The organism is Azorhizobium sp. AG788 (assembly GCF_004364705.1).
Lineage (GTDB): Bacteria > Pseudomonadota > Alphaproteobacteria > Rhizobiales > Xanthobacteraceae > Azorhizobium > Azorhizobium caulinodans.
Genome location: NZ_SOBM01000008.1, coordinates 172,494 through 230,164 on the forward strand (window position 1 = coordinate 172,494; position 57,671 = coordinate 230,164).

At 68.3% G+C, this 57,671-nt stretch carries 47 protein-coding genes (2 of these 47 cut by a window edge); 25 read left to right on the forward strand and 22 right to left on the reverse strand.

Annotation, left to right across the window (positions count from 1 at the left end; translation table 11 throughout):
• Positions 1-340, reverse strand: the 5' portion of a protein-coding gene (gene ruvX / locus DFO45_RS20840) for a Holliday junction resolvase RuvX (protein ID WP_133866368.1). It extends 158 nt beyond the left edge of the window; the window shows 340 of its 498 coding nt (coding positions 1-340); its start codon is at positions 338-340; its stop codon lies beyond the left edge, outside the window.
• 155 nt (positions 341-495) lie between these two features.
• On the opposite strand from ruvX, the gene DFO45_RS20845 reads away from it, so the two are divergent.
• From DFO45_RS20845 to DFO45_RS20865, 5 genes are all read left to right on the forward strand, one after another.
• Positions 496-1,206, forward strand: a complete 711-nt coding sequence (locus DFO45_RS20845; RefSeq protein ID WP_012171365.1) for a metal-dependent hydrolase — start codon at positions 496-498, stop codon at positions 1,204-1,206.
• A gap of 65 nt (positions 1,207-1,271) precedes the next feature.
• On the forward strand, positions 1,272-3,098 hold the full coding sequence (gene recQ, locus DFO45_RS20850) for a DNA helicase RecQ (RefSeq protein WP_133866369.1): 1,827 nt from the start codon (positions 1,272-1,274) through the stop codon (positions 3,096-3,098).
• A 102-nt stretch (positions 3,099-3,200) separates the two neighbouring features.
• Positions 3,201-3,488, forward strand: a complete 288-nt coding sequence (gene gatC, locus DFO45_RS20855) for an Asp-tRNA(Asn)/Glu-tRNA(Gln) amidotransferase subunit GatC (RefSeq protein WP_012171367.1) — start codon at positions 3,201-3,203, stop codon at positions 3,486-3,488.
• A complete protein-coding gene (gatA, locus tag DFO45_RS20860) occupies positions 3,485-4,966 on the forward strand; it encodes an Asp-tRNA(Asn)/Glu-tRNA(Gln) amidotransferase subunit GatA (RefSeq protein ID WP_012171368.1) in 1,482 nt (493 codons plus the stop codon). Before gatC ends, gatA begins: the two co-directional genes overlap by 4 nt.
• Positions 4,963-5,271 (forward strand): chorismate mutase, encoded by a 309-nt coding sequence (locus DFO45_RS20865; protein ID WP_245518212.1) that lies wholly within the window; start codon positions 4,963-4,965, stop codon positions 5,269-5,271. Before gatA ends, DFO45_RS20865 begins: the two co-directional genes overlap by 4 nt.
• Here the strand turns inward: DFO45_RS20865 and DFO45_RS20870 are convergent.
• Complete coding sequence (locus DFO45_RS20870; RefSeq protein WP_052285946.1) at positions 5,268-6,374, reverse strand: glycosyltransferase family 2 protein; 1,107 nt, start codon at positions 6,372-6,374, stop codon at positions 5,268-5,270. The genes DFO45_RS20865 and DFO45_RS20870 overlap by 4 nt on opposite strands.
• A 140-nt stretch (positions 6,375-6,514) precedes the next feature.
• Here DFO45_RS20870 and gatB point away from each other — a divergent pair, with 140 nt between their 5' ends.
• A complete protein-coding gene (gatB, locus tag DFO45_RS20875) occupies positions 6,515-7,993 on the forward strand; it encodes an Asp-tRNA(Asn)/Glu-tRNA(Gln) amidotransferase subunit GatB (protein WP_133866370.1) in 1,479 nt (492 codons plus the stop codon).
• Between the two features lie 87 nt (positions 7,994-8,080).
• Here the strand turns inward: gatB and dprA are convergent, their stop codons facing one another.
• From dprA to DFO45_RS20895, 4 genes are read right to left on the reverse strand one after another with little or no spacing between them, the layout of a single operon-like run.
• Positions 8,081-9,205, reverse strand: a complete 1,125-nt coding sequence (gene dprA, locus DFO45_RS20880; protein WP_133866371.1) for a DNA-processing protein DprA — start codon at positions 9,203-9,205, stop codon at positions 8,081-8,083.
• Positions 9,202-9,825, reverse strand: coding sequence for a glycerol-3-phosphate 1-O-acyltransferase PlsY (gene plsY, locus DFO45_RS20885; protein WP_133866372.1), 624 nt, complete (start codon positions 9,823-9,825; stop codon positions 9,202-9,204). Before plsY ends, dprA begins: the two co-directional genes overlap by 4 nt.
• Before the next feature lie 58 nt (positions 9,826-9,883).
• On the reverse strand, positions 9,884-11,179 hold the full coding sequence (locus tag DFO45_RS20890; RefSeq protein WP_133866373.1) for a dihydroorotase: 1,296 nt from the start codon (positions 11,177-11,179) through the stop codon (positions 9,884-9,886).
• The gene (locus DFO45_RS20895) at positions 11,172-12,137 is read right to left on the reverse strand and encodes an aspartate carbamoyltransferase catalytic subunit (protein ID WP_133866374.1); all 966 of its coding nucleotides are present in this window, start codon (positions 12,135-12,137) and stop codon (positions 11,172-11,174) included. Before DFO45_RS20895 ends, DFO45_RS20890 begins: the two co-directional genes overlap by 8 nt.
• 299 nt (positions 12,138-12,436) lie before the next feature.
• Between DFO45_RS20895 and DFO45_RS20900 the strand changes: the two genes are divergently transcribed.
• The gene (locus tag DFO45_RS20900) at positions 12,437-12,868 is read left to right on the forward strand and encodes a hypothetical protein (RefSeq protein WP_052285947.1); all 432 of its coding nucleotides are present in this window, start codon (positions 12,437-12,439) and stop codon (positions 12,866-12,868) included.
• 55 nt (positions 12,869-12,923) lie between these two features.
• On the opposite strand, the gene DFO45_RS20905 is transcribed toward DFO45_RS20900, so the two are convergent.
• The 4 genes from DFO45_RS20905 to DFO45_RS20920 all read right to left on the reverse strand — a co-directional run bounded on the left by DFO45_RS20905 (position 12,924) and on the right by DFO45_RS20920 (position 19,377).
• On the reverse strand, positions 12,924-13,862 hold the full coding sequence (locus DFO45_RS20905) for an AEC family transporter (RefSeq protein WP_133866375.1): 939 nt from the start codon (positions 13,860-13,862) through the stop codon (positions 12,924-12,926).
• A gap of 234 nt (positions 13,863-14,096) precedes the next feature.
• Entirely contained in the window at positions 14,097-16,742 is a 2,646-nt protein-coding gene (gene alaS / locus DFO45_RS20910; RefSeq protein WP_133866376.1) for an alanine--tRNA ligase, read from the reverse strand.
• A gap of 263 nt (positions 16,743-17,005) precedes the next feature.
• A complete protein-coding gene (gene recA / locus DFO45_RS20915) occupies positions 17,006-18,097 on the reverse strand; it encodes a recombinase RecA (RefSeq protein ID WP_166657202.1) in 1,092 nt (363 codons plus the stop codon).
• Between the two features lie 236 nt (positions 18,098-18,333).
• Complete coding sequence (locus DFO45_RS20920; protein ID WP_133866378.1) at positions 18,334-19,377, reverse strand: LacI family DNA-binding transcriptional regulator; 1,044 nt, start codon at positions 19,375-19,377, stop codon at positions 18,334-18,336.
• 161 nt (positions 19,378-19,538) lie between these two features.
• Between DFO45_RS20920 and DFO45_RS20925 the strand changes: the two genes are divergently transcribed.
• From DFO45_RS20925 to DFO45_RS20955, 6 genes are all read left to right on the forward strand, one after another.
• Positions 19,539-20,471: a dihydrodipicolinate synthase family protein gene (locus DFO45_RS20925; RefSeq protein WP_133866379.1), complete on the forward strand. Its 933-nt coding sequence runs from the start codon at positions 19,539-19,541 to the stop codon at positions 20,469-20,471.
• Between the two features lie 158 nt (positions 20,472-20,629).
• On the forward strand, positions 20,630-22,015 hold the full coding sequence (locus DFO45_RS20930) for an MFS transporter (RefSeq protein ID WP_043880353.1): 1,386 nt from the start codon (positions 20,630-20,632) through the stop codon (positions 22,013-22,015).
• 196 nt (positions 22,016-22,211) lie between these two features.
• Positions 22,212-23,240 (forward strand): AraC family transcriptional regulator, encoded by a 1,029-nt coding sequence (locus DFO45_RS25140; protein WP_208299846.1) that lies wholly within the window; start codon positions 22,212-22,214, stop codon positions 23,238-23,240.
• A 389-nt stretch (positions 23,241-23,629) separates the two neighbouring features.
• Positions 23,630-24,559 carry a formylglycine-generating enzyme family protein gene (locus tag DFO45_RS20945; protein ID WP_133866451.1) on the forward strand — a complete coding sequence of 310 codons (930 nt, stop codon included), beginning with the start codon at positions 23,630-23,632 and terminating at the stop codon, positions 24,557-24,559.
• Complete coding sequence (locus DFO45_RS20950; protein ID WP_133866380.1) at positions 24,556-26,028, forward strand: arylsulfatase; 1,473 nt, start codon at positions 24,556-24,558, stop codon at positions 26,026-26,028. Before DFO45_RS20945 ends, DFO45_RS20950 begins: the two co-directional genes overlap by 4 nt.
• Positions 26,028-26,840, forward strand: a complete 813-nt coding sequence (locus DFO45_RS20955; RefSeq protein ID WP_208299847.1) for a hypothetical protein — start codon at positions 26,028-26,030, stop codon at positions 26,838-26,840. Before DFO45_RS20950 ends, DFO45_RS20955 begins: the two co-directional genes overlap by 1 nt.
• A 22-nt stretch (positions 26,841-26,862) precedes the next feature.
• On the opposite strand, the gene DFO45_RS20960 is transcribed toward DFO45_RS20955, so the two are convergent.
• The 11 genes from DFO45_RS20960 to DFO45_RS21005 form a co-directional block, all read right to left on the reverse strand.
• Positions 26,863-28,053, reverse strand: a complete 1,191-nt coding sequence (locus tag DFO45_RS20960) for an aminotransferase class V-fold PLP-dependent enzyme (protein WP_166657203.1) — start codon at positions 28,051-28,053, stop codon at positions 26,863-26,865.
• Positions 28,053-28,178: a hypothetical protein gene (locus tag DFO45_RS25450; RefSeq protein ID WP_280960291.1), complete on the reverse strand. Its 126-nt coding sequence runs from the start codon at positions 28,176-28,178 to the stop codon at positions 28,053-28,055. Before DFO45_RS25450 ends, DFO45_RS20960 begins: the two co-directional genes overlap by 1 nt.
• 130 nt (positions 28,179-28,308) lie before the next feature.
• A complete protein-coding gene (locus DFO45_RS20965; protein WP_133866382.1) occupies positions 28,309-29,451 on the reverse strand; it encodes a CoA transferase in 1,143 nt (380 codons plus the stop codon).
• A 16-nt stretch (positions 29,452-29,467) separates the two neighbouring features.
• The gene (locus DFO45_RS20970) at positions 29,468-30,277 is read right to left on the reverse strand and encodes an IclR family transcriptional regulator (RefSeq protein WP_043879418.1); all 810 of its coding nucleotides are present in this window, start codon (positions 30,275-30,277) and stop codon (positions 29,468-29,470) included.
• 35 nt (positions 30,278-30,312) lie between these two features.
• Positions 30,313-31,071 (reverse strand): enoyl-CoA hydratase-related protein, encoded by a 759-nt coding sequence (locus DFO45_RS20975; RefSeq protein ID WP_133866383.1) that lies wholly within the window; start codon positions 31,069-31,071, stop codon positions 30,313-30,315.
• Complete coding sequence (locus DFO45_RS20980) at positions 31,071-32,066, reverse strand: nitronate monooxygenase family protein (protein WP_133866384.1); 996 nt, start codon at positions 32,064-32,066, stop codon at positions 31,071-31,073. The genes DFO45_RS20975 and DFO45_RS20980 overlap by 1 nt, the downstream gene beginning before the upstream one ends.
• Entirely contained in the window at positions 32,063-32,773 is a 711-nt protein-coding gene (locus DFO45_RS20985; protein ID WP_133866385.1) for an ABC transporter ATP-binding protein, read from the reverse strand. The genes DFO45_RS20980 and DFO45_RS20985 overlap by 4 nt, the downstream gene beginning before the upstream one ends.
• Entirely contained in the window at positions 32,766-33,476 is a 711-nt protein-coding gene (locus tag DFO45_RS20990; RefSeq protein WP_133866386.1) for an ABC transporter ATP-binding protein, read from the reverse strand. Before DFO45_RS20990 ends, DFO45_RS20985 begins: the two co-directional genes overlap by 8 nt.
• Positions 33,463-34,452 carry a branched-chain amino acid ABC transporter permease gene (locus DFO45_RS20995; RefSeq protein ID WP_133866387.1) on the reverse strand — a complete coding sequence of 330 codons (990 nt, stop codon included), beginning with the start codon at positions 34,450-34,452 and terminating at the stop codon, positions 33,463-33,465. The genes DFO45_RS20990 and DFO45_RS20995 overlap by 14 nt, the downstream gene beginning before the upstream one ends.
• Before the next feature lie 10 nt (positions 34,453-34,462).
• Positions 34,463-35,335, reverse strand: a complete 873-nt coding sequence (locus DFO45_RS21000) for a branched-chain amino acid ABC transporter permease (RefSeq protein WP_012171395.1) — start codon at positions 35,333-35,335, stop codon at positions 34,463-34,465.
• 79 nt (positions 35,336-35,414) lie between these two features.
• On the reverse strand, positions 35,415-36,587 hold the full coding sequence (locus DFO45_RS21005) for an ABC transporter substrate-binding protein (protein WP_133866388.1): 1,173 nt from the start codon (positions 36,585-36,587) through the stop codon (positions 35,415-35,417).
• Positions 36,588-36,950: 363 nt separating this feature from the next.
• On the opposite strand from DFO45_RS21005, the gene DFO45_RS21010 reads away from it, so the two are divergent.
• The 8 genes from DFO45_RS21010 to DFO45_RS21045 all read left to right on the forward strand — a co-directional run bounded on the left by DFO45_RS21010 (position 36,951) and on the right by DFO45_RS21045 (position 48,729).
• Positions 36,951-39,026: a 3-hydroxyacyl-CoA dehydrogenase NAD-binding domain-containing protein gene (locus DFO45_RS21010; protein WP_133866389.1), complete on the forward strand. Its 2,076-nt coding sequence runs from the start codon at positions 36,951-36,953 to the stop codon at positions 39,024-39,026.
• Entirely contained in the window at positions 39,026-40,705 is a 1,680-nt protein-coding gene (locus DFO45_RS21015; protein ID WP_133866390.1) for an AMP-binding protein, read from the forward strand. The genes DFO45_RS21010 and DFO45_RS21015 overlap by 1 nt, the downstream gene beginning before the upstream one ends.
• A gap of 22 nt (positions 40,706-40,727) precedes the next feature.
• On the forward strand, positions 40,728-41,915 hold the full coding sequence (locus DFO45_RS21020) for an acetyl-CoA C-acyltransferase (RefSeq protein ID WP_133866391.1): 1,188 nt from the start codon (positions 40,728-40,730) through the stop codon (positions 41,913-41,915).
• Between the two features lie 3 nt (positions 41,916-41,918).
• Positions 41,919-43,115 (forward strand): acyl-CoA dehydrogenase family protein, encoded by a 1,197-nt coding sequence (locus DFO45_RS21025; RefSeq protein WP_133866392.1) that lies wholly within the window; start codon positions 41,919-41,921, stop codon positions 43,113-43,115.
• 22 nt (positions 43,116-43,137) lie between these two features.
• On the forward strand, positions 43,138-44,292 hold the full coding sequence (locus DFO45_RS21030) for an acyl-CoA dehydrogenase (protein ID WP_133866393.1): 1,155 nt from the start codon (positions 43,138-43,140) through the stop codon (positions 44,290-44,292).
• A gap of 303 nt (positions 44,293-44,595) precedes the next feature.
• Positions 44,596-45,924: an MFS transporter gene (locus DFO45_RS21035; protein ID WP_133866394.1), complete on the forward strand. Its 1,329-nt coding sequence runs from the start codon at positions 44,596-44,598 to the stop codon at positions 45,922-45,924.
• A 351-nt stretch (positions 45,925-46,275) separates the two neighbouring features.
• Positions 46,276-47,619 (forward strand): MFS transporter, encoded by a 1,344-nt coding sequence (locus DFO45_RS21040; RefSeq protein ID WP_133866395.1) that lies wholly within the window; start codon positions 46,276-46,278, stop codon positions 47,617-47,619.
• A 141-nt stretch (positions 47,620-47,760) separates the two neighbouring features.
• Complete coding sequence (locus DFO45_RS21045) at positions 47,761-48,729, forward strand: VOC family protein (RefSeq protein WP_133866396.1); 969 nt, start codon at positions 47,761-47,763, stop codon at positions 48,727-48,729.
• A gap of 27 nt (positions 48,730-48,756) precedes the next feature.
• On the opposite strand, the gene DFO45_RS21050 is transcribed toward DFO45_RS21045, so the two are convergent.
• Positions 48,757-49,569, reverse strand: a complete 813-nt coding sequence (locus tag DFO45_RS21050) for a 3-keto-5-aminohexanoate cleavage protein (RefSeq protein WP_133866397.1) — start codon at positions 49,567-49,569, stop codon at positions 48,757-48,759.
• A gap of 197 nt (positions 49,570-49,766) precedes the next feature.
• Here DFO45_RS21050 and DFO45_RS21055 point away from each other — a divergent pair, with 197 nt between their 5' ends.
• The 4 genes from DFO45_RS21055 to DFO45_RS21070 form a co-directional block, all read left to right on the forward strand.
• Positions 49,767-51,293 carry a bifunctional 3-(3-hydroxy-phenyl)propionate/3-hydroxycinnamic acid hydroxylase gene (locus DFO45_RS21055; protein ID WP_133866398.1) on the forward strand — a complete coding sequence of 509 codons (1,527 nt, stop codon included), beginning with the start codon at positions 49,767-49,769 and terminating at the stop codon, positions 51,291-51,293.
• Positions 51,294-51,364: 71 nt separating this feature from the next.
• On the forward strand, positions 51,365-52,207 hold the full coding sequence (locus DFO45_RS21060; protein WP_133866399.1) for a fumarylacetoacetate hydrolase family protein: 843 nt from the start codon (positions 51,365-51,367) through the stop codon (positions 52,205-52,207).
• A gap of 115 nt (positions 52,208-52,322) precedes the next feature.
• The gene (locus tag DFO45_RS21065; protein ID WP_133866400.1) at positions 52,323-53,123 is read left to right on the forward strand and encodes a DNA-binding transcriptional regulator; all 801 of its coding nucleotides are present in this window, start codon (positions 52,323-52,325) and stop codon (positions 53,121-53,123) included.
• A 540-nt stretch (positions 53,124-53,663) separates the two neighbouring features.
• Positions 53,664-57,671 carry the 5' portion of an autotransporter domain-containing protein gene (locus DFO45_RS21070; protein WP_245518216.1) on the forward strand. Its footprint extends 3,474 nt past the window's final position, so only the first 4,008 of its 7,482 coding nucleotides appear in the window; its start codon is at positions 53,664-53,666; the stop codon falls past the right edge of the window.

Here is a 57,671-nt window from a genome sequence, read left to right on the forward strand (position 1 = left end):
TGGGCAGGCCGGAGAGGCGGGCGAAGTTGCGGGCGAAGGCACGGCTCGCCTGCACGCGCGGCCCCTCGCTGCCGTCCATGTTCAAGGGCAGGCCGAGCACGAAGGCCACCGCCTTCCGCTCGTTTGCCAGCACCATCAGCCGCTCGGCATCCTGCGTGAACTTGGTGCGCTTCACCGTTTCCACGACGGTGGCGAGACGCCGGTCGGGATCGCAGGTGGCCACCCCGATGGTCTTGGTGCCGAGGTCGAGCCCGAGCAGCGAACCGCGTTCGGGCAGCGCCGCCGCGATCTCGGCAAGGGGGCCAACGGTGGCGGCGGGCTTCGGCGTCTCGTCTGTCATGCGCCCTTTAAGCAGCCTTTGCAGGCTCTGGCCACTCGTCCGCACGGCGGTGTGAACCACAGGAGCGGCGGGTGCGTTGCGGGCGCGGGGCCCTTCACCGATACTCCGCCGCCATTCGATCCCTCCCTTGCGTCTTCATCCGAAAGGGCTTTCCCATGAAGATCACCTGGCTCGGCCATGCCGCCTTCCGCCTCGATTTCGCCGGCACGGCGGTGCTCATCGACCCCTTCCTCACCCACAATCCGGTCTTCAAGGGCGATGTGGCGGAGGTCTCGAAGGGCGTCAGCCACATCCTTCTCACCCATGGCCATTCCGACCATATCGGCGACACGGCTGGCATCGTGAAGGCGGCCGAGGCGGAGGGGCGCAAGGTCATCGTGGTGGCCAATCCCGAAGTGTGCGGCTTCCTGAGCGGACAGGGTCTGTCTGCCTTCGAGCCCATGAACACCGGCGGCACGGTGAAGCTCGACGGCTTCTCCGTCACCATGGTGCGGGCGGACCATTCCTCGGGCGGCGATGGCTCGAACCCCACCTATCTCGGCAATCCCAACGGCCTCATCGTGAAGGCGGCGGGCGAACCGACGCTCTGGCATCTGGGCGACACCGACCTGTTCTCCGACATGGCCCTCATCAGCGAAATCCATCAGCCGAAGGTGGCCATCGTGCCCATCGGCGACCGCTTCACCATGGGGCCGGAGACGGCGGCGCTGGCGGTGCGGCGCTTCATTTCGGCCGAGACGGTGGTGCCCTGCCACTACGGCACCTTCCCGCTGCTGGTGCCGGATGCCTCGGGCTTCGTCGCCGCCCTTCAGGGGCACAGCGCCAAGGTGGTGGTGCCGAACAGCGGGGAAAGCTTCGAGGTGTGAGCCTCTTCACCCCCGCCCGGTGTCGCGATGCGTTGCCCGCGCGCCGGGCGGGAGTATAAGGGGCCATGCTCCCCGTTCTGCCGCTTGAGTCGCACTCCGATCCCCGGGACGTGCTGCGTCACGTCTTCGGCTACGACAGCTTCCGGGGGCGTCAGGCGGAGATCGTCGACCATGTGGTCGCCGGCGGCGACGCGCTGGTGCTCATGCCCACAGGCGGCGGCAAGTCGCTCTGCTATCAGGTGCCGGCGCTGGTGCGGCCGGGCACCGGCATCGTCATCTCCCCCCTCATCGCCCTCATGCACGATCAGGTGCAGGCACTGCGCCAGTTGGGTGTGCGGGCGGCAGCGCTCAATTCCACACTCCAGCCCGCAGAGGCGCGGCAGGTGGAGCGCCAGCTCGCCATGGGCGAGCTCGACCTGCTCTATGTGGCCCCCGAGCGCCTGCTGACGGACAGCTTCCTGACCCTGCTGCAAGGGGCGCGCATCGCCCTCTTCGCCATCGACGAAGCGCACTGCGTCTCCCAGTGGGGCCACGATTTCCGCCCGGAATACCGCCAGCTCACGCTGCTGCACGAGCGCTTCCCCTCGGTGCCGCGCATCGCGCTCACCGCCACCGCCGACGGGCCGACCCGGCGCGAGATCGTGGAACGGCTGGGGCTGGAGAACGGCCGCGTCTTCCTCTCCAGCTTCGACCGGCCGAACATCCGCTACCGCATCGCGCCGAAGGCCAATCCCAAGGCGCAACTGCGGGCCTTCCTCGACGACCATGAGGGAGAGGCGGGCGTCATCTACTGCATGAGCCGCGCCAAGGTGGAGCAGACGGCGCAGGCGCTGGTGGACGAGGGCCGCTTCGCGCTGCCCTACCACGCCGGCCTTGATGCGGAGACCCGCGCCCGCCATCAGGACCGCTTCCTGAAGGAGGAAGGGGTCATCATGGTGGCCACCATCGCCTTCGGCATGGGCATCGACAAGCCGGACGTGCGCTTCGTTGTCCATCTCGATCTGCCCAAGAGCATCGAGGCCTATTATCAGGAGACCGGCCGCGCCGGCCGCGACGGCCTGCCGTCCGAGGCGCTGCTGCTCTATGGCGTCGAGGATGTGGCGAAACTCATCCAGTTCGTGGAGGCCTCCGACGCGCCCGACGCCCGCAAACGGGTGGAACGGCAGAAGCTCGATGCGCTGCTCGGCCTGTGCGAGACGGCGAGTTGCCGCCGGCAGGTGCTGCTCTCCTATTTCGAGGAGACGCTGGACGAGCCCTGCGGCAATTGCGACACCTGCCTTGAGCCGGTGAAGACCTTCGACGGCACGGAAGCGGTGCAGAAGCTGCTCTCCTGCGTCTATCGCACCGAGCAGCGCTTCGGCGCCGGCCATGTGATCGACGTGCTGCTGGGCGTGGCAAACGAACGGGCGCAGCGGCTCGGCCACGACAAGCTCTCCACCTTCGGCATCGGCACCGACCTCTCCCGCGACGAATGGCGGGCGGTGGTGCGGCAGGTGGTGGCCCTCGGCCTCCTGAAAGTGGATGTGGAAGGCCACGGCGGCCTCAGCCTCTCGGACGACTGCCGGCCGGTGCTGCGCGGCGAACGGCGCGTGCAGCTCAAGGCCGAGAAGCGCACGAAGCCGGCGCGCGCCTCGGGCGGCGCCCGTGCGCCGCGCCCCACGCTCTCGACGCCCGATGACGAGCGCCTCTACCAGAAGCTCCGCGCGCTGCGGCTTGAACTGGCGCGCGCCCAAAGCGTTCCCCCTTACGTGATCTTCCACGATGCCACGCTGATGGAGATCGTGCGCGTGCGCCCGCGCTCGCTGGCGGCGCTGGGGGATGTGTCAGGGGTGGGCGAGGCCAAGCTGGAGCGCTACGGACCGGTGTTTCTGGAGGCGGTGCGGGCCGGCTGAAGGTGTGTTCCGAAGCCGGTGGGTCATGCGTCTGGCCCCGGCATGAGGCTTTCACCCGCCCGATGCCCTTGCTATAGCGGCCTTAGTTTTAAGGAGCATGTCATGTCCGTCGATCAGGCGACCGTCCGCCGGGTGGCGCATCTCGCGCGCATCGCGGTGAGTGAGGAGGAGCTGGAGCCGCTGAAGGGCGAGCTCAACGCCATCCTCGCCTTCGTGGAGCAACTGGCCAATCTCGACGTGGCCGACGTGGAGCCCATGACCGGCGTCATCCCCATGGAACTGCCCATGCGCGAGGACGTGGTCACCGACGGCCACTATCCCGAGAAGATCCTCGCCAATGCCCCGGAAGCCGAAGGCGGCTTCTTCACTGTTCCGAAGGTGGTGGAATGACCGCGCTCAACCAGCTCACCCTCACCGAAGCGCGCGAGGGCCTCGCCACCGGCGAGTTCACGGCGGTCGAACTGACGCAGTCCTATCTCGACGCCATGGCCGAGGCCCGCACCCTCAACGCCTATGTGCTGGAGACCGCCGACAAGGCGCTCGCCATGGCCGCCGAGAGCGACAAGCGCATTGCCTCGGGAGATGCCGGCAAGCTGGAAGGCCTGCCCATCGGCGTGAAGGACATGTTCTGCACCGACGGCGTGCGCACCACGGCCGGCTCCAAGATCCTCGGCGATTTCGTGCCGCCCTATGAATCCACCGTCACCAGCCAGCTCTGGCGCGACGGCGCGGTGATGCTGGGCAAGCTCAACAATGACGAGTTCGCCATGGGCTCGTCCAACGAGACATCGGCGCAGGGTCCGGTGGTGTCGCCCTGGCGGCGCGAGGGCGATTCCGCCCCGCTGGTGCCCGGCGGCTCGTCCGGCGGCTCCGCGGCGGCGGTGGCCGCCTTCCTGTGCGCGGGCGCGACCGGCACCGATACCGGCGGCTCCATCCGCCAGCCCGCCGCCTTCACCGGCACGGTCGGCATCAAGCCCACCTACGGCCGTTGCTCGCGCTTCGGCATCATCGCCTATGCCTCGTCGCTGGATCAGGCCGGCCCCTTCGCCCGCACGGTGAATGACGCCGCCGTGCTGCTGCGCTCCATGGCCGGCTATGACCCGAAGGATTCCACCAGCGTGAACCGGTCCGTGCCGGATTACGAGGATGCGGTGGGTGCCTCCATCAAGGGCAAGCGCATCGGCATCCCGCGCGAATATCGCGTGGAGGGTCTCGATCCCGAGATCGCCGGCATGTGGGAAGAAGGTGCCCAGTGGCTGCGCGATGCGGGCGCGGAGGTGGTGGACATCTCGCTGCCCCACACGAAGTACGCCCTGCCCACCTATTACATCGTGGCGCCGGCCGAGGCCTCCTCGAACCTCGCCCGCTATGATGGTGTGCGCTACGGCACCCGCGTCCCCGGCCGCGACATCATCGACATGTACGAGCGCACCCGCGCCGCCGGCTTCGGGCCGGAGGTGCGTCGCCGCATCATGATCGGCACCTATGTACTCTCGGCCGGCTATTACGACGCCTATTACGTGAAGGCCCAGAAGGTCCGCACCCTCATCAAGCGGGACTTCGACGACGTGTTCGCGCAGGGCGTGGATGCGGTGCTCACCCCCGCCACCCCCTCGCCCGCCTTCGGCATCGGCGAGAAGGGCAGCGCGGACCCGGTGGAGATGTATCTCCAGGACATCTTCACCGTCACCGTGAACCTTGCCGGCCTGCCGGGCATCTCCGTGCCTGCCGGCCTCTCCTGCAAGAACCTGCCGCTCGGCCTCCAGCTCATCGGCCGCCCGTTCGAGGAAGAGACCCTCTTCTCCCTCGCGCAGGTGGTGGAAGAGGCCGCCGGCCGCTTCCCCGTCGACGACCTGTGGTGGAAGTGATCTCCGAACAGGAGGCGGCCGCGCGCCGCCTCCTGAAGGACCTGCGGGGCGAGATCGACGCCATCGACGACCGGCTGGTCGATCTGCTTGCCGCCCGCCTCGGCGTCGTGGAGCGGGTGATCGCCATCAAGACGGACGCAGGCATTCCGGCCCTGCTGCCGGATCGCGTGGAGGAAGTGGTGGCGCGCGTACGGAGCCGGGCGCAGGACACCGGCCTGCCGCCGGACCTCACCGAAAAGCTCTGGCGCACCCTGATCCAGTGGACCATCGACTATGAGGACGCGCGGCTCGGCCGGGACGGCTAGCGCTTGACGAGGTTCCGCTTGCGCAGCGAGCGGAACAGGCGGCGGCCGACCGCTTTCCAGTAGGCCCTGGCCAGCTTCGACGTGGAGGCGGTGAGCCGGTCCATCTCCAGTTGCAGCGCATTGCGCTCCGCAATGACACGGGCGACCGCATCTGCGCTCATGTCGCCGCCCGCCGCCTTCACCAGCGCGTCTCCGGCTGCCGCGCGCGCAATGAGCTGGTCGAACAGGCCGATCACCTGCGCATAGGGCGGGGAGACAGCCAGCTCCGGCCATTTCAGCGTGCCGCGCCGCTCCGTGAAGGGCCGGTCGGCGGCCGCCTCCAGCGCATAGCCTGCGCAATAAGCGGGGATGATGGCGGCGGATGGGCTGAGCGCAAAGCGCGGCTCGTCCCGCAGCGCCTGCGCGCCCGCCACCAGCGTCGGCACGAAGTTCGCCGTGTAATCCTCCCGGCTGCGCCAGCCCACATAATGCTTCATGCATTTGACCGCGATCTGGTCCACGGAGCGGATCGCGAAATGGGCCAATGGGACGCGCGGCAGCGTGTGGGTGGGCACCCGCACGCCGTGGCTGAGGAGCGAATGGTTCCCCTCGTCGAAGGCCAGCGTCGCATCCTTCAGCAGCGCCTTGGGGGCGAGGCTCTTGAACACGCTGGCGGGATTGTAGCCGAGCGACTGGCGCACCCGCGTCAGCGGATCGGCGATGGCCATGTCGTCATTCGGGCCGGCGAGATAGCGCATCTCCGCAAACGCCCCGGCCATGCCGGCGGGTATGGCGGCAAGGTCTTCCTCGAACACCGCGCGGTCGCTCGCGCAGATCATCTCGTCGGCGTCGAGGGGCAGGATGATGTCCCAGTCCTCATGCTTCTGGATGAGGCGCATGGCCGCCGTGGTGCGCCGCGCCTGATGGAAGGCGCCGGTCCAGCCATCCTCCAGCACCCGCACCGCGTCGCTCTCGGCGCAAAGGCGCCGCAGGATTTCCGGCGTGTTGTCCGTGGAGCGGTCGTCGATGATGTACATGCGATCGACGAAATGGAGGTTGTGCCGGACGAACCCCTCGAGGATGTCGGCCTCGTCCTTGACGAGGGAGATGGAGGCGATGCGCATGAAGGGGGGCCGGACCTCGGACTGTGACAGGGCGCCATGTCTAGAGCGCGAACGGGTTGTGTCAATCGCTGCGGTTGCCACGCTTTGCCGGGGGGAGTAGGGGACAGGGCAGACCGTTTTCACATCCGCAAGGGATAGCGATGACCGCCCACGTCCGACCGACCGACGCCAAGAAGCTCATCAAGGGCGCCACCGGCAATTGGGAAGTGGTGATTGGCATGGAAATCCATGCCCAGGTCTCGTCCAACGCGAAGCTGTTCTCCGGCGCCTCCACCGCCTTCGGCGGCCCGCCGAACGACCACGTGTCGCTGGTGGACGCGGCCATGCCGGGCATGCTGCCGGTCATCAACAAGGAATGCGTGGCGCAGGCGGTGCGCACCGGCCTCGGCCTCCGGGCGCAGATCAATCTGCGCTCCACCTTCGACCGCAAGAACTACTTCTACCCGGACCTGCCGCAGGGCTACCAGATCAGCCAGTACAAGAGCCCCATCGTGGGTGAAGGCGAGGTGATCGTGGACCTGCTGGACGGCGAGAGCTTCGTCGTCGGCATCGAGCGCCTGCATCTGGAGCAGGATGCCGGCAAGTCCATCCACGACCTCTCTCCCACCCTCTCCTTCGTGGACCTCAACCGCTCCGGCGTGGCCCTCATGGAGATCGTGTCCCGCCCCGACCTGCGCTCGTCGGAGGAGGCCCGCGCTTATGTGACCAAGCTGCGCTCCATCCTGCGCTATCTCGGCACCTGCGACGGCGACATGGAGAAGGGCAACCTGCGCGCCGACGTGAACGTCTCCGTGCGCCGCCCCGGCGAGCCGCTGGGCACGCGCTGCGAGATCAAGAACGTCAATTCCATCCGCTTCATCGGCCAGGCCATCGAGGTGGAGGCCCGGCGCCAGATCGAGATTCTCGAGGATGGCGGCGTCATCGATCAGGAAACCCGCCTGTTCGACCCCAACAAGGGCGAGACGCGCTCCATGCGCTCCAAGGAAGAGGCGCACGATTATCGCTACTTCCCCGATCCGGACCTGCTGCCCCTCGTGCTGCATGCCGATTTCGTGGAGGAGTTGAAGTCGCACCTTCCCGAGCTGCCGGACGAGAAGAAGGCGCGCTTCATCGCCGACTATGGCCTCAGCCCCTATGACGCGAGCGTGCTGGTGGCCGAGCGCGACACGGCGGACTATTTCGAGCAGGTGGCCAAGGGCCGCGACGGCAAGGCGGCGGCGAACTTCGTCATCAACGAGTTGTTCGGCCGCCTCAACAAGGACGGCAGGGACGTCACCACCTCGCCCGTCTCCCCGGCGCAGGTGGCCGCCATCGTCGATCTCATCGGCGAGGGCGTCATCTCCTCCAAGATCGCCAAGGACCTGTTCGAGATCGTCTATACGGAAGGCGGCGATCCGCGCGTGCTCGTGGAGGAGCGCGGCCTGAAGCAGGTGACGGACACCGGCGCCATCGAGAAGGTGGTGGACGAGATCATCGCCGCCAATCCCGACAAGGTGGCGCAGGTGCAGGCCAAGCCCACCATGCTGGGCTGGTTCGTCGGCCAGGCCATGAAGGCCTCCGGCGGCAAGGCCAACCCGCAGGCCCTCAACGACATCCTGAAACGCAAGCTCGGCATCTGAGCGGCGCGTCCTAGACAGTGAGGCACCGGCCTTCGGGCCGGTGTTTTCGTTTGGAGGCCCGGAGAGCGTCCGTCGCCCTCCCCGGCCTCACATGAGGGCGACGAGCCCGCCGCGCTGGCGCTCCAGACGGCCGGCGAGTTCCAGTTCCAGCAGCACGACCTGCACCTCGGCGGCGGTGGCCCCCGACAGCCGCACCAGATCGTCGAGGGCGGTCGGCACCGGCGACAGAAGTTCGAGGATGCGCGCCCGCACGCCCTCGTCCGGCCCGCCCTCGGGAGCACGGGGCGGACGCGGCGCCTCAAATGTCTCGTCCCCGCCTCCCGGCAGCGGCCGCTCCAGCAGCGGCTTCAAGGCGTCGATCACGTCCTGCGGTTCCGTGACGAGCGTCGCCCCCGCCTTCAGCAGGCGGTTGGTGCCCCCCGCGCGCGGATCAAGCGGCGAACCGGGGATGGCGAAAACCTCCCGCCCCTGCTCATTGGCGAGGCGCGCGGTGATGAGCGATCCGGAGCGCTCCGCTGCCTCTACCACCAGCGTGCCGAGCGCCATGCCGGAGACGAGCCGGTTGCGGCGGGGAAAGTCGCGCGCCCGCGCTTCCCAGCCGAGCGGCATTTCGGAGACGACGGCGCCCTTCTCCGCCACAGCCTCGATCAGCGGCACGTTCTCTGCCGGATAGGGCCGCGAGAGCCCGCCCGCGAAGACGCCGATGGTGCCGCCCGCGAGCGCCGCCTCATGGGCCGCCGTATCGATGCCGCGTGCGAGCCCGGAGACCACCACGAAGCCGGCCGCGGCCAGATCGCGGGCGAAGCGGGCGGCAAGGGTGCGCCCGGCCGCCGAGGCGTTGCGGGCACCCACGATGGCGACCTTCGGCGCCGCCAGCATGGCGTCGGACCCGCGCACGCTCAGCACCGGCGGGGCATCGTCAACGGCCCGCAGCGCGGGCGGATAGGCGGTGTCCCCCATGAGCACCAGCCGCCCGCCCAGCCGCTCCAGCGCGCCGAGTTCGGCCTGCGCCTCATCAAGGGTCGGGATGCGCGGCGGGATCAGCCGTCCGCCCCGGCGCGCGAGCGCCGGCAGGGCCTCAAGGGCGGCCGCCGCGCCGCCGAACTGGTTGATGAGCGCCCGGAAGGTGCGCGGGCCCACATTCTCGGCGCGGATGAGCCGCAGCCAGTCGAGACGCTGCGCCCGTGAGAGCCGCGTCCCGACGCCGGTCATCCCTTGGCGCCGATCTTGGTTTCGGTGCCCGAGAGCAGCCGGGAGATGTTGGCGTGGTGCTTGATCCAGAGCAGCACGGCAAGCAGCGCCATCAGCACCGCCACATCCGCCCGCCCGAGCGCCCACGCCGAGAGCGGCGTCGCGACCGAGGCGGTGAGCGCCGCCAGCGAGGAATAGCGGAACAGGAAGGCCATCCCCAGCCACACCACGGCGAAGACCACCAGGGAGGGCCAGAACAGGCCGAGCGCGATGCCGAGGAAGGTGGCGACGCCCTTGCCGCCCTTGAACTTCAGCCAGACCGGCGCGATGTGGCCGATGAAGGCACCGAGACCGGCGATGAGCGCCGCGGGCTCACCCCAGAAGTGGCGGGCGAGCAGCACCGCCACTGTACCCTTCAGCGCGTCGCCCAGCAGCGTGGCAGCGGCCAGATCCTTGCGCCCTGTGCGCAGCACATTGGTGGCGCCGATGTTGCCCGAGCCGATGGTGCGGATGTCCTGCGTGCCCGCGAAACGGGTGATGAGGATGCCGAACGGAATGGAGCCGAGCAGATAGCCCAGCACCAGAGCGGCGAGCGCCAACGTCAGCGGGATTTCGGCGAGGAACGGCACGGAGGCTGGCATTCAGGTCCCGATCATGTCGGGGCGGCGGGCCGGCTCGAGACCGCCCGCCGCCGCGAGGTCAAACGTATTCGTACACCGTGCGGCCGGCAACGATGGTGCGCAGCACCCGCCCCTGAAGCCGCGCGCCGTCGAACGGCGTGTTGCGCGAGCGCGACTTGAGGTTCGCCGGATCGAGCACCCAGGGCATCTCCGGATCGAGCACGATCACGTCCGCCGGGCTGCCTGCCTTCAGCGTGCCGCCCTTCAGGCCGAGCAATTCCGCCGGCCGGGTGGAGAGCGCGCGCAGCACGTTCACGAGGTCCACATCGCCCGCATGCACCAGCCGCAGGGCCGCGCTCAGCAGCGTCTCGAGCCCGATGGCGCCGGGCTCGGCTTCCGAGAACGGCAGGCGCTTCATCTCCACGTCCTGCGGATTGTGGTCGGACACCACCACGTCGATGAGGCCGGAGGACAGCGCCTGGATGAGCGCCACCCGGTCGTCCTCCGCGCGGAGCGGCGGAGATACCTTAAAGAAGGTGCGGTACTGGCCGACATCCAGTTCGTTGAAGGAGAGGTGGTTGATGGACACAGAGCCGGTGACGGCGAGACCCGCCTCCTTCGCCCGCGCCAGAACCTCCAGCGATTCGCGGCAGGTGATGGAGGCGGCGTGATAGCGCCCCCGCACCCCATCCACGAGGCGCAGGTCGCGCTCGAGAACGATGGTCTCCGCCGCCTTCGGAATGCCCGGCAGGCCGAGACGGGAGGCGAACAGCCCCTCGTTCATGGCGCCGCCCGACATGGTGGCGTCCTCGGTGTGGTGGACGATGAGGGCCTCGAAGTCGCGCGCATAGGTGAGCATGCGGCGCAGCCCCTGCGCGGAGGCGATGGAGCGCGCGCCATCGGTGAAGGCGACAGCGCCGGCGGCCTGCAGCAGGCCGATCTCGGTCATCTCCTCGCCCTTGAGGCCCTTGGTGAGGGCCGCCATGGGATGGATGCGCACCACGGCCGTATCGCGGGCGCGGCGCAGGATGAAGTCCACGATCGCCGGATCGTCCACCACCGGATCGGTGTCCGGCTGGCAGACGATGGTGGTGACGCCGCCCGCTGCCGCAGCGTGGCTGGCGGAGGCCAGCGTCTCGCGGTGCTCAGCACCGGGCTCGCCGATGAAGGCACGCATGTCCACGAGGCCGGGTGCGACGACCGCACCCTTGCAGTCCACCACCTCGGCGCCATCCGGCACGCCGGCGGCGGCGATACCGAAGGCGGCGTCCTTGATGACGCCGCTGGCGAGCAGCACGTCGCCGCGGAAATCGGCGCCGCGCGAGGGATCGATGACGCGGGCGTTGGCAAGAAGAAGCGGATGCGGCTCAGTCACGTTCGGCTCCCGTCGCGTTGGGCAGCTTGCGCGCCAGAGCGTCCAGCACCGCCATGCGCACGGCGACGCCCATTTCCACCTGCTCGCGGATCAGCGACTGCGCACCGTCCGCCACCGCCGAATCGATCTCCACGCCCCGGTTCATGGGGCCGGGATGCATCACCAGCGCATCGGGCTTGGCCCGTTTCAGCTTGGCTTCGTCGAGGCCGTAATAATGGAAATATTCCTTCACCGAGGGGATGAAGGAGCCGGCCATGCGCTCGCGCTGGAGCCGCAGCATCATCACGATGTCCGCCCCTTCGAGCCCGCTCTCCATGGAGCGATGCACCTCGACGCCGAAGTTCTCGATGCCGGTGGGCAGGAGCGTGGACGGCGCCACCACCCGGACCCGCGCGCCGAGCGTGTGCAGGAGCAGGATGTTGGAGCGGGCGACCCGCGAATGCAGGACATCGCCACACACCGCCACCGTCAGCCCCTCGATCCGGCCCTTGTTGCGGCGGATGGTGAGGGCGTCGAGCAGCGCCTGGGTGGGATGCTCATGGGCGCCGTCGCCGGCATTCACCACGCAGCAGTCGACCTTGCGGGCGAGCAGAGCCACGGCGCCCGACGCATGATGGCGCACCACCAGGATGTCGGGGCGCATGGCGTTCAGCGTCATGGCGGTGTCGATGAGCGTCTCGCCCTTCTTCACCGAGGAATTGCCCACCGACATGTTCATCACGTCGGCCCCGAGGCGCTTGCCCGCCAGCTCGAAGGAGGACTGGGTGCGGGTGGAGGCCTCGAAGAACAGGTTCACCTGCGTGCGGCCCCGCAAGGTCGAACGCTTTTTCTCGATCTGCCGGTTGAGGACGACGAATTCCTCAGCCAGGTCCAGGAGGCCGACGATTTCCGGCGCGGAAAGGCCTTCGATGCCGAGGAGGTCGCGGCGATCGAGGGTGAAGAATGGGGCTGTGGTCATGGCAGGCCGCAGGCTTAGCGAGACTCACGCGGGGGAGCAAGCTCGCCCTGCGCCGCGGGCCCGGACCGTCGCCACGCTTCCGCCGCAAATCTTGCGATTTCCTTCATGTCACCATGATTGAACGCAAGTCGTCACAGGAACGGCCGGTTCCGTTCAGGGCCGGTTAAGCCCGCGCCGCAGTAATAAAAACACCGCGAGCGAAGCCACAATTTAGCTCCGATCGCGTTCGATGAAGGATGCAACAGCGTTTTCAGGCGGCCACTGGTGTGAGGTCGAGGCAGACGCTGAGGAGACAAGTAATGGCAAGCAGTGTTGCAAGACGGGTTGCCGCGATCGGCCTCGTTGCTGCGCTCGGTATCCCCGCCGCGTCCCCGGCTTTTTCCGCCTCGCTCGCCAGCGGCGCGGGCCTTGCGCCCCGTGCGCCGGCCCAGGTGAGCACCGTCCAGTATTACGGCCCGCCGCCGCCCTGCTGGAACTGCGGCCGCCGCTACCACAACAACAACGGCGCCGCTGTCGGCGCGGGCATCGCGCTCGGCATCCTCGGTGCGGCCGCCATCGCGGGCGCGGCCAGCGCCAATTCGGCCCCCCCGCCGGCCGTGGTCTATACCGCGCCCCCGCCGCCCCCGCCGGTGGTCTATTACGCCCCGCCCCCGCCGCCTCCGGTGGTGTACAGCGGTCCCGCCCGGTGCTGGTACTCGGCGCCCGGCGGCGGCTACTGGGGTCCCTGCTGAATGACGAAGGGCGGCTCTCGAGCCGCCCTTTCCTTTTGAGCCCGCAGCTTCGCCCTTATGGCACCACCATCTTCAGCGCGCTCAGCACCAGCGGCAGAGACGCCGCCGCGACGATGATCTGGAACGTCAGCATTTCCGCCAGCAGCGGCGCATCACCGCCCATCTGCCGCGCCAGCACATAGCCGTTCGGTGCGGACGGCACGGCGCAGACGATGGCCAGCACAGCCAGCTCCGTGCCGCTGAGGCCGACGGCCAGGCCGAGCAGGATGGCAATCGCGGGTTTGGCGAACAGCTTCAGCACCACTGCGAGAATCACCACCGGCTTCAGGCGATTGAGCCGGTCGAGTGCGAGGCCGCCGCCCACCACCAGCAGGCCGAGGGCCAGCGAGGCGCGGCCGAGAATGTCGCCGAACTCCACCACCACCTTGGGCACCGGCACCGCAAAGCCGTTCAGCAGCGCGCCGGCAAGGCACGACCAGATGAAGGGGTTGCGCAGGAGCTGGCCGAGGATGAAGCGCGGCGTCGGCGCATGGGCCCCCACGTAGCGGGCCAGCACGATGACGCAGATGACGTTCACGGCGGGAATCATCGCCACCAGCGCCACCGCCGCCACCGTCACGCCCGCCGCACCGTAGAGCCCGCCGCAGACCGCGAGGGCCACATAGGTGTTCCAGCGGGTGACGCCCTGGAACAGCGAGGTGAAGGCCGGGCCGTCGATGCCCGTAGCATCCACGACGGGCCGGCGCAGCACGAGCAGCACCGCCGACATGATGAGGATGGCGCCGAACATGGCCCCCACCACGGCGAGCACGCTCACGCCGGAGAGGTCCGCCTTCACGGCCGAGACGATCAGCAGCGCCGGGAAGAGGACGAAATAGGTGAGCTGTTCCAGCGCCACCCAGTGATCGGGCTTTTTGAGCAGAACACGCCGCAGGACGACGCCGAGCACGATGACGAGGAAGGTCGGGATAAGGGCGGAGATGATGCTGAGCATGAGGACGTCCGGGAGGGACCGCCTCCATAGCCCCCGCGACCGGAGGAGGCCAGCGCAAGTCTTGCTGCACCGCCGCACGCCCTGCGGCCAGCGCAGAGCTCGCTGGCGGATACGCGGCCGGCCGGCCCCGCCCGACCAGATGTCGAGGGCCTGAAACGCAACCGGCGCCCGCGGACGGACCGGGGCGCCGGTTGTTCAACAGGAGGCCGGAGCGCTTGTCCGGCCGAAGCGCGATCAGGCGCCGAGCGCGGTCTCGATGGCGGCGAGCGCGGCGTCGGCCTTGGCGCCGTCGGGGCCACCGCCCTGCGCCATGTCCGGACGGCCGCCGCCGCCCTTGCCGCCCAGCACCTCGACGCCGATGCGCACGAGCTTCTGCGCGTCGAACTTGCCCACGAGATCGGCGGTGACGCCGACGACCAGCGCGCCCTTGCCATCGGCAGCCGTGTTGGCCACAGCCACGACGCCGGAGCCGATCTTCGTCTTGCCCTCGTCCACGATGGCCTTGAGGTCCTTCGGATCGGCGCCCGAGATGGCGATGCGCAGATAGCGCGTGCCGTTCACCTCGACGACCGCCGGACCCGATTCGCCGCCGCCGCCCATGGCGAGCTTCTTGCGCGCCTCCGCGAGATCGCGCTCCAGCTTGCGGCGCTCTTCCACCAGCGCGGCAACGCGGGCTTCCACCTCGGCGGTGGAGACCTTGAGCGTGCCCGCCGTAGTCTGGAGGGCCGCGCTCGCGGCATTGAGGTGGCGCCGGGCCGCGGTGGCGGTGAGCGCCTCGAGGCGGCGCACGCCCGCGGCGACGCCGCTGTCGGCCAGAACGGTGACGATGCCGATGTCACCCGTGCGCTTCACATGGGTGCCGCCGCACAGCTCCACCGAGAAGGGAGCGCCGTTGCCGGAATCGGTGCCCATGGACACCACGCGCACCTCATCGCCATACTTCTCGCCGAACAGCGCGCGGGCGCCCGAGGCCACGGCATCGTCCACCGCCATCAGGCGGGTTTCGACCGGCTCGTTGCGCAGCACATAGGTGTTGGCGATGTCCTCCACCTGCGCCAGTTCGTCGGCCGTGAGGGGCTTCGGGTGGCTGAAGTCGAAGCGCAGCCGGTCCGGGGCCACCAGCGAGCCCTTCTGGGCCACGTGGTCGCCGAGCACGCGGCGCAGCGCCTCATGCAACAGATGGGTGGCGGAGTGGTTGGCGCGCACGGCCGAGCGGCGGGCGTGATCCACCTCAAGGGCGAGCGGCGTGCCGATCTTCAGCGTGCCCTCGGTGACCTCCACGTCATGCACAAAGACGTCGCCAAGCTTCTTCTGGGTGTTGAGGACGCGCGCCTTCACGCCTTCGCCGGAGACGAGGCCGCTGTCGCCCACCTGGCCGCCGGATTCGCCATAGAAGGGGGTCTGGTTCAGCACCACGAAGCCGCGGGCGCCGGCGGGCAGCTCGGAGACTTCCTTGCCCTCCTGCACCAGCGCACGCACGGCGCCTTCGGCGGTCTCGGTGTCATAGCCGAGGAATTCGGTGGCGCCCTCGCGCTCGCGCACGCCGAACCACACGGTGTCGGTCGCCGCCTCGCCCGAGCCCGACCAGTTGGCGCGGGCCTCGGCCTTCTGGCGTTCCATGGCGGCGTCGAAGGCCTCGCGCTCCACCTCGATGCCGCGGCCGCGCAGCGCGTCCTCGGTCAGATCGAGCGGGAAGCCGTAGGTGTCATAGAGCTTGAAGGCGACCTCGCCGGGGAAGCGGGCACCGGAGACAAGGCCCGCGCTCTCCTCCTCCAGCAGCGAGAGGCCGCGCTCCAGCGTGCGGCGGAAGCGGGTTTCCTCAAGCAGCAGCGTCTCGGTGGCCAGCGCCTCGGCGCGGACGATCTCCGGGTAGGCGCGGCCCATCTCGCGCACCAGAACGGGCACGAGGCGGTGCATCAGCGGCTCGCGCGCGCCGAGGAGCTGCGCATGGCGCATGGCGCGGCGCATGATGCGGCGCAGGACGTAGCCGCGACCCTCATTGGAGGGCAGCACGCCGTCGGCGACGAGGAAGACGGACGAACGCAGATGATCGGCGATGACCCTGTGGCTCGCCTTCTGCGGGCCGTTGGACGGCACGTTGGTGAGTTCCTGGACCTCGGCGATGATCGCCCGCATGAGGTCGGTCTCGTAATTGTCGTGCGTGCCCTGGAGGAGCGCGGAGATGCGCTCGAGGCCCATGCCGGTGTCGATGGACGGCCGGGGCAGGTTGAGCCGCTCGCCGGGGAGCTGCTCATACTGCATGAACACGAGATTCCAGATCTCGATGAAGCGGTCACCGTCCTCGTCCGGCGAGCCGGGGGGGCCGCCGGGAATGTGGTCGCCATGGTCGAAGAAGATTTCCGAGCACGGGCCGCACGGGCCGGTGTCGCCCATGGCCCAGAAATTGTCCGAGGTGGGGATGCGGATGATGCGGCTGTCCGGCAGGCCGGCGACCTTCTTCCACAGGTCGTAGGCGACGTCGTCGTCATAATAGACGGTGGCGAGCAGCCGGTCCTTGGGAAGATCCCACTCCTTGGTGATCAGGTTCCAGGCAAGCTCGATGGCCCGGTCCTTGAAATAGTCGCCGAAGGAGAAATTCCCGAGCATCTCGAAGAAGGTATGATGCCGGGCGGTGTAGCCGACATTGTCGAGATCGTTGTGCTTGCCGCCGGCGCGCACGCACTTCTGCGCGGTCACGGCGCGGGAATAGGGCCGCTTCTCGACGCCGGTGAAGACGTTCTTGAACTGCACCATGCCGGCATTGGTGAACATCAAGGTCGGGTCGTTGCGCGGCACCAGCGGGGAGGATGCGACCGCTTCGTGGCCGTTCTTGACGAAGTAGTCGATGAAGCTCGACCGGATCTCGTTCACGCCGCTCATGTACCGGCACCACACCCTGAAAATCTTGGAACCACGCGGCCTGCGCGGAGCGCACCCGCCCTCCCCCGCCTTATGGCGGGACGCCGGTGCCGAGGGCCGAAGACCCAAGGCGCACAGCGCCCAGAAAGGGACATGATCGTTTAACGACGCCCCCCGCGCTTGTCCAGCAAGCGCCCGGCCGGGCCGCACCGGCGGCTCCCCAGGGCCGCCAAAGAAAAGGGCGGCCGCAGCCGCCCCGAACATCGTCCGATGGAAAGACGGGATCAGGCCTCGGCGGCCGCATCCCCATCTCCATCCTCGTCTTCCGGCGAGCCGGTGAGGATCTGGTCGGCAATCAGGCCGGCATTCTGGCGGATGGTCGCTTCGATGCGGCCGGCCACCTCGGGGTTCTGGCGCAGGAAGGTCTTGGCATTCTCGCGGCCCTGGCCGAGGCGCTGGCTGTCGTAGGAGAACCAGGCGCCAGACTTCTCGACCACGCCGGCGCGCACGCCGAGATCGAGCAGTTCGCCCATCTTGGAGACGCCCTCGCCATACATGATGTCGAACTCGACCTGCTTGAAGGGCGGGGCCAGCTTGTTCTTGACCACCTTCACGCGGGTCTGGTTGCCCACCACCTCGTCGCGCTCCTTGATCATGCCGATGCGGCGGATGTCGAGGCGCACGGAGGCGTAGAACTTCAGCGCATTGCCGCCCGTGGTCGTCTCGGGCGAGCCGTACATCACGCCGATCTTCATGCGGATCTGGTTGATGAAGATCACCATGGTGTTCGACTTGGAGATCGAAGCGGTGAGCTTGCGCAGTGCCTGGCTCATGAGGCGGGCCTGCATGCCGGGCTGGTTGTCGCCCATCTCGCCGTCGAGTTCGGCACGCGGCGTGAGGGCGGCCACCGAATCGACCACCAGTACGTCGATGGCGCCTGAACGCACCAGCGTGTCGGCGATCTCCAGCGCCTGCTCACCGGCGTCGGGCTGAGAGATCAGCAGGTCGTCGAGATTGACGCCCAGCTTGCGGGCATAGATCGGATCGAGCGCATGCTCGGCGTCGATGAAGGCGCAGGTGCCGCCCTTCTTCTGCGCCTCGGCGATGGTGTGCAGCGCCAGCGTGGTCTTGCCCGAGGATTCGGGGCCGTAAATCTCGACGATGCGGCCCCTGGGCAGACCGCCGATGCCGAGCGCGATATCGAGGCCGAGCGAGCCCGAGGAGATGCTTTCGACCTCCATCACCTTGCCGCTCTTGCCGAGCCGCATGATCGAGCCTTTGCCGAAATGCCGCTCGATCTGCGAGAGCGCGGCGTCCAGCGCCTTGGTCTTATCCATGGAGGACCCTTCGACGAGTCTGAGAGTGGACTGAGTCATCGCCGCGCTCCGTGCCTGGCGCAAGAGGAATGGCCGTGGGAATTTTGTACCTCATTTGTTCTCTGTTCGCAATATGTTCTTTTTGATTTCCCTGCCTTCAGATGGGGTTCGAGCACAGCGGGAGGCGACCGCAGGTCGCCACCAAGCCCTCTCGCGCGGTCACGAAGCCGTCTTGTCCCCACAAATCGCCCCTTGCTCCCGCCGCGCGGAGGACGCTGCGGAAGCGCCCGGCGGGCTCAGATGCCGATTCGCCGGTTCGGCGGACCGCTCGACCGGCGGGGGATGAGCGTGGGCGCCGCGACGCGGACGCGCTCGCCCTTCGTGTCCGGCCACTGGGTCATGAGGTCGAGGGCGGAGGTGGCGATCTGGTCGAACGGCACCCGCACGGAGGTCAGCGGGATGGGCAGCCGGCTCACGATGGGAATGTCGTTATAGCCGACGAGGGACACGTCCCCCGGCACCGAGACGCCGAGCCGCGCCAGCGCGGAGAGCGCGCCGATGGCGGTGTTGTCGTTCACGGCGAAGATGGCGGTGGGCGGATCGGGCAGGCGCATCAGATGCTCCGCCGCCTCCGCACCGGAATCGATGCCGAAGGTCGACTCCACCAGCAGGGCCGGATCATGGGGCACGCCCTGCTCTTCCAGGGCCTGGAGATAGCCGGCGAGCCGCCCGCGGCTGCTGGATGCGTAGCTCGGCCCGGCAATGATGCCGATGCGGCGGTGGCCGAGATCGATGAGATGGCGGGTGGCGAGATAGCCGCCCAGCCGGTCGTCGCCCACGGAGGCAAGGCTGCGGCCATCGCTGCGCAGGGCAAGGACATAAGGTACGCCGCGGTCCGCCAGCTCCTGCGCGAAATCGTCCCCCTCGCGGGCGGTGGAGAGCACGAGCCCATCCACGCCGCGCTGGAGCAGGCTCTTCGCGGCTGCCCGGTCGGCGCGGGGCTCGTCATCGGTGGTCGCCACGATGGCGAAGCGGCCGGAGCGCGCGCAGGCCCGGGCCAGCGCCTCGTACAGCATGGCCATGACCGTATCGGTCAGGCGCGGCACGATCACGCCGATGGTGTTGGTCTGGCCCCGCCGGAGGCTGGCGGCGGAGACGTCGCGCACATAGCCGAGCCGGGCCGCCACCTCCCGCACGCGGCGCGCGGTCTCGCTCTCCGAGCGCGGCAGGCGCTCGTCCAGGATGCGGGAGACCGTGGATTTGGAGACACCCGCCGCAGCGGCCACGTCAAGGATCGTGATCCGCCCCGGCCGCTCCTGGGTTTCCTCCTCCTGAAACACGTCCCGTCCCTCACGCCGCAACACCGTGCCCTCAGTTAACGATTGACAAGGCGAATGCACAAGTCTGATTATGGGAACGTTCCCGCTAACGATCCTAAAAATGGGGGAGCGGAGGCGGGACCCGTATTTCGGTCTGACACTCCTAGGGAAGGAACGAGACGATGGCGATCGACTGGAAGGGCCTCAACCCGGCCCCCGTGACCCTATTCAAGGACAATGGCGACGTCGATTTCGACGGCAACGCGCGCCTCGCCAAATGGCTGGCGGCTATCCCCGGCGTGAAGAGCCTGGTGATCCTCGGCCATGCGGGCGAAGGCACCTTCCTCACCCATGACGAGCAGCTCGAGCTGATCCGCGTCTACAAGGACGCGACCCCTCTGCCCGTGGTGGCCGGCATCACCGGCGAGGGCACCAAGGTGGCCGAGATCGAGGCCAGGCAGAAGATCGACGCCGGCGCCAGCGCCGCGCTCGTCTATCCCAACCACGGCTGGCTGCGCTTCGGCTATCAGAAGGGCGCCCCGCAGGACCGCTACAAGGCCATCGCCCAGTCCGGCCTCGAGTGCATCCTGTTCCAGTATCCGGCGGTGACGAAGGCCAATTACGACCTTCAGACCCAACTCGAGATCGCCGCCATTCCGGGCGTGACCGCCACCAAGAACGGCGTGCGCGACATGAAGCGGTGGTATGATGAGATCCCGGCGCTCAAGAACGCCTTCCCGGACCTCGCCATCATGTCCTGCCACGATGAATGGCTGCTGCCCACCATGTTTGACGTGGATGGCCTTCTGGTCGGCTACGGCAACATGGCCCCCGAACTGCTGCTGGAGTTCCTGAAGGCCGGCAAGGCGCAGGATTACACGCTGGCCCGCAAGTATCACGAGCAGCTCCTGCCGCTGACCCGCGCCGTCTATCACCGCGGCTCGCACATGGAAGGCACGGTCGCGCTCAAGCACGCGCTGCGCGCCCGCGGCCTCATCGACAATGTGAACATCCGCGAGCCGCTGAAGCCGCTCGGCGATGCCGCCGACCGCGAGATCCGCGCCGCCGTGAAGGCCGCCGGCATCGAAGTGGTGTCGAACGCCATCGCGGCCTGACCCCGAGGCGCGCCAACGCCTCGCTGATTTGGGGAGAGGGAGTGCCGGATCGGCCCGCACGGGCCGGTCCGGTGCCGCTCGCCGACATTCCGGAGGACCCCGCAGGTCCCCGGCAAAAAGAAAAGACGACACCCGTTCCTGGAGGAAAGCCCATGCTGATGCAGAGGCCCCGCGACATTGCGCGCGGGCAGACCCCATCGCTCGACCGGCAGGCGGATATCAGCGCCCGGCTGGAACGCCTGCCAATCACCCGCCGCGTCTTCTGGACCCGCAACATCATCGGTGCGGCCACCTTCTTTGATGGCTACACCGTCATCGCCATCGCCTATGCAATGCCCGTTCTTGTCCGCGAATGGGGTCTCAAGCCCGAGCAGACGGGCATGATCCTGTCCATGGGCTATCTCGGCCAGCTCATCGGCGCGGTGTTCTTCGGCTGGCTGGCCGAGCGCATCGGCCGCCTCAGCGTGCTGCTTTTCACCATCCTGCTGTTCGTCAGCATGGATGTCGCCTGCCTGTTCGCCTGGGGCGCGGGCTCGATGATGCTCTTCCGCTTCATCCAAGGCATCGGCACCGGCGGCGAGGTGCCGGTGGCGAGCGCCTACATCAACGAATACATCGGCTCGAAGGGGCGCGGCCGCTTCTTCCTGCTCTATGAGGTCATGTTCCTCTTCGGCCTCGTGGGCGCGGGCCTCATCGCGCGGGCGCTGGTGCCGGTCTATGGCTGGGAGGCCATGTTCCTCGTCGGGCTCGTGCCGGCCGCCATCCTGATCCCGCTGCGCTTCTTCATGAAGGAATCTCCGCGCTGGCTGGCAGCGAAAGGCCGTTACGAGGAAGCCGACCGGATCGTGAGCGATCTGGAGCGCAGCGCAGAGGCCGCGGGCCACAAGCTCGCGATGCCGCAGCCGGTTCCCATGAAGCAGAGCGAACAGGGCGGCCTCAGGGAGCTGTTCTCCGGCATCTATCGCCGGCGCACGCTCACCATCTGGTCCATGTGGTTCTGCTCCTATCTGGTGGCGAACGGCATGATCGCCTGGCTGCCGACGCTCTACCGCCAGACCTTCAACCTGCCGCTGGAAACTGCCCTGCTGTACGGCCTGCTGACGTCGGTCGCCGGCGTGGTGGCCTCCATCGCCTGCGCCCTGCTGATCGACAAGGTGGGTCGCAAGCGCTGGTACACGGCCGCCTTCCTCTGCGCGCCGCTGCCGCTTCTGGCGCTGGCCTACATGGGCGCCACCTCGCCGATGGAAGTGCTCCTGCTGGCCGGGCTTGCCTATGCCATCGTGCAGACCATCACCTTCTCGCTCTATCTCTACTCGGCCGAGCTCTATCCGACGCGCTTGCGGGCGCTGGGCACCGGGCTCGGGAGCGCCTGGCTGCGGCTCGGCTCGTCGGCCGGCCCCATCGTCGTCGGGACCATCATGGGCGCGGCGGGCATCCAATATGTGTTCGCGGCCTTCGCCGGGGTTCTGGTCATCGGGGCGCTGGTGACGATGCTCTTCGCCATCGAGACGAAGGGCCGTGTGCTGGAGGAACTGTCTCCATAAGGAGCCAGACGGGACGCGCCGGGGCGGTTCAGCCCGCCCGGCGCTGGCCCTGATGGCCAGCGAAGCGCCCCCTTTCGCAAACCTCACCTCATTAGGATGTGGCCGCAGGCACGGGGCCACATCCCGGCCAGAATTTAGCCACCGCCCTCCTGTCGGATGCCGTAAGCTGCACCGGGGTAAGGCAGGAGAAGGTGAAGTGTGGGATCGCAATCCGGTCCGGCTGTCATTGCTGCACATGTTGCCCGCCGTTGCCGGAGACCACGGACTGACGCTTGATCCCCTGCTGGCCCGCGCCGGCATCGCCGCGCACGAGGGTCCTGCCGCACCGACCGTCGTGACCCGCGCCCAGATCTGCACGCTGCTTCAGGCCGTCGCCCGTCAGACGGGCGACCCGACCATCGGGCTCACGCTTGCCGCCGCCGCCTCGCCGCAGCGCCTCGGTCTCACGGGACAATCCCTCCTCTCGGGCCGCACGTTGCGGGAATGCCTCTTTTCGCATGCCCGCCACATGCCGGGGCTGCAGGGCGGGGTTCAGTTCCGGCTTCAAGTCGAGGGCAAGGTGGCCACCTGGCACCACCACATGCTCGACAGCGATCCGGCCCACGCCAATGTGCTGAACGACGGCGTGGCCGGCTTCATGACGCGGGCGCTACGGGCGGTGGCCGGGGCTGACGCCGCCCTCCATGTGGCCCTGCCCCATCGCGCGCCAGCCGCCCAGCACCTCTACGAAGACGCCCTCCGGAGCGCCGTAAGCTTCAGCGGGGGCGATGAGTTGTCCCTGAGCTTCGACGCTGAGCTGCTGGACCGGCCCAATGCCCTGTGGTCCGGCGCGGTCGAGCCGGATCCCGCTCAGGCGGGCGGGTGGCAGGCGCTGCTGCCGCAGACGGAGGATGACGACCATCTGGTCGCCAGCCTCCACCTCATCTTCCAGAGCGCGGCCATGTCCGGCCTCTTGTCCCTCGCCGACAGCGCCCGGACGCTGGGCTACGCGCCGCGCAGTCTCCAGCGGCGCCTGATGCGCCTCGGCATGACGTTCGAGAGCCTGCTCGACAGCTGGAGACAGGCGCAGGCGCTTCAGTATCTGGCCCATACGCACTGTTCGGTGGGGGAGGTTGCGCTCGCGCTGGGCTATTCTCACCCGGCCCATTTCGTGCGCGCCTTCCGGCGCTGGCAGGCCATGACGCCCCTCGCCTTCCGGCGCAGCGTCCGGATGCGCATGAGCTGACCTCCCGCCTGCGGATGGCGCGAAATGGCAATTGAGCCCCGTACCTCCATCCGATACGCCTTGGAGCCGAGGTCACCCGCGAAACGGCTGGAAAATCTCATCTTTCCAGCCCTGTTCCAAGGGATTTCGCTGCCCCAGCGGCAGCTCCGGCCGGCGACAGAGGTCCAGCCGGGAGACATGCCCGCACCATTCGGGCGGCGGTTCGTGGTGGCATCGGGGCCATCCGCTCCGGCGCCGGATCATCTTGTGAAGGCGTTCCGTGCGAACGCGGTCGGCCACTCCGGCGCCCGGAGCGACGGCCGACAATCCGGGGAAACGGTATGGCGGGCGAGGTGCAGGACGCGGGGCATGGCGCGGCTTTGGGCCCGGACGGGCTCGTGGACGCGTCCATGGTCTGGCTCGCGGGTGCCACGTTCCACATGGGTTCGGACGACCATTATCCCGAGGAAGCTCCCGTCCATCCGGTGAGGGTGGACGGCTTCTGGATCGACCGCTTTCCGGTCACCAACCGCGACTTTGCCCGCTTTGTGGACGACACCGGCCATGTCACGGTGGCCGAGCAGGTGCCCTCCCCCGCCGATTATCCGCTCCTCGATCCCCACCTGCTCGTGGCGGGATCGCTCGTCTTCTCTCCGCCCGAGGCCCAGCCCGGCCCGGCCGCGTGGGACCAGTGGTGGCGCTTCGTCGAAGGCGCCGACTGGCGCCATCCCAAAGGTCCCGGCAGCAGCCTCGAAGGGCTCGAGGATCACCCGGTGGTGCACGTGGCCTTCGCCGATGCGCAGGCCTATGCCCGCTGGTGTCACAAGGCGCTGCCCACCGAGGCCGAGTGGGAATATGCCGCGCGCGGCGGGCTCGACCGCGCGGCCTTCGCCTGGGGCGACGAACTGGTGCCCGGCGGCATCCACCGGGCCAACACGTGGCAGGGCGCCTTTCCGGTCGAGAACCTCGCCGAGGACGGCTTTGCCGGCACCTCGCCCGTGGATGCCTTCCCGGCTAACGGCTTCGGCCTCCACGACATGATCGGCAACGTCTGGGAATGGACCGACGACTGGTACCAGCCCCGGCACGATCCACCGGCGGCGCGCCCCTGCTGCGTGCCACGCAACCCGCGCGGCGGCTCCGAGGCCGGTAGCCGCCATGCCGACATCCTGGGCACCGCGTTGCCACGCAAGGTGCTCAAGGGCGGCTCGCATCTGTGCGCACCGAACTATTGCCAGCGCTACCGCCCCGCTGCGCGCTCCCCCCAGACCATCGACACCGCCTCGGGACACATCGGCTTCCGCTGTGTCCGGCGTGGTCCCACGCAGGAAACGAAATGACGGATACGCACCGCAACGAGACCGAGGCCGGCCCCAGCCGGCGCGACGTGCTGGCCGGGACGGCCGGTTTCATGGCCGCCGTGGCGGGCCTTTCGGCCCTCGCCAGCCCGGCGCGCGCGCAGGCCGCGCCGCGCCCGCACATCCTCTACATCCTGGCGGATGATCTGGGCTTCGCCGACGTCGGCTTCCACGGCTCGGACATCAAGACGCCGAACCTCGACAAGCTTGCCGCCACCGGCGCGACGCTCGGCCAGTTCTACACCCAGCCCATGTGCACGCCGACGCGCGCGGCCCTCATGACCGGCCGCTACCCGCTGCGCTACGGCCTCCAGACCGGCGTGATCCCCTCGGGCGCGAGCTATGGCCTCGCCACCGACGAATTCCTGCTGCCGCAGGCGCTGAAGAGCGTGGGCTACAGCACGGCGCTGATCGGCAAATGGCACCTCGGCCATGCCAAGCAGGACTTCTGGCCCCGCCAGCGCGGCTTCGATTATTTCTACGGGCCGCTAGTGGGCGAGATCGACCATTACAAGCACGAAGCCCACGGCGTCGTGGACTGGTATCGCGACAACAAGCAGGTGGTCGAGGAAGGCTACGACACCGAGCTGTTCGGCGCCGACGCGGCGCGGCTGATCGGGGCGCATGATCCCAAGACGCCGCTGTTCCTCTACCTCGCCTTCACCGCGCCCCACACGCCCTTCCAGGCACCACAGGCCTATGTGGACCGCTACCCGAACATCACCGATCCGGCGCGGCGCCTCTATGCGGCGATGATTTCCGCCATGGACGACCAGATCGGCAAGGTGGTGGCGGCGTTGGAGCAGCGCGGCATGCGCGAGAACACGCTCATCGTGTTCCACAGCGACAATGGCGGCACGCGCTCCAAGATGTTCGTGGGCGAAGGCGCGTTCCATGGCGAACTGCCGGCCAGCAACGCGCCCTATCGCGACGGCAAGGGCACGCTCTACGAGGGCGGCACGCGTGTTGCGGCGCTGGCCAACTGGCCGGGCCGCATCACGCCCGGCGCGGCGGATGGCGTCATGCACGTGGTTGACATGATGCCGACCCTCGCCCGGCTGGCCGGCGCGAACCTCGACCGCTCCAAGCCGCTGGACGGCGTGGACGTGTGGTCGGCCCTGTCCAGCACGCGCACCTCGCCGCGCGACGGCGTCGTCTACAATGTGGAGCCGACACAGGGCGCGGTGCGCGAGGGCAACTGGAAGCTCTACTGGCACGCTCTGCTGCCGCCGAAGGTCGAGCTCTATGATCTCGCGAAGGACCCCTCCGAGACCACGGACGTCGCCGCCCAGCATCCCGAGAAGGTCGCGGCCCTGCAGGCGCACGTGGTCGACCTTGCCCGCACCATGGCGCCCCCGCTCTTCTATGCGGCAGCCCTGAAGGCGGCGCTCTCGGCCCCCCTCTCGACGCCCACCGGCGCCCTCTATGGCCTCGGGATGGAAGACGATTGATGGCCCGCCTTCTCTCGTCCGCCTCCCCCATCGCCCTTGTCCTGACGATCGCAGCGGCCTTCCCGGCCGCCGCGGCGGATCTCACGCCGGCGGCGCCCCAGAGCCTGCCCGTCGCGCCCGTGGCCACCGCCGACACGCCGGTCTTCTATGCCACGGGCTATCTGTGGGCGAGCGCCTTGCACGGCACGACGGGGACGCTGCCACCCCTGCCGCCGGCGGAGGTCAATCTGAGCTTCGGCGACATCCTGAAGAATTTCGACGGCGGCCTCATGGCCGCTGCCGAGATGCGCACGGGGCGCTGGAGCTTCCTCGGCGATGTGATGTTCTCGCAGGTCTCGCCCGATGGAAACCTGCCCGGCCCGTATCGCACCGGCGTGGAACTGCGCTCGCGCAGCCTCACCTTGCAGGCCAATGCCCTCTACCGCGTCTATGACGGACCTGCGGTCGATTTCGATGCGGGCGCGGGCCTGCGCTACTGGAACCTCGACAACCGCGTGAACGTCAACGCGTCGCCGGTCCTGCCGGGCATCGGCTATAGCGAAAACGAAGCCTGGGTCGATCCCCTGGTGGTCGGCCGCATCATCGCCCGCCTCGGTGGACCCTGGAGCCTCACGGTGGTGGGCGACGTCGGCGGCTTCGACGTCGGCTCGACGCTCACCTGGCAGATGATCGGTACGGTCAACTACCAGTGGAGCGAGCAGCTCGCCCTTCGGGCGGGCTACCGCTACCTGTCCGTGGACTATCGGGCCGGCGACTTCCTGTACAATGTGCAGATGCAGGGGCCCATCCTGGGGGCCACCTACCGGTTCTGACCCGTTCGCCGCCCTCTGGACCTCAGATGTGCCAGAGGGCGGCGAAACCCGTCGCGAAAGCCTCGATCTCGTCCTCTGTATTGAAGTAATGCACCGAGGCCCGGAGGACCGGGCCGCCGCGCGCCTCCAGAGCAAGGCGCGCCTGGCTCTCGCCGATGGCGGCGGCAAAGATGCCCCGCTGGCGCAGAGCCTCCACGAGCGCGCCGACATCCCTGCGCCGGTCGGCCCAGGTCATGATGCCCGTCGCGGCGGGATCGCCCGCCTCCATCGGCAGCGGCGCGCCGAGGGCGGCCAGACGCGTACAGGCCAGATCGACCAATGCGCGGATACGGGCGGCGATCCGCCCCGGGCCGACCTCGCGTGCGAGACGGGCCGCAGCCCCGAGCCCCAGACGCACGGCGGGATTGAATTCGAAGCTCTCGAAGCGGCGCGCATCGTCCCGCCACAGGAAATCGTCCGCGCCCGTCCACGTCCCGCCACCGAGATCGCGCAGCGGGGGCCCCGCCTGCGCGAGGATGCGGTCAGACACGAACAGGACGGCGGCGCCCTTCGGCCCGCGCAGCCATTTGCGGGCGGGAAAGACCAGCACGTCCGCGCCGAGCGCCGAAACGTCCACGGGTATCTGCCCCACCGCCTGCGCAGCATCGATCATCACCAGCGCCTCGCGCCGGCGCGCCTCTTCCGCGATCGTCTCAACGTCAGCAGCGACACCGCTGGACGTGGGCACAAGGGAGAAGGCGACGGCGCCTCTAGCGCCCGCCTGCACCAGGGCCGCCGGGCTCGATTGCCCGAGCGGGCCTATGGGCACGAGCGACACCTCCAGCGCGGTCCCCGTCGCCATGGCGCTGGCATTGAGGATGTTCGCGCCCCAGTCGCTGCGGGCGAGCGCGATGCGCCGCAGGCCCGAGGAGACGCAAGCGCCGAGCGCCAGCGCCCATCCCCGGCTGGCGGTCTCCACAAACGCGATGTTGCGCGGCGGGCAGTTGAGCAGCGCCGCCACCGCGTGGCGCGCGCCCTCAATGTCTCGCGCGTGCGCCTCCATGGCCGCGTGGGTGCCCACGGCCTGCTCCAGCGCGATGAAGTCCGTCATCACGCCCGTGACTGCCCGCGGCATCAGGCTGGTGCTGGCATGGTTGAGATGGATGCGGTGGCCGGTCGCGGGCGTTTGCGCCCGCAGGTCCGCAATCTCGGAAGATGTGAAGGGACCCGTCATCATCGCAGCCGCGCCCGAGCGAGGCCGGAAAGCCGCGAGTTGGCCTCGTCCACCCGTCCGATGCGCGTCAGGCCGCCGACGCCGAGAGCGATGCCCGCTGCGGGGTGTGAGACGAGGAAAGGCATCCGGACCTCCACGCTGCCGGGGCTCTTCCGCCCGGCGGCACACATGAGGATAGTCGAAGATGCACGTCCGGCGGAGGAGAGCTTTCGCCTCCTTCCGCATCGGTTCGGGCGGCGGTTCGAGACCGCGCCATCACCCGGCGTCGGTCGCTTCCAGTTCCGGCGGCAGGGCGCGGACGGGCAGACGGGCGCCGTCGAAGCGATAGGGCGGCGCCAGAATATAGCGGGGCGCGCCGGCTCCCTCCTCGCTCCGCACCACCATGCCCGCACGCTGTGCCCGCTCGGAGGTCAGCGCCTCGTGCAGACCCAGCACCTCGCCGGCCGGGATGCCGGCGGCCCGCAGGCTCGCCAGCAGTCCGGCGCGGGTGCGGCGGGCGAGTTCCGCCCGCAGCTCCGGCAACAGGTCGGCCCGATTACGGGAGCGCTCCAGATTGGTGGCGAAACGCGGATCGGCGGCGAGGTCCGGCCGCCCGATCACGCTCGTGCAGAAGCGCTGGAACTGGGCATTGTTGCCTACCGTGATGACCAGCGCCCCATCCTGCGCGTCGAAGACGCCGTAGGGCACAATGGAGGGATGGGCATTGCCGTAGCGCGGCGGATCGATGCCCTGCACCAGTGCTTCAAGGCCGTAGTAGGAGGTGAGCGCCAGCCCGCTGTCGAACAGCGCCAGCTCCACCCGGCTGCCCTTGCCGGTGCGCTCGCGCTTGTAGAGCGCCGCCAGCAGGGCCTGCGCCGCATACTGACCGGTGAAGAGGTCCACCGCCGCGAGGCCGAACTTCAGCGGCGGGCGCTCGGCCTCGCCGTTCAGCGCCATGAGACCCGCCTCGCCCTGGACCAGAAGGTCATAGCCGGGGCGGCTCGCCTCCGGCCCCTCGCTGCCGTAGCCGGAAATCGAGCAATAGATGAGACGGGGATTCTCCGCCGCCAGCGCCTCGTATCCAAGCCCGAGCTTGTCCGCCCCGCCGGTCTTGAAATTCTGCACCACGATGTCGGCGTCGCGGGCCATGGCCTTCACCTGCGCCAGTCCCTCGGGTGTCGCAAGGTCGATGCTGACGGAGCGCTTGTTGCGGTTCACCGCATCGAAATACGAGGTGGTGGTGCGCCCGGTGCGCAGGCCCCAGTCGCGCGTATCATCGCCCCGCTCGGGATGCTCCACCTTCACCACATCCGCGCCGAGGTCGCCCAGCACCATGGCACACCAGGGACCAGCGAGGATGCGGGAGAGGTCCAGCACGCGCACGCCGGCCAGCGGCAGATCGGAAGGGGCGTCGGTCATTCGTCTGTCCTCGGGGTCAGGCGCCCATCACGCCATCCAGCCGGCGCACCATCTCGATGAGGCGCGGACGCACCTCCTCCATGAGGAATTCTGGGCTGGTGATGACGGTGGGAGCACCGCAATTGATGGCCATGGGCGGCATGCCGCCGCCGGGCCGGAAGCCCAGGGCGATCGCGCTCACATTCTCCTGCCACTCGCCGAAGGAGCAGCAGCAGCCGATGGTCGCCTGATCCTCAATGGCCTTCTCGAGATTGGCCTTCACCTTGGGCCAGGCGAGCGGATCGAGCATCCGCAGTTCCTCGAACAAAGGCGCACGCTCCGCCTCGGTGAGGGCAGCGATATAGGCGCGGCCGATGGAAGAGCGCACCATGGACATGCGCACGCCCACATCGATGTTCAGCGAGATGGCGGCGGGCCCCCGCTGGCTTTCCACATAGCGCATGCTCAGGCGGTCGCGGACCGCGAGGCCGACCGAGGCACCGGAGAAATTGGCGAGATCGCGCATGGCGGGGCGGGCGAGCTGGCGCACGTCCAGGCCGCCGAGGGCCACGGTGCTGAGCGCCACGAGCTGGGTGCCCAGCCGATACTTGCCCACCTCCTCGACGAAATGCAGATAGCCGAGCTTGGTGAGGGTGTAGGTCAGGCGCGAGACGGTGGACCGGGGCAGCTTGCAGCGGTCCGCAATCTCGTGATTGGCCAGAAAGGTCTCGCCCCGCTTGAAGCACGCCAGAACCTCCAGCCCGCGCGCGAGGGCGGTGACGAAGTGCCGGTCTTCCTTGGCATCGCCTTCGTCGAGGTCGCTCGTCTGGGCTTCGGGCTGGGTCATCATGGTTTCCGGTCGGCGGTGCGGATCAGGAGCGCTCAGGATGCGCCGTCCCGCTTCTTGAAGAAACGGGCAAAGGCGGCCTGTGCCGCAGGCCCCCGCCGCAGGGCATGGAAGCTCTCCGCCTCCAGCGCAAGGGCGGCGGACACCGCATCGCGCGTATGGGCGCGCAAGAGACGCTTGGTGGCGAGCACGGATTCCGGCGGCAGGGCCGCCAGCGCACCGGCCTTCTCCAGCGCCAGTGCCAGGGCGCCGTCCTTTGCCGTCACCGCATTGATGAGACCCGCGTCGCAGGCGACATCCGGGCCGAAAGCCTCGCCCAGCATCAGCAACTCGGCCGCCATCTTGGTACCGGCGATGCGGGGCAGCAGATAGCTGGAGGCGCCTTCCGGGCAGAGGCCGAGCGCGGCGAACGGCAGGCGGAAGGTGGCGCCCGCGCCCGCATAGGCGAGATCGCAATGGAGCAGCATCGTCGTGCCGATGCCCACCGCAAAACCTTCGACGGCCGCCAGCAGCGGCGTGCCGCAGGCGGTCAGCGCCTGAAGGAAGGTCAGGCCCGCACTGGGGCCGGTGTCGCTGGTGTCCTGAAAATCGGAGAGATCATTGCCGGCGGTGAAGCAGCCTTCCGCGCCGGTGAGCACGATGGCGCGCACCGCCTCATCCCCATCGGCCTCCGCGATGGCCTCACCCAGCGCGCCATAGGTCGCCCGGTCCAGCGCATTGCGCCGCTGCGGCCGGTTGATGGTGAGAAGGCGCACGCCCGGCTGGGGATCGCTGAGGAGCAGGCTCTCGGTCATCAGGCTTCTCCTCCGGCAAAGCGGGCCGCGGTGGCCGCGAGGCGCTCGCGCGCCGTGGCATATTCGTGCGCGAGACGGTCCACCACCTGCGCCACGGGGGGCACGTCGCCAATGGTGCCGACGCCCTGCCCCGCGCCCCACACATCCTTCCACGCCTTCACCCGGCCGGAGCCGAAGTTCATGGATGACTTGTCCGCATGGGGCAGCGCCTCCGGATCGAGGCCCGAGGCCACGATGGAAGGCTTGAGATAATTGCCCGGAACGCCGGTGAAGTAAGGCGTGTAGAGAATGTCCGCCGCCGCGCTCTCGGTGATCATCTCCTTGTAGCGGGCGGCCGCATTGGCCTCCGCCGTGGCGATGAAGCGCGTGCCCATGTAAGCGAAGTCCGCCCCCATGGCCTGCGCCGCGAGGATCGCGTCGCCCGTGGTGATGGAGCCGGACAGGGCGATGGGGCCGTCATAGAAGCGGCGCACCTCGCCCAGAAGCGCGAAGGGGCTGAGCGTGCCCGCATGACCGCCCGCGCCGGCGCAGACGAGAATCAGTCCATCCACGCCCGCCTCCAGCGCCTTCTCCGCATGGCGCACGCTGATCACGTCGTGAAAGACCAGCCCGCCATAGGAATGGGCCTGCCGCACCACATCGCCCGGCGGCCGCAGGGAGGTGATGATGAGCGGCACCTCATGGGCGACGCAGGTCTCCATGTCCCGCTCCAGACGGTCATTGGAGGCGTGGACGATCTGGTTCACCGCGAAGGGGGCGATGCGTCGGCCAGGATCGGCCGCCTGCGCCTCCGCAAGGCGCGTCTTGATGGCGGTGAGCCAGCCGTCCAGCGTGTCCGGCGCACGGGCATTGAGCGCCGGGAAGGAGCCGACGACGCCCGACAGGCACTCGGCAATGACAAGCTCCGGCCCCGACACGATGAACATGGGCGAGGCGATGACCGGAAGCCGCAGGCGGCCCTCCAACGCCGGGGGCAGCGGACGGCGCGCGCTCATGCGCCCGCGCCTTCGCGGGCGAAATAGAGATCGTGCAGCCGGTCGAGATCGATGCTGGCCGCCGGCTCGGACATCACCACCTTGCCGGAGCGGATCAGGTGCACATCGTCCGCCACCGACAGTGCGATGCGGGTGTTCTGCTCGATGAGCACGATGGTCGTGCCCTCTTCCTTGAGGCGGCGGATGATCTCGAACACCTCGTTGACGATCACCGGCGCGAGACCCAGGGACGGCTCATCGATGAGCAGGATGCGGGGCTTGGCCATGAGCCCGCGCCCCATGGCCACCATCTGCGCCTCGCCGCCCGAAAGCGAGCCGGCGAGCTGCGCCCGACGCTCCTTAAGGCGCGGGAAGAAGCTGTACATGCGCTCAAGATTGGCCGACAGGTCGCCCCGGCAGCGGGCCGGATAGGCGCCGAGACAGAGGTTTTCCTCCACCGTCATGTCGCGGAAGACGAGGCGGCCTTCCGGCACCATGACGAGGCCCTGCGCCGCCAGATCCCAGGTCTTGCCCTTCAGGGGGGCGCCATCGAGCAGGATCTCGCCCGTGTGCGGCACGAGGCCCGTCAGCGCCCGCAGCAGCGTAGTCTTGCCGGCGCCGTTCGGCCCCACGATGGAAGTGAGCGCGCCGGCGCGGAACTTCAGGTTCACGTCCCACAGCACGGTAATAGCGCCATAGCCAGCAGAGAGGTTGCGCGTCTCAAGCATGGGCCGCCCCCGTATAGCTTTCCACCACCGCCGGATTGTTGAACACCTCGGTCGGCGTGCCGTCGGCAATGAGCTGGCCGAAGTTCAGCACCACCGCACGGGTGCACAGGTTCGAGATGGTCTCGATGTCGTGCTCGACGATCACGATGGTGAGGCCGAACAGCGCGTGCAACTCCTTCAGCTTCAGCATGAAGCTGCGCTTCGCGTTGCTCTCCAGCCCCGCGAGCACCTCGTCCAGCAGCAGCAGGCGCGGCTCGGTGGCCAGCGCCTTGGCGATCTCCAGCCGCTTCAGCTCCTGAAGCGCCAGGGCCGACGCCGCATCGGCATCCGCCTTATGGGAGAGCTGCATCACCTCGAGAATCTCGTTGATGCGCGCGGGATCATTGCGGCCGGCGCCAAACACCTGCGCCACCGTGAGGTTCTCGCGCACGGTGAGATGGTGCATCGGCTGCGGGATCTGGAAGGTGCGCCCGATGCCCGCTTTGGCCCGCCTGTGCAGCGGCAGGCCGGTGATATCCTGCCCGCCGACGCTGATGCGCCCACGCGCCCGCACGAGGCCCGAAATGGAGTTGAACAGCGTCGTCTTGCCGGCGCCATTTGGGCCGACGAGACCGAGAATTTCGCCCTTTTCAACCGAAAAGCTGATGTTGGACAGCGCGAGCAGGCCGCCGAAGCGGACGGAGACGCCCTCAAGCGCGAGCATGATGCTTGCCTCCGCTGCGGGAGAAGAAACGGGACAGAAGACCGGCAAGGCCGTTCGGCGCCACCAGCACCATGATGGCGAGGAGGATGCCGAGCAGGATCTGGTGGCCGACGGGGATGAGGCTCTTGGCCACGACCTGATCGAACATGTAGATCACGATGGCGCCGAGCACCGGCCCGAGCACCGTGCGATAGCCGCCGAACACCGCCGCGATGATGGGCATCACGCTCCAGATGCCGGAGAAGGCATAATCCGGCTCCAGGAAGCCGATGATGTGCGCGTTCAGCGCACCGAACATGCCGGCGATGAAGGCCGAGAGCATCAGCATCCAGGTCTTGAGCAGGGTGCTGTTCACGCCCACGACCCGGGTCGCATCCTCGCTCTCCGCGATGGCCCGGAGCGCGATGCCCACATGGCTCCGGCGGATGGCCACGTAGATGATGGCGCAGATGACCACCATCGCCAGCACCAGAACGTAGCTGCCGTGGCGCTCGGCGAGATTGAAGCCGAAAAGCGTGGGCAGGCCGGGATAGCGCTGGAGGCCGGCAGCGCCGCCGGTCAGCCAGGTGGCCTCGGTGGCGAGAATGCGGAAGATCTGCGCATAGGCGAGGATGGCGAGGGCGAAATAGGGCCCCGAGAGCCGCAGCGCCGGCAGCATGGCGAGCGAGGAGATGGTGGCGATGAGGCCGGCCAGCGGGATCGCCAGCAGCACCGGCACGCCGAGCCGCGCCGCCAGCAGCGCCGAGGCATAGGAGCCGACCCCGAAGAAGGCTGCATGGCCGAACGAGACCATGCCGCCGAGATTGCCGAGCAGCGCCCAGGAGAGGGCGAGACCGGCAAGGATGAGGGCGGAGATGAGCAGCCCCAGCATGTAGGGGCTGGCGCCCGCCGCCAGCGGCAGCAGGGCGACGACCACGAGGCCGGCCCCGAGGGCAAGGCTGCGGCCGGAGAGTACGGGAGAGGACGTCTGTGACATGGCTCGCCTCTCAGCCGCGGCGGGCGCTGGCGCCGAACAGGCCGTTCGGCATGAGGAAGAGGACCAGCAGGAACAGCACCATGCCGGCGAGTTCCTGAAGGGCGGAGCTGGCGAAGGTGACGGTGAGCGCCTCCGTGACGCCGAGCAGCACGGCGCCGAGCAGAACACCCGGAATGGATCCCACACCCGCCAGCACGGTGATGATGAAGGCCTTCACGGTGAGCGCGTGCCCCACCGCCGGCTGCACCACGCTCATGGTGTAGAGCGCGACACCCGCGACGCTCGCCAGAGCGCCGGCCACCAGGAAGGCCACCGTCTCGATGCGGGTGGGATTGATGCCCATGAGCTTGGCGGCGCCGCGATTGGACGACACAGCGCGCACCGCCCGGCCGTACCAGCTCGCCTTCAGCCACCACCACAGGAAGCCCATCAGGACGATGGAGAGCCCGAAGGCGACGAGCTCGCCCTTCATGGCGAAGACGTCGCCGAAGGAGATGGCATCCTGCAGGAAGACGGAGGTTGTGGTGCGCATGTCGCTGGCGAACACCAGCAGGATCGCATTGGTGAGGATGATGCCGACGGCGAAGGTGAGGATCAGCGAGTTGAGCTCGCGATGATCCTTGATCATGTTGACCAGCATGAACAGCACGATGCTGACCGCGGAGACGACCACCAGCGCCAGGGGGATGGCCATGTAGGGCTCGAGCCCCAGCCGCTGCTCCACCACATAGGCCATGTAGGCCGCGAGCAGCACCAGCTCGCCATGGGCCAGATTGATGATGCGCATGGCGCCGAAGGCGAGCGCGAGGCCGAGCGCCACAAGCGCATAGACGCTGCCGATGAGCACGCCGGAGAACAGCGCCTGCAGGATGAGTTCGGTCATGTCACCTCAGGGGGAGGCTGAACGGGAACGCGGGACGGAAGGACGAGCCCGCGCGCCTGAGGCACGCGGGCTCTCCGTGTCACCAGGGAAGGGCCGGATAGGCGATCTCGGCGGTGGCGGCGGACTTCGGCGACACCAGTACGATCTTGCCGTCGCGGTGCTGGCCCATGGAGAGCGCGAAGTTCGGATTGTCGCCCGTCTGGTCGAACTGGAGGCGGCCCAGCAGCGTCTCGCGGTCGGTCTTGCGCATCTCGTCCACGAGGCCGCCCTTGTCCAGCGTGCCGGCGGTGGCGGCGCGCTGGATCGCCTCGCACAGCAGCGTGGTCTCGACGAAGCTCAGGGAGGCGAGATACTCGATGTCCTTGTTGAACATCTCCTTGTAGGTCGCCGCGAACTTCTGGCCCTCGGGGCTCTTCACTTCCACCGGATAGGGCAGGAAGGAGGTGCCGACCACGTTGTTCATGAGATCGGGGAATTCGGTGTACATCTTGGGGGTGGCCAGCGACCACGCGCCCACGATGAGCTTCACCTGCGGCTTCAGCACCTTGGCGGCGCGGATGATGCCCACATAGTCGTTCTCATAGGCCGACATCATGATGATGTCGGACTTATCCTGAAGCTTGATCTTGTTGATGATCGGCTTGAAATCGGTGATCGCCGGATCAAATTTGTGAACCGTGACCTTGATGCCCTTGGCGGCGAGGTCCTTCTCCAGCCCCTCGGCGAGCAGGGCGGGCGCCTCCTTGGTGGAGGCGATGATGGAGACCGCCTGCGGCTTCAGATCGATCAGCAGGTTGGCGATGCCGCGCTGGTAGCCCGCATTGTTGTTGATGCGGAAGAAGGTCTTGAGGCCGCGCTGGGTGAGCTCGTCAGAGACTGCGCCGGCGGTGATGTAGACCTTGCCGAGCTTGTCGGCGGCGTCGGAAGCCGGGCCGACGATGTTCGAGCCGTAGCCGCCGATGATCGCCACCGAACCGGAGGCGGAGAGCTTCTCGACCGCGGAGACCGCCTTGGCGGGCGTGCTCTCGTCGTCGATCACATCCACCTTGAACTGCACCTTCGGCGAGTTGGCGTTGCACATGCGGATCGCCACCTGCATGCCTTCGTTGAAGGCCTGTCCGGAGCGCGCCAGCGAACCGGTGAGCGGCATGTGGGCGCCGATCGTGACGACCTTCTCCTGCGCCTGAGCCACCGGCACACCTGCCCCAAGGGCAAGCGCCAGCGTCGCCGATACGATGGCGGATCGGACCATGTGACTTCCTCCCGTTAGCGTTCCGGACACCCGCGGTCTTCCCGGGAAAAAAGCGGCGCCGGATCAGGCGCCCTACCTGCGAGATGACCGAAAGCGTCGTGCCGCGTTGCCTCCCATACGCGGTTGGGTCCGCGTGTATGGCCCCTTCCGCGACGGATCTCAGGGGCAAGAACTGCATCGCATGCGGAACGCGGGATTGTCAATTTCCGCAGACATGAATTCCGTATTGCAGAACATATAGCCATATTTGGTAATTAGGAACCTCCTGTCTCGCCCGCCGACCTTGACAGCCGATCCGGCACGCTCCATCAACGAGCGGAATATGCAGACGATAGTTCTGCAATGCAGAATATGGGAGGACGCATGGACCCCGTTCGCACCGAGATCTCCGCCGCCGGCGTTGCCACCCTCACCATTGCCAATCCGCCCGTGAACGCGCTCGGCGCGGCGGTGCGGGCCGGCCTGGTCTCCGGCCTCACCGCGGCCCTCGCCAATGCGGACGTGCGGGCCATCGTCATCGCCGCCGAGGGCAAGGTCTTCGTGGCCGGCGCCGACATTTCCGAATTCGGCAAGCCGCCCGTGCCGCCGTCCCTGCCCGACGTTCTTTCGGCCGTGGAGGGCAGCGCGAAGCCGGTGGTCGCGGCCATCAACGGTCTCGCCCTCGGCGGCGGGCTGGAACTCGCCCTCGCCTGCCATGCCCGCGTCGCCGCGCCGGCCGCCAGGCTCGGCCTTCCGGAAATCAAGCTCGGCATCATTCCCGGCGCTGGCGGAACGCAGCGCCTGCCGCGTCTCGTTGGCGCCGCCCCCGCCTTCGCCATGATGGCGGGTGGTGAGCCCGTCTCTGCCGAAAAGGCCCGCGCCATGGGCCTCGTGGACGACATCGCCGATGGCGATCTGGTTGCTACCGCCGCCACCCAGGCGCTCCGGCTGGCGGAAGCCGGCACCTGGCCCCGCTCCGGCGCGGCCGAGGGCAAGTTCAGCGCCGAGGACCGCGCCGCGTTCGAGACGGCGGCCAGCGACGCGATTCGCAAATCGCCCCGCATGCCCAATGTGGCGGCGCTCGCGCATGCCGTTCGGGTTGGCCTCGAGAAGGGCCTTGCGGAAGGCCTCGCCGCAGAGCGCGCCGCCTTCCTCGAACTCGTGAAGGACCCGACCTCCAAGGCCTTGCGCCACCTCTTCTTCGCCGAGCGCGAGGCCGCGCGCGTGCCCGGCATCGGCAAGGAGGTGAAGGCGCGTCCCGTCGCCAGCGCCGCCGTCATCGGCGCCGGCACCATGGGCGGCGGCATCGCCATGTGCTTCGCGCAGGCGGGCATTCCCGTCACCCTCATCGAGGTGAAGGAAGAGGCGCTCAGCGCCGGCCTCGCCCGCATCCGCTCCAATTACGAGACCTCCGTGAAGCGCGGCTCGCTCACCTCCGAGAAGATGGAGCGGCACCTCGGCTTCATCACCGGCCGTGTGGGCCTTGAGGCCGCAGCCGAGGCCGACATCGTGGTGGAGGCGGCCTTCGAGGACATGGGCGTGAAGGCCGAAATCTTCGGCGCGCTGGACCGCATCGCCAAGCCCGGCGCCATCCTCGCCACCAACACCTCGTATCTCGACGTCAATGCCATCGCCGAGACGACCAAGCGTCCGCAGGACGTGGTGGGCCTTCACTTCTTCAGCCCCGCCAACGTCATGCGCCTGCTGGAGATCGTGCGCGGCGCCAAGACGGCGCCGGATGTGCTCGTCACCAGCCTCGACCTCGCCCGTAAGATCGGCAAGCTGCCGGTGGTGGTGGGCGTCTGCTACGGCTTCGTGGGCAACCGGATGCTCGCAAAACGTACCCAGGCCGCCGAGCGGCTGCTGCTCGCCGGCGCCATGCCGCATGAGGTCGATGATGCGGTGACCGATTTCGGCTTCCGCATGGGCCCCTTCGCCATGAGTGATCTGGCCGGCCTCGATATCGGCTGGCGGGCGCGCAAGGCCACGGGCGCGAAGGCGCCGGTGGCGGACGCGCTGGCCGAGCAGGGCTTCTTCGGCCAGAAGACTGGGCGCGGCTTCTATCGCTATCCCGAAGGCGCCCGCAAGGGCGAGCGCGATCCGGATACGGAGGCGCTCATCACCCGCCTCTCCGATGAGCGGGGAATCACCCGCCGCAGCTTCTCCCGCGAGGAGATCATCGCCCGCCTCATGTACCCGATGGTGAATGAGGGCGCGAAGATCCTGGAAGAAGGCATCGCCTCGCGCTCCAGCGATGTCGATGTGGTGTGGGTGAACGGCTACAACTGGCCCAACTTCACCGGCGGCCCCATGCACTGGGCGGAAGGTGTCGGTCTCGCCAGGATCGTCGAGGCGCTGGACGCTCTCGCCGCCGAGACGGGCGACGACAGCCTGAAGCCTGCCGCTTTGCTGCGGAGGCTGGCGCAGGGCGGCTCCTTCGCGGACAAGGACGCCGCCTGATGTCCGCCCCCGCCCGCCCCCTGTGGCAGCAGCACTTCCCCGATGTGTGCGACTGGGATACGCCGCTGGAAATCACCACCCTGCCCCATCTCCTCGCCGCCGGCGTGGCAGCCAAGGGAGAGGCACCGGCTTTCGACTTTCGGGGCGCGAAGCTGTCCTATCTCCAGCTCGCCCGTGAGGTGGATCGCCTCGCGAGCGGCCTCAGCGCCGCCGGCGTGGCGGCAGGCGATGCCGTCGCTCTGCTGCTGCCGAACACGCCGTGGCATCCCATCTGCTTCTTTGCCGTCACCCGGCTCGGGGCGCGGGTGGTGCACATCAGCGCCCTCGATGCCCGGCGGGAAATCCATCACAAGCTGAAGGCCACCGGCGCACGGCGGCTCATCACCACCAATCTGCCCGGCTTCCTGCCGGGTGCGCTGGACGCGCTGGCGGAAGGCCTGCTGGATGAGGTGCTGGTGGGCGAGGATGCCCGCTGGGGTGCGGGCGATGTCGCGCCCCTGCCCGTGCCGGACGAAGCCGGCGTGCGGCCGCTCGCCGCTCTGTTCAGCGACGCGCCGCTCACCGCGCCGCTGCCGCAGCCCGGCGACATTGCGGTGCTCCAGTTCACCGGAGGCACCACGGGCCTGCCGAAGGCCGCCATGCTCAGCCACGGCAACCTCACCTCGGCGGTCAGCATGTATCGGCTGTGGCGCGATGGCGGGCGCCCGTTGGTGGCCGGCACGGAGAAAGTGGTCGCAGTCCTGCCGCTGTTCCACATCTACGCGCTCACCACGGTGCTCCTGCGCCACATCCGCGACGGCAACGAAATCCTGCTGCGCCAGCGCTTCGATGTGGAGACGCTAATCCGCGACGTGAGCGAACTGCGTGCCACGCAATTCTCCGGCGTGCCTACCATGTGGGTGGCGCTGCTGAACCGTCCGGGCGTCGAGAGCGTGGACTTCTCATCGCTGAAATCCTGCGTCAGCGGCGGTGCGCCCCTCCCCTTCGAGGTGCAGGCCAGGATCGAGGCCATTGTGGGCAACCAGCTCAACAACGGCTGGGGCATGACCGAGACCGGGCCTGCCGGCTCCCGCGTGCCATTCCGCGTGACGCGCCGGCCCGGCCTCATCGGCGTGCCGCTCCCGGGCCTCGCCATGCGCATCGTGGCCATGGACGATCCGGGCCGCGCCCTGCCGCCCGGCGAAGTGGGCGAGATCGCGATTCGCGGGCCGAACGTCTTCGCCGGCTATCTCGGCGACGAAGCGGGCACGGCCGCCGCCTTCCACGACGGCTGGTTCCTCACCGGCGACATGGGGCGCATGGACGACAGCGGCCTGTTCGAGATCGTCGACCGGCGCAAGAACATGATCATCTCGTCCGGTTTCAACGTCTATCCGGCGGCCATCGAGAACGCGATTTACGAGCACCCTTCGGTCCATGAGGTGATCGTCATCGGCGTGCCCGATGCCTATCGCGGCCAGTCGGCGCGGGCTTATGTGGTGCTGAAGCCCGGCGCGCCCGCCTTCACGCTGGAAGACCTGCACGCTTTCCTCGCCGAGCGCCTCGGCCGCCACGAGATGCCGCGCTCGCTCGAATTCCGCGAGGCCCTGCCCCGCAGCCCGGTCGGCAAGCTGCTGCCCAAGGTGCTGATCGAGGAAGTGGCCGCGCAGACGCCCGCCCCGGCGGCGGGCCACCCATAAGATACCGGAGGATACACCCCAGATGGTCGATGCCGTCATCGTCTCCACCGCCCGCACGCCCATCGGCAAGGCGCAGCGCGGCGCGTTCAACATCACAAAGGGCGCGGACATGGCCGCCCACGCCATCCGCCACGCGCTTGCAAAGGGCAAGGTGGAACCGGCCAGCGTGGAAGAGGTGGTTCTCGGCTGCGGTTATCCCGAAGGCGCCACGGGCGGAAACGTCGCCCGCCACGCCTCGCTGATCGCGGGCATACCGGTCACGGCGTCCGGCGCCACGGTGAGCCGCTTCTGCGCCTCCGGCCTTGAGGCCATTGCGGGCGCGGCCCGACGCATCGTCATGGACGGCGTGCCGGTGGCGGTGGCTGGCGGCGTGGAGAGCATCTCGCTGGTGCAGCCCGTCAATCGCGAGCTGTTCCGCAATGACTGGCTGATCGCCAACAGGCCGGACATCTACGTCACCATGATCGAGACCGGCGACACGGTGGCCCGCCGCTACGGCGTCTCGCGCGAGGCGCAGGACCAGTTCGCCCTTGCCAGCCAGCAGCGCACCGCCCGTGCGCAGGCTGCCGGCCTGTTCGATGACGAGATCGTCCCCATGACGGTCGAGAAGGAAATCACCGACAAGGCGAGCGGCGAGACGCGCCGCGAGAGCGTGACCCTCACCAAGGATGAAGGCAACCGCGCGGACACGACGCTGGAGGGCCTCGCCAAGCTGAAGCCGGTACGCGGCGACGACTGGTATGTCACCGCCGGCAATGCGAGCCAGCTCTCGGACGGCGCCTCGGCCACCGTTCTCATGTCCTCCACCGAGGCCGCGCGCCAGAATGCGCCCGTGTTGGGCATCTTCCGCGGCTATGCCACCGCCGGCTGCGAGCCGGACGAGATGGGCATCGGCCCGGTCTTCGCCGTGCCGCGTCTGCTGGAACGGCAGGGCCTGAAGGTCTCCGACATCGGCCTGTGGGAGCTGAACGAGGCCTTTGCGTCCCAGTCTCTTTACTGCCGGGACACGCTCGGCCTCGACCCCGAGATCGTGAACGTGAACGGCGGCGCCATTTCCGTCGGCCATCCCTTCGGGATGAGCGGCGCCCGGCTCGTCGGCCATGCGGTGCTGGAAGGCCGGCGCCGTGGCGTGCGCTACGCGGTCGTCACCATGTGCATCGCCGGCGGCATGGGCGCGGCCGGCCTCATTGAAATCAACCCGGACGCCTGATCCATGGACCTGCGCTTCACCCCCGAAGAGATCGCCTTCCGCGAGGAGGTGCGCACCTTCTTCCGCACCGATATTCCGGCGGAAATCCGCGCCAAGGTTTCGGAAGGCCGCAAGCTGGCGCGGGAGGATTACGTCACCTCCCAGCGCATCCTCAACGACAAGGGCTGGGCCGTGCCCCACTGGCCGGTGGAGCATGGCGGCCAGACGTGGAGCGCCGTGCAGCGCTACATCTTCATGGAAGAGCTGATGCAGGCGGCCGTGCCGCTGCCGCTCCAGTTCAACTGCTTCATGGTGGGCCCGGTCATCGCCACCTTCGGCAACGAGGCGCAGAAGCAGCGCTTCCTGCCACGCATCAAGAGCCTTGAGGACTGGTGGTGCCAGGGCTTCTCCGAGCCCGGTGCCGGCTCGGACCTCGCCTCGCTGAAGACCCGCGCGGTGCGAGAGGGCGACCATTACATCGTGGACGGCCAGAAGACCTGGACCACGCTCGGCCAGTATGCCGACTGGATGTTCTGCCTCGCCCGCACCAATCCGGACGCCAAGAAGCAGGCGGGCATCTCCTTCCTGCTCATCGACATGAAGACCCCCGGCGTGACTGTGCGCCCCATCATCACCATCGACGGGCGGCACGAGGTCAACGAAGTCTTCCTCGACAACGTGAAGGTGCCGGTCGAGAACCTCGTGGGCGAGGAGAACAAGGGCTGGGACTATGCCAAGTTCCTGCTCGCCAACGAGCGCACCGGCATCGCCCGCATCGGCATGTCGAAGGAGCGGATCGCGCGCATCAAGCGGCTCGCCCGCTCCACGCCGGCGGGCGCCGGCACCATGTGGGACGATCTCGATTTCCGCAGCCGCCTCGCGAGCGTGGAAATCGAACTGAAGGCGCTGGAAATCACCCAGATGCGCGTGGTGGCCGCGCAGGCGACCCGCGACCCGACGAAGCCCGACCCGGCCTCCTCCATCCTCAAGATCAAGGGCTCGGAGCTTCAGCAGGCCACCACCGAGCTGCTGCTGGAGCTCGCCGGCCCTAATGCCCTGCCGGCCACGCGCGATGAGGCCGGGCACAACGACATGGAGAGCCTGTTCGCCTGGGCGGACACGGCAGCGCCCACCTATTTCAACATGCGCAAGGTGTCCATCTACGGCGGGTCCAACGAGATCCAGCACAATGTGATCGCCAAGGCGATCCTCGGCCTGTGACGGACGGCGCGGAGAGACTGTCATGAATTTCGACCTGTCGGACGAGCAGGCCCTGCTGCGGGACACGGTGCAGCGCTGGGCGGCGACCATCTATCCCGGCCTCGAACAGCTGGAAGCCGCGCGCCGCGCGCCGCTGGGCTTCATGGAGAACCGCTGGGCGGAGCTGGCCGAGCTCGGCCTGCTCGGCCTGCCCTTCGCAGAGGAAGACGGCGGCTTCAGCGGCGGCCCTGTGGAGCTGCTGGTGGTGGCCGAAGCCCTCGGCCGCGCGCTGGCGCCGGAGCCCTATCTCGCCAGCATCGTGCTCGGCGCCGGCGCCCTGCGCCTCGCCGGCTCGCAGGCGCAGAAGGACGCGCTCCTGCCGGGCGTCATCGACGGCTCCGTCCGCCTTGCCTTCGCCCATGGCGAGGCGCAGGCGCGCTACGACCTGAACGATGTGGCCACCACCGCCCGCGCGGTGGAAGGCGGCTACCGGCTGGACGGACGCAAGAGCGTGGTGCTGAATGCGGATGCCGCGCAGACCCTAGTGGTGAGCGCCCGCACAGCGGGCGGGCGACGGGATGAGGCGGGCATCACGCTCTTCCTCGTGCCGGCCGATGCCCCCGGCGTGACCCTCACGCCCTACCCGACGCACGATGGCGGCCGCGCGGCCGACGTGGTCCTCGCCGACGTGTTCGTGCCCACGGACGCCGTGCTCGGCCCGCAGGACGCCACTCTGCCGATCATCGAGCGCATCATCGACGGCGGCATCGTGGCGCTCTGCGCCGAGGCCGTGGGCCTCATGGAAGCGCTGCACGAGCTGACCATCGAGTATCTGAAGACCCGCAAGCAGTTCGGCGTCTCCATCGGCTCCTTCCAGGCGCTCCAGCACAAGGCCGTGGACATGCTGGTGGCGCTGGAGCAGGCCCGCTCCATGGCGCTCTATGCGGCCATGATGGTGGAGGCCGAGGATGCGGAGGAGCGCCGCGTCGCCATCTCCGCCGCCAAGGCGCAGATCAACCGCTCCGCCCGCTTCGTGGGACAGACGGCGGTGCAGCTCCATGGCGGCATCGGCATGACCATGGAATATCTCGGCGCGCACCACTTCCGCAGGCTGGCGGCCATCGAGCTGACCTTCGGCGACACGCCCTTTCACACCCGCCGCGTGGCGAGCGAGAAGGGCCTCGTCGGCGCTGACTGACGGTCCGCGTGTGAAGTGATCCGCCAGAGGCGTCCGCTTCACCCGCGCGAACTCCAGGTGCCGCAAGTACCGGCAGGCGCTGGCATCGGTGATCGAGGCCGGCGCTGGAGCACGCGCCGATCAGATTGCATCGCAATCTGATCGGATCACGCGTTCTCTTTCTTGAATTTAGAGGGCGATTCACCGAGCGGATTGATTCAATCCGCTCGGATCGCGCTCTGGAGGCCCAGCACCGTTGCCCGTTGACGATCCGGCATCCCGCAGCCATGAACGGCAGACGGGGCCGGGAGCGCAGAGCCGAGCATGGATGCGGGAGCGGGATTGACGGCGGAAGAGAAGCTGACCTTCGCCAAGGCGGCGCGGCGACTCATCCCGTTCATGATGCTCCTGTATCTCGTGAGCTTCCTCGACCGGGTGAACGTCGGTTTTGCCGCCCTCACCATGAATGCGGACCTCGGCTTCTCCCCGCAGGTCTATGGCTGGGGCGCCGGCATCTTCTTCATCGGCTACTTCCTGTTCGAGGTGCCCTCCAATCTTGTGCTGGAAAAGGTGGGCGCGCGGCTCTGGATCTGCCGCATCATGGTCACCTGGGGCCTCATCTCCGCCGCCACCGCCTTCGTGACCGGTCCGACCTCCTTCTTCCTCCTGCGCTTCCTCCTCGGCGCGGCGGAGGCCGGCTTCCTGCCGGGCATGATCCTTTATCTCGGCACCTGGTTTCCGCTCGCCATGCGGGCGCGCTATGTCGCCCTCTTCATGGCAGCCGTGCCTATCGCCAGCGCGGTGGGCTCGCCGCTATCGGCACTGATCATGCAGAGCCACGGCTTTGGCGGCCTCGCCGGCTGGCAATGGCTGTTCATCATCGAAGGCCTGCCCGCCGTCCTGCTCGGCTTCGTTGTTCTGGTGCTGCTGCCGGACGGCCCGGCGGACGCCCGCTGGCTGACTGCGCGCGAACAGCAGGTGATCGCAGGCCGGCTGGCGAAGGACAACGCAGCGGGCGATGCCACCGCCCGCCACGCCTTGTGGCCCGCGCTCCGGGATGGGCGGGTGCTGCTGCTGGGGCTCGTCTATTTCGGACTGGTGGTCGGGCTCTACGGCATCGGCCTCTGGCTGCCGCAGATCATCCGTGACATGGGCTACAGCGTCGAGCAGGTGGGGCTGCTGCTCGTCCTGCCCTATGCCCTGAGCGCCGTCGCCATGCTGGCCTGGGGCCGCCACAGCGACCGTTCGGGGGAGCGTATCCTGCACGTGGCGGGCGCGGCCTTCCTCGGCGCGGCTGGGCTTTTGGCGAGCGTGCATGTCCCGACGCCCCTGTTGGCCATCGGCGCGGTCACCTGCGCCTCCATCGGCATCTATGCGGCGCTCGGCCCCTTCTGGTCGGTGCCCCCGCTCTTCCTGCGCGGAACCGCGGCCGCCGCCGGCATCGCACTCATCAATGCCGTGGGCAATCTTGGTGGCTTTGCCGGTCCCTATGCGGTGGGCTTCATCAAGCAGCATACCGACCGCTTCACCGCCGCTCTCGAGCTGCTGGCGGCCGTGGTCCTCCTCGCGGGCCTCCTCGCCCTCGTCCTGCGGGCGTTCCTGCGCCAGCGGGGCGACCTGCCGGCCCCACGACAGGTCGCCCGCCGCCCCTGACACATCGGGGGCGTCCGGCAGGCGGACAGGTCCGTTTTTCCGCTACGCCCGGAAGCAGCCGTCGCCTTAGACGAAGACAAGAAGAAGCATGTGGGAGGATGAAACGGGCGCCCATACGCCCGGCGCCGACCGCACCCTCCGTCCTGCGCCAAACGGACGGCCGGTGCGCGCAGGTCTTCGGCCTGCCCGAACAGGCATTCACGATACCCCATCAAGACATTCCCAGCGAAGGGGGCCAACCTTCCGAGGGAATGCTCCCGTCTCTGCTTCCGGTGGCATGGGCAAACCTGCCCGCCGACCGGACAAGCGTATTCCGCCCCAACAATAAGATCAGCCGGAGGGCTCAAGGACATGACCAGCATTTCGCAGACCAGCGCACGGCATGCACCGGCGCATCTCAGCCGGGCACAGTGGCGCATCATCCTGCTCGCCAGCCTCGGTGGATCGCTCGAATTCTACGATTTCATCATCTACGGCATCTTCGTCCAGTACATCTCGGCGCAGTTCTTTCCCGCCAACGATCCCTATGTCTCGTTGATCCTGTCCTTCTCCGTGCTCGCGCTGGGCTTTCTCGCCCGCCCCTTCGGCGGCGCACTGCTGGGCACGCTGGGCGATCGCTACGGCCGGCGGCCGGTGTTCATCGCCTCGCTCGGCCTCACCACGCTGGCCACCATCGCCATCGGTCTGCTGCCGGGCTACGACCGCTGGGGCATCGCTGCCCCGCTGCTGCTGGTCGCCTTCCGTCTGGTGCAGGGCGTCTGCCTCGGCGGCGAACTGCCGGGTGCCGTCACCTACGCCGTGGAAGCCGCCCCGCGGCGGGCGGGCCTTGCCTGCGGCTTCATCATCTTCTGCGTCAACGTGGGCGTGCTGATTGCCACCCTCGTCAATCTGGGCATCCAGTATGCGCTGCCGCCACAGGATGTCGCCTCCTATGGCTGGCGCATCGCCTTCCTTTTCGGCGGCGTCATCGGCCTCGTCAGCTTCGCCCTGCGCCGCAAGCTCGAAGAATCGCCGGAATTCGTGAACCTGCACGGCAAGGCGGCCAAGCATCCGCTGGGCGAACTGGTGCGCAACCACGGCCGTGCGCTGCTGGTGGCGGCCGGAGTCGCGGCGATCATCGCCGGCTTCAACGGCATGCTCTACGGCTTCGTGCCGGCCTTCCTGGTGAAGACCCTCGGCTATCCCGCGCCCGAGGTGGCCCTTGCCATGACCGTGGCGCTGGTGGTGAGTTCCATCGGCCTGATGATCGCGGGATGGGCGGGCGACTTCATGTCGGCGCGCCTCATCCTGCGGGCCGGCTCGCTGCTGATGCTGATCACGGTGGTGCCGCTGTTCGCGCTCATGGCCAACCGGGGTGCCAGCATCGTGCTCGTGCTCGCGCTTCTCTCGCTGGTCTTCTCCCTCGCCAGCGGCATCTGGCCGAGCATCCTCGCCACCCTGTTCCCGACCAAGGTGCGCTTCACCGGCATCGCTCTGTCCTACAACATCAGCGTCACCATTCTCTCGGGCTTCGCACCGCTCGCCGCCACCATGCTGATCGAGCGCACGCAGATGCCCTCCGCGCCCGCCCTTTACATCGCTCTGTGCGCGGCCCTCAGCCTGTGGAGCAGCTTCCTCGTGCCGGAGCGCCGGGGGGCGTCACGGGATGAGCGGGTGGAAGCCCCGCTCAAGGCCTCGGGCCTGCCTCCGCTCTGAGCCCTGTCCGCCCAGCGGACCCCAAGCGACCGGCGGGCGACAGGCCCGCCGGTTCCGCTTAATCAGGACGCGCGGTCCGGACGCCGCATCCCGAGCCATTTTCCGGACTCGCCCCCCGCCACCAGCAGGAAGGACACCGCCATGGGCATCATCGCGCTCGGCTATATCGGCATCCGCTCGGACAAGATGAGCGACTGGCACGATTTCGCCGCCGGCCTTCTCGCCATGCAGGCCATGGATGTCAGCAAGGCCGCCCGCACCTTCCGCATGGACGACCAGCGCCAGCGCCTGTTCGTCGTCGACGAGCCCGGCCCGGTGCTCGCCGCCATGGGCTGGGAAGTGGCGGAAAAGTCAGACCTCGACCATTTCGGCGCGCGTGTGGAAGCCGCCGGATGCGCCGTGCGGCGCGGCAGCCGCGCGCTGGCCGACCAGCGCTTTGTTGAGGATTTGATCACCTTCGAGGACCCGGACGGCAACAGCGTGGAGCTGTTCTTCAATCCCATGCGTGCGAGCGAGCCCTTCGTGCCCGGCCGCCCCATCTCGGGCTTCCGCACTGGCGCGCTCGGCATGGGCCATGCGGTGCTGCACGCGATCCGCATCGAGGCCCTGCTGCCCTTCTATCGCGACGTGCTGGGCTTCCATGTCACGGATTACGGGCTGACGCCCTATCCGCTGTATTTCTTCCATGTGAACAACCGCCATCACAGCTTCGCCATGGTGGGCTCGGGGCAGATCGGCTTCCATCACTTCATGGTGGAGTTCTGCAATCTGGACGACGTGGGCCAGGGCTATGATCTCGCCCAGCTTCAGGAGGGGCGCGTCGCCTATACGCTCGGGCGGCACACCAATGATTACATGACCTCCTTCTATGCCCATTCGCCCTCCGGCTTTTTCGTGGAGAACGGCTGGGGCGGGCGGCAGATCGACCCGGCCGCCTGGGAGCCGCACGAGACCTTCGCCGGGCCGAGCTTCTGGGGTCATGAGCGGCTCTATCTGCCGGAAGAGCCGCGCGCCCGGCTGCGCCAGATGCGCCTCGACGCTGCCGCCAACGGCATCCGCGCGCCCGCCGTGGTGGACTGCCCCTGGCTCTACGGCCAGCTCGCCGGCTGATCCCTTTCCGATCCAGCGGCCGGGGCTTCAGAGCCCCAGCCGCGCCCGCGCCTCCGCAAGCTCCAGCGGCCGCAGGCCGAGCGCCCGCGCAGCAGCCACGAAATGCGTCACGAGAGCGGCATTGTCGGGCGCCAGCCGCCCGTCCGGCAGGTGCAGATTGTTCTCGAAACCCATGCGTACGTCGCCGCCCAGAAGCGCGGCCGCCACGCAGCAGGCGCTTTCCGTAGGGCCGAAGGCGCACACCGACCAGTCGAGGATGTGCCGGCGGGCAGACAGGAAGCCGAGGATCGCCGCAGGCGTCGAGGGCGGGCCGTCGCCATAGCGCCCGAGGACGAAGAGCTGGGCGGCATTGGCTAGCGGAATCTGCCCAGCCTCCGCGAGCGCATCGAAGCGCTGCACATCCGCCCCGTCATAGAGGATGTACTGCACCGCCATGCCGCCAGCCGCGCAGTCCGCAAGGAAGGCCGTCGCCTCGCCGGACAGAGCGGGATCGCTGAAGAGTTCGCGCACGGCGACCGAGAAGGCCTCCGGACGCACCGTCCGCACCATCGCCATCTGCTCGGCCGGACCGTAGAGCCCCACAGCCTCCGTGGTGACCTGCAGGATGAGATCGCGCGCGCCCCGCTGCCGGATCTCGGCGATGGCTTCCGCATAGCGTCCGGCATCGAGGCTGTGCCGCCCCTCATCATCGCGCACGTGCAGATGGATGGCGCTCGCGCCCGCCTCTGCGCAGCGCAGGCTCTCCGTGGCGATGTCCGCCGGGGACAGGGGCAGCGCGGGATGGTCCGCCTTGGTGCGCCGCGCGCCGTTGATCGCAGACATGATGAGAATGGGCCGCATGGAACCTCGCTTGCCGTCGTGCCGGACCTGCTTCTAGCCGAGCGCGGGTGATCCGTATGCGCCCGAATGCCCCTGTCCGCCAGACGGACACTCCGGCCACCCGTATTGAAGGGCCTCGCCCGCTCTGGGATCAGTCGGCCCCAACAGGCACCAGTACCAAGGCGCCGCAGCAAGACGCCAACACCAAGGAGGGGACGATGCTCGAAGCCACCGATACGTCCGAAAACCCGTTCGACATCGTCATCATCGGCCTCGGTCCGGTCGGCGCGACGCTGGCCAACCTGCTCGGCCTCAAGGGCCTCTCGACCCTCGTGCTGGAGCGCGAGAGCGAGGCCTATCACCTGCCGCGCGCGGTGCACTTCGACGATGAGGTCATGCGCGTGTTCCAGACCATCGGCCTCGCCGATGCGATCCTGCCGACGACGCGCCTCAACCCCGGCATGCGCTTCATCGATGCGCAGGGCGCGCTGCTTATGGACTGGCCCCGCCCGCAGGAGGTGAGCGGCCAGGGCTGGCATGCCAGCTACCGTTTCCACCAGCCGGATCTGGAGCGCGTCCTGCGCGACGGTCTGCAGCGCTTCGCGAGCGTGACGGTGCGTGCCCGCTGCGATGCCTTCGCCTTCGAGCAGGATCGCGAGGGCGTCACCGTCCGCTATGAGGAACTGACCACCGGCCGCCTGCGGCAGGTCCGTGCCCGCTATGTGGTCGGCTGCGACGGTGCCCGCTCGCTGGTGCGCCGCTTCATCGGGTCGTCCATGGACGATCTCGGCTTTCACGAGCGCTGGCTGGTGGTGGATGCCGTGCTGCGGCAGCCGAAGCCCGAGCTGGGGGACCACACCATCCAGTATTGCAACCCGGCGCGGCCGGCGACCTATGTGCGCGGCCCCGGCGACCGCCGGCGCTGGGAAATCACCGTGCTGCCGCACGAAGACAGCCGCACGGTGGTCCAGCCGCAGACGGTCTGGTCGCTGCTCGCGCCGTGGCTCGCGCCCGACGAGGCGGATCTGGAGCGGGCCGCCGTCTACACCTTCCATTCCGCCGTCGCCCGCCAGTGGCGGGCGGGCCGGCTGCTGCTCGCAGGCGATGCCGCGCACCAGACGCCCCCCTTCATGGGGCAGGGCATGTGTTCGGGCATCCGCGACGTGGCCAATCTCGCCTGGAAGCTGGAGGCGGTGGTGCACGGGCAGGCCGGTGAGAGCCTGCTCGACACCTATCAGAGCGAACGGGGCCCGGACGCCCATGCTTACATCGAAATGGCCGTGCGTCTGGGCGGGCTCATCAACACCTGCGGCACCGAAGCGGCCCTGAATGCCGCCTTCCGCGACGCAGACGGCGTCGTCCGCATCCAGAGCCGCGTGCCCCGGCTGGGGCCGGGCATCGCTGCCGGCCGCAGCGAGCTCGCCGGCAGCCGCTTCGCCCAGCCGAGGCTCGCCGACGGGCGGCTGCTGGATGACGCCGTCGGATTCGGCTTCGCCCTGCTCGCTGGCGAGCGGATGTGGAGCGCCGCGAGCGAGCCGGTGCGCCGGCGCTTCGCGGCGGCCGGGGTGACGGTGGTCACCGAAGCCACCTGTCCGGCTCTGAAGCCCCTCCTGGAGGCGCAAGGCGTCGGCGCCCTGCTGCTGCGGCCGGACCGCTATGTGGCGGGAGCGGTGCTCGATGACGGAGACCTTGCCGCCCTGGCCGACTGGCCGATGGCCTACCTGCCCCAGCGCGCCGCCGCCTGATCCGGCCGGCACCGCCCGCCCGGCCCTCTCCTGTTTCCCCCAAGAAGATGTTCAAGGAAAAGGTTCGCCCGATGAAGTTCGCTTCCTTCACCCATGCCGGCCGCGCCAGCTATGGCCTCGTGACCGACGGCGGGATCGTCGATCTCGCCCGCCGTTTCCCTGAGGCCCCGACGCTGCGGTCCTTCATCGCCGGCGGTCTGGAACGCGCGGCCCCCTTCGCCGCCGCGCCCGCCGATGTCGCGCTAGACGACGTGGCCCTCGATCCGGTCATTCCCGATCCCGACAAGATCGTGTGCGTGGGGCTCAACTATCATGACCACGTGACGGAGACGGGCCGCACCGTCACGCCCAACCCCATGCTGTTCGCCCGCTATCCCGGCAGCCAGGTGGGCTCCGGCGCGGCGCTGGTGAAGCCGCTGGAATCCGACGAGTTCGATTATGAGGGCGAGCTCGCCGTCATCATCGGCAAGGGCGGCCGGCGCATCTCCGAGGCGGATGCGCTCTCCCACGTGGCCGGCTATGCTTGCTACAACGATGCCAGCGTCCGCGACTGGCAGCGCCACACCTCACAGTTCATGCCGGGCAAGACCTTCGCCGCCACGGGTGGCTTCGGCCCCTGGATGGTAAGCGCGGACGAAATCCCGGACCCGACTCAGCTCAAGCTCACCACGCGCCTCAATGGCCAGCAGGTGCAGCAGACGAGCGTCGATATGATGATCACGCCCATCCCGACCCTCATCGCCTACACCTCCACCATCCTGCCGCTGCTGCCAGGCGACGTGATCGTCTCCGGTACGCCGGGCGGTGTCGGCGCCCGCCGCACGCCGAAGCTGTTCATGAAGGACGGCGACGTGGTGGAAGTGGAGGTGAGCGGCGTCGGCGTGCTGCGCAACCCGGTGGTCGCCGAGCGGTGAGCCCGCGGAAAGTGCCTTGAAGACGTGACACCTGCCGTGGCTGGAACGCTGGCCACGGCAGGTGTGCATTGTGTACGATACAAAAAGAGACCGGGGGATCCGGCGAGACGGGGAAATGGCCGAGGACAGGGACGCGACGCCCGAGAAGAGCGACGGCGTGCGCGCTTTGCGCCGGGGCCTCGCGGTGCTGCGGCATATCAATGCCTGCGGCAGCACGTCGGCGGCGGAGATCGCCCGCGCGCTCAGCATTCCCCGGCCCACGGTCTATCGGCTGCTGCAGACGCTGGAGGAAGAGGGCTACGTGGCCTTTTCCGCCTCCTCCACGCAGGTCCGCGTCACCCGCCTCGCCGCCAGCCTTGGCGATGGCTATGCCGCGCAGGCGCGCATCTGCCAGGCGGCAGGCCCCGTGTTCGGCCATTATGCGCCCCGCCTCGTGTGGCCTCTCGATCTGACGGTCTACGAGGATGCGGCCATGGTGATCCAGGAGACCACCCACACCCGCAGCCCCCTGTCCATCGACCGCGGCATGATCGGCTTCCGCCTGCCCATGCTCAGGACCTCCGCCGGGCGCGCCTATCTCGCCTATTGTCCGCCGGAAGACCGGCAGGCCATCCTCGGCCACCTGCGGCGCATGGATGACGGGGAGGACCGTCCCTTCCTCGATGACGCGTGGTTGGCGCGCTGCCTGTCGGAAACCCGGAAGAACGGATTCGCGGTGCGCGATGGCGGCGAGTTCCGGCCGAAGACCAGCAGCATCGCTGTGCCGGTGATGGTGGGCCAGCGGGTGGAGGCTGTGGTTTCCATGATCTGGATCCGCTCCGCCCTCTCACTCGCCGAAGCCATCCGCGCCCACGGAAGGACGCTCGCGGAGGTCGCCTCGGCCATCGCGCAGGCGGGCGCGCCACCGCCCGATTGAGCTGACGCTGCCGCCCGACCGGCATCCTCCGGGCGTGCCGCCCTCCGGCCGCGAAGGTCCGAGCGCCGCTCCAGGCACAGGCACATACGGTTTGATCACACCTCCGCAGCGAACAGCAGTGGAGCCGGAGCATCGTCGCTCGTCCGAAATGGGCTCGACTGGCCCGACATGGATTCCATGCACCCTAGATCATGTAATGAGGTCGTAATAGCGATCCGGAACCGCGCCTCGCCTGCGCACGTCATGAACAATACAAGGATCGACACGAGAAGCGTGAGCCTGACCATTCCGTTTCTATCAAGCGCATTGCGGTGCCAAACGGGATGTTGCACTGCTCCCTGAATCGGCACCACGCGACATTTTCGTCACTTCCCAAGCAAAGCTGCCGACCGCCCTCCGGCGCCAGTTGACGGAGGGGGATTCGATATTGTTCTCCTAAGGAACGGTTATGATCGCTTTGATCATGCACACGTTCTGTCGTGCCCCCGCTGGCGGGAGGTGGCGAGCGTTGTGTCGGCGGGGGATGGTCAATTGTCGAATGTGATTTCGCGCCGCGCAGGTGGGCGCCAATCGTCGTTTCGTGCCGAACTGCGTCTCGGTGTTTCGCTGACCGCACTCAGCCTCGCACTTCCCGGCATCGTACTCCTGCCCCAGCCCGCCGAAGCGGGCTGCACGACGATCGGCAACCAGCTCGTTTATCAGTGCGACACCAATGGCGTGAACGTGCAGCCGGTGGACGGCACCACGTCGCTGAGCGTGAGCGACATGACCATCCCGAGCGGGTGGATCAATTATTCGGTCGCGCCCGCGGCCACCAGTTCCATCGTCATGACGCTGACGGTGAGCAACACCACGGTCAATGCGACGGGCAATGGTGCCGTCAACGTTTCCTCGCAAACGCTGCCTGCCACTATCACGGTCACGCTCGATTCGGACGTCTCGCTCACCAACACCGGCGGCTCGGGTGGCCTGTGGGTGCGCAATCAGGTCGGCGGCGACATCTCCATCACCAGCGGCGCGACCATCATCTCGACCGGTTCGGACGCCCTCACCGCCACGAGCAACTCCGGATCGGTGACCATCACCAACACCGGAACCGTCACCTCGACGGACAACCGCGGCATCTATGCTGACGGCAGCCCGGTCGGCGGCGCGGCGGTGCCGGTCACGGTGAACAACTCCGGCCTCGTGAACGCCTATCTCGCCGGCATCCGCTCCATCGATTATCTCGGCACCTCAAGCATCGAGAATTCCGGCACCGTCACATCCACCACCAAGCAAGGCCTGATTGCCTGGTCGCAGTCGGGCGACGTGTCGATCAACAATTCCGGCTCGGTGCTCGCCCGCAACTTCATCGGCGTCCAGGGATCGGCCGACGCCGGCAACGTCACCATCGCCAACAGCGGCTATATCGAAGCCCAGCGGGATTCCAGCCTCGGGCCCTCCACGACCAATCAGGGCATCGCCGCCTCCGGCAGCAACAACGTCACCGTGACCAACACCTCGACCGGCCGCGTCATCGCGGGATCGGACACGGGCGTCGCGGTCAGCACAGACAATGGCATCCTCACCGTCACCAACGCCGGACGCATCACCGGCACCGGCGGCGTGAACGCCAACGCCACCGTCGGCACGGTCACCGTTTCCAATACCGGCACCGTCACGGCCACGGGCGGGACAGGCATCGTCGCCGTCAGCGGGAACGGCGCCGTCGGCGTCACCAACTCTGGAACGGTGAGCGCAACCGGCATCGGCATCTTGCTCGACGGTACCACGAACGCCCTCACCAACAGCGGCACGATCACCACCACCGGCACCACGGCGGTGCAGACCGGCAATGGCGACAGCACGATCACGACCCGCGGGCGCATCGCGGCGGCCTCCGCATCCGACACCGCGATCGCCATGGGATCCGGCAGCAACCGGCTGGTGCTCGCCGATAGCGCAACCCTGGTCGGCAAGGTCACCAACGTCAGCAGCGCCAACACGCTGGAACTGAACGGCTCGGCCACCGGCAGCCTCGATCTCGGCTCGGTGGGCGCCACGGGCAATTTCCAGGGCTTTGCCAATCTGGCGAAGTCCGGCACCGGCACCTGGACCGTCACAGGCAGCGGCAGCAGCCTGACCGGAACGGCGGTGGTGAATGCCGGCACGCTGGCGGTGCAGGGCGCGCTGGGCGTCAGCTCCCTCACGGTGGGCAGCGCCTCGACCGCCACGCTCGCCATCTCTAACGGCGGCACCCTCAGCAGCACCACGGCCGCGGTCAATGCGAGTGGCGGCGCCAGCGCTCTGGTGACCATCGCCGGCACCGGGTCTGCCTGGACCAATACGGGTCTTGCGTCCATCGGCACCACGGGCACCGGCTCGCTGACCATCGGCACCGCGGCGCAACTGACGAGCGACGCATTCATTCTCGGCGAACAGGCCGGAGCGAGCGGAACGGCGACCGTTTCCGGCACGAATTCGGGTCTCACGATCAGCACATACATGAAGGTCGGCAATCTGGGCACCGGTTCGCTGACACTGAGCAGCGGGGCAACGGCCTCTGTCGGCCAGGTCACCTATATCGGTGATTTCGACAACAATTCGCCCCCCACCGCATCGGGCTCCGGCAGCCTGACCCTGAGCGGCGCGGGCACGCTGTTCACGACCCAGGGCCTGTATCTGCGCAACATTGGCGCCCAAACCAGCAGTCTGCAGATCACCGGTGGCGCCGTCCTCGACAACCTGCTCGGGCTCTACACGTCGGGCAGTAACTCCAGCATCTATGTGAACGGCGCCAACACGGCTCTGAAGGTCGGAACGCGCACCAGCAGTCCGGTCACCTGGAGCACCTCCGACGGCTGGTTCTCGCCCGATAGCGGACATATCGAAGTGTCCGGCGGCGCGCTGCTTGATGCCGACGGCAGCTATATTGGCGGAAACGGGACCGCGACCATGCTGGTGACCGGCGCCGGAACGCGCTGGCTCAACGGCCTGCCCCTCTATATCGGCGGCACCGGGAACGGGAATCCGGGCAACGGCACGGTCACGGTCTCTGACGGCGCGTATGTGAAATCCTCCACCAGTGCGGTCGGCGTCGACCCCGGCGCCGTCGGCACCCTCACCCTCACCGGAACCGGGACGATCTACGAGGTCGTGCCCAATGCCGCGGCGGGTTCGCCTGGCAACATGCGGGTCGGCTTCAGCGGGACGGGCACGGTCACGGTCACCGACGGGGCGCTGCTGCGGGCCGCCAACCAGATCAACATCGCGACGAATGCGGGCTCCGTCGGTGTGCTCAGCATCGGTGGCGCAGCCGGAGCGGCCGCCGCTGCTCCGGGCTCCGTCGACGGCGGCACGCTCGGCATCGTCTTCGGCGACGGTTCCGGCAAGCTGGTGTTCAACCACACCGGCGCGGCCTATGTGTTCGCTTCGGCGATCTCGGGAACGGGCGAGGTGGTGCAGCAGGGCCCCGGCACCACCATCCTCACGGGCGACGATAGCGGCTTCTCCGGCACCACCTCCATTTCCGGCGGCACGTTGCAGATCGGCAATGGCGGCACGACGGGCACCCTCGGCGGCAACATCTCCCTCGTCGGCGGCACCCTTGCCTTCAACCGCAGCGACAGCATCACCTATGCGGGTTCGCTCTCGGGTGGGGGCGCGCTGGTCAAGAGCGGCTCCGGCACGCTGACGCTGACAGGCGCCAACAGCTACACCGGCGGCACCACCATCACGGCGGGCACGCTGCAGATCGGTAACGGCAGCACCTCGGGCTCCATCAGCGGCGCCATCAGCAATGCGGGAACGCTGACCTTCAACCGCTCCGACGCACTGACCTACGGCGGCGCTATCTCTGGAAGCGGTTCGGTGTTCAAGTATGGCACCGGCACGCTGACGCTGACGGGAGCCAGCACCTATACCGGCCTCACCTCGGTGCAGGGAGGTGGCCTCGCGGTCAACGGCAGCCTCGCAGGCAACGTGACCCTCGGGACGGGGACCACTCTGTCGGGCAGCGGCAGCATCGCCGGCAACGTGCGCGTGAACGGCGGCACGCTCTCCGGAAACCAGACCGCGCCGCTGACCATGGGCTCCCTTACGCTCGCGTCGGCGTCCAACGTCAACGTCACGCTCGGCGCCGCCAGCAGCAGCCCGGCCTTCAACGTACTCGGGAGCCTGACGCTCGACGGCACCTTGAACGTGACCGCCAATCCCGGCTTCGGCACCGGCGTCTATCGCCTCTTCAACTACGGCGGAGGCCTGACAGACAACGGCCTCAATGTGACCCCTGTTGGAGGCCTCTCCGCCACCGTTCAAACGGCGATAGCGCGGCAGGTGAACCTGGTTGTCACGGACCCTGGGCAGAGCATCCTGTTCTGGAATGGAGGAACCACCACGCCAGCAGGCCAATTGTGGGGTGGTCCTGGCACGTGGACGGCCGGGCCCCAGACAAACTGGAGCAACGCCGCCGGTACGCTCTCCCAAGCATGGAACGGAAACTTTGCCGTCTTTCAGAGCTGGCCAGGAAAGGTGACGGTTGACGCCAGCGCTGGCCCGGTCACCACG

What these genes read in the sequence shown, in the direction of transcription:
- DFO45_RS20845 (WP_012171365.1), top strand. Translation starts at nt 496, where the DNA reads ATGAAGATCACCTGGCTCGGCCATGCCGCCTTCCGCCTCGATTTCGCC.
- recQ (WP_133866369.1), top strand. Translation starts at nt 1,272, where the DNA reads ATGCTCCCCGTTCTGCCGCTTGAGTCGCACTCCGATCCCCGGGACGTG.
- gatC (WP_012171367.1), top strand. Translation starts at nt 3,201, where the DNA reads ATGTCCGTCGATCAGGCGACCGTCCGCCGGGTGGCGCATCTCGCGCGC.
- gatA (WP_012171368.1), top strand. Translation starts at nt 3,485, where the DNA reads ATGACCGCGCTCAACCAGCTCACCCTCACCGAAGCGCGCGAGGGCCTC.
- DFO45_RS20870 (WP_052285946.1), bottom strand. Translation starts at nt 6,374, where the DNA reads ATGCGCATCGCCTCCATCTCCCTCGTCAAGGACGAGGCCGACATCCTC.
- gatB (WP_133866370.1), top strand. Translation starts at nt 6,515, where the DNA reads ATGACCGCCCACGTCCGACCGACCGACGCCAAGAAGCTCATCAAGGGC.
- dprA (WP_133866371.1), bottom strand. Translation starts at nt 9,205, where the DNA reads ATGACCGGCGTCGGGACGCGGCTCTCACGGGCGCAGCGTCTCGACTGG.
- plsY (WP_133866372.1), bottom strand. Translation starts at nt 9,825, where the DNA reads ATGCCAGCCTCCGTGCCGTTCCTCGCCGAAATCCCGCTGACGTTGGCG.
- DFO45_RS20895 (WP_133866374.1), bottom strand. Translation starts at nt 12,137, where the DNA reads ATGACCACAGCCCCATTCTTCACCCTCGATCGCCGCGACCTCCTCGGC.
- DFO45_RS20900 (WP_052285947.1), top strand. Translation starts at nt 12,437, where the DNA reads ATGGCAAGCAGTGTTGCAAGACGGGTTGCCGCGATCGGCCTCGTTGCT.
- DFO45_RS20905 (WP_133866375.1), bottom strand. Translation starts at nt 13,862, where the DNA reads ATGCTCAGCATCATCTCCGCCCTTATCCCGACCTTCCTCGTCATCGTG.
- alaS (WP_133866376.1), bottom strand. Translation starts at nt 16,742, where the DNA reads ATGAGCGGCGTGAACGAGATCCGGTCGAGCTTCATCGACTACTTCGTC.
- recA (WP_166657202.1), bottom strand. Translation starts at nt 18,097, where the DNA reads ATGACTCAGTCCACTCTCAGACTCGTCGAAGGGTCCTCCATGGATAAG.
- DFO45_RS20925 (WP_133866379.1), top strand. Translation starts at nt 19,539, where the DNA reads ATGGCGATCGACTGGAAGGGCCTCAACCCGGCCCCCGTGACCCTATTC.
- DFO45_RS20930 (WP_043880353.1), top strand. Translation starts at nt 20,630, where the DNA reads ATGCAGAGGCCCCGCGACATTGCGCGCGGGCAGACCCCATCGCTCGAC.
- DFO45_RS20945 (WP_133866451.1), top strand. Translation starts at nt 23,630, where the DNA reads ATGGTCTGGCTCGCGGGTGCCACGTTCCACATGGGTTCGGACGACCAT.
- DFO45_RS20950 (WP_133866380.1), top strand. Translation starts at nt 24,556, where the DNA reads ATGACGGATACGCACCGCAACGAGACCGAGGCCGGCCCCAGCCGGCGC.
- DFO45_RS20955 (WP_208299847.1), top strand. Translation starts at nt 26,028, where the DNA reads ATGGCCCGCCTTCTCTCGTCCGCCTCCCCCATCGCCCTTGTCCTGACG.
- DFO45_RS20960 (WP_166657203.1), bottom strand. Translation starts at nt 28,053, where the DNA reads ATGACGGGTCCCTTCACATCTTCCGAGATTGCGGACCTGCGGGCGCAA.
- DFO45_RS25450 (WP_280960291.1), bottom strand. Translation starts at nt 28,178, where the DNA reads ATGCCTTTCCTCGTCTCACACCCCGCAGCGGGCATCGCTCTCGGCGTC.
- DFO45_RS20965 (WP_133866382.1), bottom strand. Translation starts at nt 29,451, where the DNA reads ATGACCGACGCCCCTTCCGATCTGCCGCTGGCCGGCGTGCGCGTGCTG.
- DFO45_RS20970 (WP_043879418.1), bottom strand. Translation starts at nt 30,277, where the DNA reads ATGACCCAGCCCGAAGCCCAGACGAGCGACCTCGACGAAGGCGATGCC.
- DFO45_RS20975 (WP_133866383.1), bottom strand. Translation starts at nt 31,071, where the DNA reads ATGACCGAGAGCCTGCTCCTCAGCGATCCCCAGCCGGGCGTGCGCCTT.
- DFO45_RS20980 (WP_133866384.1), bottom strand. Translation starts at nt 32,066, where the DNA reads ATGAGCGCGCGCCGTCCGCTGCCCCCGGCGTTGGAGGGCCGCCTGCGG.
- DFO45_RS20985 (WP_133866385.1), bottom strand. Translation starts at nt 32,773, where the DNA reads ATGCTTGAGACGCGCAACCTCTCTGCTGGCTATGGCGCTATTACCGTG.
- DFO45_RS20990 (WP_133866386.1), bottom strand. Translation starts at nt 33,476, where the DNA reads ATGCTCGCGCTTGAGGGCGTCTCCGTCCGCTTCGGCGGCCTGCTCGCG.
- DFO45_RS20995 (WP_133866387.1), bottom strand. Translation starts at nt 34,452, where the DNA reads ATGTCACAGACGTCCTCTCCCGTACTCTCCGGCCGCAGCCTTGCCCTC.
- DFO45_RS21000 (WP_012171395.1), bottom strand. Translation starts at nt 35,335, where the DNA reads ATGACCGAACTCATCCTGCAGGCGCTGTTCTCCGGCGTGCTCATCGGC.
- DFO45_RS21005 (WP_133866388.1), bottom strand. Translation starts at nt 36,587, where the DNA reads ATGGTCCGATCCGCCATCGTATCGGCGACGCTGGCGCTTGCCCTTGGG.
- DFO45_RS21010 (WP_133866389.1), top strand. Translation starts at nt 36,951, where the DNA reads ATGGACCCCGTTCGCACCGAGATCTCCGCCGCCGGCGTTGCCACCCTC.
- DFO45_RS21015 (WP_133866390.1), top strand. Translation starts at nt 39,026, where the DNA reads ATGTCCGCCCCCGCCCGCCCCCTGTGGCAGCAGCACTTCCCCGATGTG.
- DFO45_RS21020 (WP_133866391.1), top strand. Translation starts at nt 40,728, where the DNA reads ATGGTCGATGCCGTCATCGTCTCCACCGCCCGCACGCCCATCGGCAAG.
- DFO45_RS21025 (WP_133866392.1), top strand. Translation starts at nt 41,919, where the DNA reads ATGGACCTGCGCTTCACCCCCGAAGAGATCGCCTTCCGCGAGGAGGTG.
- DFO45_RS21030 (WP_133866393.1), top strand. Translation starts at nt 43,138, where the DNA reads ATGAATTTCGACCTGTCGGACGAGCAGGCCCTGCTGCGGGACACGGTG.
- DFO45_RS21035 (WP_133866394.1), top strand. Translation starts at nt 44,596, where the DNA reads ATGGATGCGGGAGCGGGATTGACGGCGGAAGAGAAGCTGACCTTCGCC.
- DFO45_RS21040 (WP_133866395.1), top strand. Translation starts at nt 46,276, where the DNA reads ATGACCAGCATTTCGCAGACCAGCGCACGGCATGCACCGGCGCATCTC.
- DFO45_RS21045 (WP_133866396.1), top strand. Translation starts at nt 47,761, where the DNA reads ATGGGCATCATCGCGCTCGGCTATATCGGCATCCGCTCGGACAAGATG.
- DFO45_RS21050 (WP_133866397.1), bottom strand. Translation starts at nt 49,569, where the DNA reads ATGCGGCCCATTCTCATCATGTCTGCGATCAACGGCGCGCGGCGCACC.
- DFO45_RS21055 (WP_133866398.1), top strand. Translation starts at nt 49,767, where the DNA reads ATGCTCGAAGCCACCGATACGTCCGAAAACCCGTTCGACATCGTCATC.
- DFO45_RS21060 (WP_133866399.1), top strand. Translation starts at nt 51,365, where the DNA reads ATGAAGTTCGCTTCCTTCACCCATGCCGGCCGCGCCAGCTATGGCCTC.
- DFO45_RS21065 (WP_133866400.1), top strand. Translation starts at nt 52,323, where the DNA reads ATGGCCGAGGACAGGGACGCGACGCCCGAGAAGAGCGACGGCGTGCGC.